Raw genomic sequence first — 56,336 nt, 5'->3', positions numbered from 1 at the left:
CCCGGAAATCCCGACCACCGAGGCTCCGTCGGACGAGGAGTTCGACCCGGTCGCCGAGCTGCGCCAGAAGCTGCGCTACGCGCCGGGCGACTGGTACGTGGTGCACTCCTACGCCGGCTACGAGAACAAGGTCAAGACCAACCTCGAGACCCGCATCACGAGCCTCGACATGGAGGACTACATCTACCAGGTCGAGGTGCCGACCCGGGAAGAGGTCGAGGTCAAGAACGGCAAGCGGTCACAGGTCCAGGCGAAGGTCTTCCCGGGCTACATCCTGGTCCGGATGGAGCTGACCGCCGAGTCCTACTCCTGCGTGCGCAACACCCCGGGGGTCACCGGCTTCGTGGGGGCGACCGACCGGGCCGACCGTCCGGCGCCGCTCTCCCTCGACGAGGTGCTCAAGTGGCTGGCCCCGGCGGTGGAGACCGAGCAGAAGAAGGCGAAGCCGGAGGTCAAGGTCCTCGACTTCGAGGTCGGCGACTCGGTCACCGTCACCGACGGCGCCTTCGCGTCGCTGCCGGCGACGATCAGCGAGATCAACGCCGACCAGCAGAAGCTCAAGGTGCTGGTGTCGATCTTCGGCCGGGAGACGCCGGTCGAGCTGAACTTCAACCAGGTCGCCAAGATCTGATCCGGCCGCCGGCGGTGGGAGACCCCTCCCGCCGCCGGCGCGGCCGTTTCCGCTCGACCTCGCCGGTCGGGCGGAACCGGGCCTGCGCTACCCTTGAACGTCGCTGCCTCGCGCCGCGCTGACCGTGCGCGCCCGCAGGGCGGTGCCAGCGAGCACCAATCCCAGTTCCAAGCCCCAGGAAGAGACATGCCTCCGAAGAAGAAGCTCGTCAAGACGTTCACGCTTCAGCTGCCGGCGGGCCAGGCCACCCCGGCGCCGCCGGTCGGCCCCGCGCTCGGTCAGCACGGCGTGAACATCATGGAGTTCTGCAAGTCCTACAACGCGCAGACCGAGTCGCAGCGGGGCGACATCGTCCCCGCCGAGATCAGCGTGTACGAGGACCGGTCCTTCACCTTCGTGCTGAAGACCCCGCCCGCCGCCCGGCTGCTGATCAAGGCCGCCGGCGTGCAGAAGGGCTCGGGCGTGCCGCAGCGCGACAAGGTCGGCTCGGTGAGCCGCGCCCAGCTGCGGGAGATCGCCGAGCGGAAGATGGCCGACCTCAACGCCAACGACCTCGACCACGCCGAGCGGATCATCGCCGGTACCGCCCGCTCGATGGGCATCACCGTCACCGACTGATCCCGGCCCGCACCGACCCGTACGGATCGTGGGAGGGCGCGCACACGGCGCGGCCCGCCAGAGACCACAGGAGTAACCAAGACATGCAGCGCAGCAAGAGCTACCGCAAGGCCGCCGAGCTCATCGACCGGTCCAAGCTCTACACCCCCGCCGAGGCCGTGAAGCTGGCCAAGGAGACCACCTCCGTCAAGTTCGACGCCACGGTCGAGGTCGCGATGCGCCTCGGCGTCGACCCCCGCAAGGCGGACCAGATGGTCCGCGGCACGGTCAACCTGCCGCACGGCACCGGCAAGACCGCCCGCGTGATCGTGTTCGCCGCTGGCGCGAAGGCCGAGGAGGCCGCCGCCGCGGGTGCCGACGAGGTGGGCACCGACGAGCTGGTCGCCCGGATCCAGGGCGGGTGGCTCGAGTTCGACGCGGCGATCGCCACGCCGGACCAGATGGCCAAGATCGGCCGGATCGCGCGGATCCTGGGCCCGCGCGGTCTCATGCCGAACCCGAAGACCGGCACGGTGACCATGGACGTCGCCAAGGCGGTGCAGGACATCAAGGGCGGCAAGATCACCTTCCGGGTGGACAAGCACTCCAACCTGCACCTGATCATCGGCAAGGCCTCGTTCAGCGAGGCCCAGCTGATCGACAACTACGCGGCGGTGCTGGACGAGGTGCTGCGGGCCAAGCCGTCGGCGGCCAAGGGCAAGTACCTCAAGAAGGTCACCCTCACCACCACCATGGGCCCGGGCGTCCCGGTCGACCCGAACGTGGTGAAGAACCTCCAGGAGGCCTCGGCCGAGAGCTGAGCCCCTCCCGCGTCACAGGGCGCCGCCACGACCGTGGCGGCGCCCTGTCGCGTCTGTGATGTGGCAGGCTCGTCGCATGCGGCTGGAGAACGTCTGGCTGCGGTACCACCGGCGGGGGTCGTGGGTGCTGCGGGGTGCGGACGCGGAACTCGGTGCGGGCGAGGTGGCGGTCGTGCTCGGCCGTAACGGGGTCGGGAAGTCGACCCTGCTCCAGGTGGCCGCCGGGGTGATCCGGCCGGGCCGGGGGCGGGTGACGGGGCGGCCGGCCCGGGTCGGTTGGGTTCCCGAGCGGTTCCCCGCCGACCAGCCCTTCACGGTGGCGCACTACCTCACCGCGATGGGCCGGATGGCCGGGCTGCCCCCGTCCGAGGCCGGCCGCGCCGTGGACACCTGGGTCGAGCGGCTCGGCCTCGCCCGGTTCCGCGGGGTCCGCCTGCCCGAGCTGTCGAAGGGGACGGCCCAGAAGGTCGGCCTGGCCCAGGCCATGCTCCGCCGACCCGGCCTGCTCGTCCTCGACGAGCCGTGGGAGGGGCTGGACGCCACCGCCCGCGAGCTGGTCCCCGAACTCGTCGACGAGGTGCTGACGGCCGGCGGGTCGGTGCTGGTCAGCGACCACCGGGGTGAGGTCGCCCGGCTGCCCGGCGCGCGCCGGTGGACGGTGGCCGACGGCCTGGTGACCGAGGAGGCGCCGAGCGGGGGAGCCGGGTTCGCCGTGGTCGAGGTGGAGGTGGCCGCCGCGCGGGTGGCCGGCACCGTCGCCCGCCTGCGGGCCGAGGGCCACCGGGTGCTGGGCGTACGCCCCGGCGGTGAGCCGCCGGACGACCCCGTGCCGCCGGATGGGGGGCGCCCCGACGTCCGGGAGCCCGTGCCGGGTGCCCGCCCGGCGGATCCGGCGGACGAGGTGGTCCGGTGACCGCGCTGCTCCGGCTCCGGCTGGCCGGGTTCCTGCGTACCGGGCGGGCGGTGGCGCCGCTGCTCGCCGGGCTGGTCGTCCTCGGCACCCTCTACGGCGGCGGGCGGGCACAGGCCGGTGAGGCGTACGGCGTCTCGGCGGTGGTCCTGTTCCCGGTGCTCGCCTGGCAGACCAAGGTGCTGCTGGACGCGGAGCCGGACGGGCAGCGTCGGCTCGCCCAGGTGACGGTCGGCGCCCGGCGCGAGCGGATCGCCGGGCTGCTCGCCGCCGTGGTGGCGGCACTCGGCACGGTCGCCGTCGCGCTGGTCTTCCCGTGGCTGGTCGGCGGTGTCACCGGCCCGGTCGAGCCGGGCGACCGGTCGATCGCCGTCGGTCTGCTCCTCGGGCTCTGGGCGCACCTGCTGGCCGTACCCCCGGCGGTGCTGCTCGGGGCGCTCGCGAGCCGCGCCTGCACGGGCAGTGCCGGGTACGGCGTCGCGGTGCTGGCCCTCGGCGGGGTCGGCGCGGTCGTGCTCGGCCTGAGCGGCTCGGCGGTGCCCTGGCTGGCGCCCCCGATCATGGCGACCGCCCGAGCCACTGCCGGGGCGCTCCCGGCGACGACCGCGGCGCTGCTCACCGTCTGGGCGATGGCCTGGAGCGCCGTGGCCCTGGCCGGCTACGTCTGGTGGCGCCGGTCGCGCATGTGAGCCGGCGCACAGCACGGGGGCGATTTGGCGCTTCCGGTGCGGGTCGCGTAACCTTGGCGCGAAGTTCCACCCAGAGACCGCTGGTCACCGTGCCTCGGCACGGTCGAAGGTCCCGCGACGACGGGCGACCCGCGCAGGGCGGCAAGCGAAAATCGGCAGTGCAGCACGGCCCGCCGACCGTGCCCGCGTCGCCGGCCCTCGCCCCGTGCGCCCCGCGCCGGGGCTTTTCTCGTTGTCGCGCTTCCTGAGCCGCCGTCGTGAGCGCCCGTTCCCGACGGCGACCAGCCTCGAGCAACGAGAGAGGAGGGACATGGCGGACAAGCCGATCCGGGCCGACAAGGCCACGGCCGTCGCCGAGCTGACCGAGAGCTTCCGCAACGCGGGCGCCACGGTGCTGACCGAGTACCGCGGTCTGACGGTTTCCCAGCTCACGCAGCTGCGACGCTCGCTCGGCAAGGAGACCACCTACACGGTCGCGAAGAACACGCTGGCCAAGCGTGCCGCGTCCGAGGCAGGCATCTCCGGCCTCGACGAGCTGTTCACCGGTCCTACCGCGCTGACTTTCGTTTCGGGCGACGTCGTCGAGGCGGCGAAGGGGCTTCGCGACTTCGCGAAGGCCAACCCGAAGCTCGTCATCAAGGGCGGCGTCTTCGAGGGCAAGGCCATTTCCGCGGCCGAGGTCACGAAGCTCGCCGACCTGGAGTCCCGCGAGGTGCTGCTGGCCAAGCTGGCCGGCGCCATGAAGGGCAACCTGAGCAAGGCCGCGGCCCTGTTCCAGGCCCCGCTCTCCAAGGCCGCCCGTGCGGCGGCCGCCCTGGCGGAGAAGCGCGAGAAGGAGGGCGCCGAGGCGGCCTGAGGCCTCCCGGTGCCCGTTCAGTCTTAGTAACTCAAGTTGGAAAGGACGCCAGACATGGCGAAGCTCAGCACCGAAGAGCTGCTCGACGCGTTCAAGGAGATGACGCTGATCGAGCTCTCCGAGTTCGTGAAGCAGTTCGAGGAGACCTTCGAGGTCACCGCCGCCGCCCCGGTCGCCGTGGCCGCGGGTGCCCCGGCCGCCGGCGGTGCCGCCGCCCCGGCCGAGGAGGAGAAGGACGAGTTCGACGTCATCCTCGACGCCGACGGTGGCAAGAAGATCCAGGTCATCAAGGTCGTGCGTGAGCTGACCGGCCTGGGCCTCAAGGAGGCCAAGGACCTGGTCGAGGGCGCGCCGAAGCCGGTCCTGGAGAAGGTCAACAAGGAGACCGCCGACAAGGCCAAGGCCAAGCTCGAGGGTGAGGGCGCCAAGGTCACCCTCAAGTGACCTGAGGCTCCACCTGCGCGTGTCCGGCTCACGTGAGCCGGGGCACACACCGCGCCACAGCGGGCGGCGATCCGACAGCGGGTCGCCGCCCGCCGCGTTGGTGACCCCGGCGGCAGCGCGCGTGAGCTGGGCGTCCACGCGCAGGGCGGGGTCGGCGTGCGACGGGTCGCCGGGCCGGACGGGCGGGAAAGACGCGGCGACCCGGAGGCCGGGCCTTGACGCGGCACCGGGCTGCCAGGCACGCTGACACCAGCAAGACCTTCCGCGCTTGCGACGGCCACCAGGCGGGTATTGCAGCGGCGGCACCATCGTCCGCGGCACCCGAGCGGCCCAGCGGGAACATTGCGTTCCGAGCGGCCCGGTCGACCCGGTTTCCGGGGTCCCGGAGCACGTTCCGCAATGACCTGTGGGGGTGGGCTGGACAGCGGTTAGCCTCTCGGCTACACTGCTAGTTTGCGCTGCCTTCCGACTTGACCCCTGCTCGGAAATGTCCGTTTCCGGATATTTCTGGTGGGGTCATTGGAGTGCACGCGTACCAGCCGTTCTGCAGCACCGGTCCTCGGAAGGACGCATCTTGGCAGCTTCCCGCCCTGCGAAGACCAGTCGTACGTCGAGCGCATTCGCTCCCCGCCGAGTTTCTTTCGGCAGGATCACCGAACACCTCGAGGTCCCCAACCTCCTCGCCATCCAGACCGAGTCCTTCGACTGGCTGATCGGCAACGAGGCCTGGCAGGGCCGGTCGGCGGACGACCCGCACGCACGCTCGGGTCTCGCGGAGATCCTCGACGAGATCAGTCCCATTGAGGACTTCTCCGGCACCATGTCGCTCTCCTTCTCGTCCCCGCGCTTCGACGAGGTCAAGGCCTCGATCGAGGAGTGCAAGGAGAAGGACCTCACGTACTGCGCCCCGCTCTTCGTGACCGCGGAGTTCACCAACAACACCACTGGCGAGATCAAGAGCCAGACGGTGTTCATGGGTGACTTCCCGATGATGACGCCGAAGGGCACCTTCATCATCAACGGCACCGAGCGCGTCGTGGTGAGCCAGCTCGTCCGGTCCCCGGGCGTCTACTTCGACAAGCAGCCGGACAAGACCTCCGACCGCGACCTCTCCAGCGTCAAGGTCATCCCGAGCCGGGGTGCCTGGCTGGAGTTCGACATCGACAAGCGCGACACGGTCGGCGTCCGCATCGACCGCAAGCGCCGGCAGGCCGTCACGGTCCTGCTCAAGGCCATCGGTTGGTCCAACGAGCAGATCCGTGAGCGCTTCGGCTGGTCCGAGCTCATGATGACCACGCTCGAGAAGGACCACATCGCCGGCCAGGACGAGGCGCTGCTCGACATCTACCGCAAGCTGCGCCCCGGCGAGCCGCCGACGCGTGAGAACGCGCAGACCCTGCTCGACAACCTCTTCTTCAACCCGAAGCGGTACGACCTGGCCAAGGTCGGCCGGTACAAGTTCAACAAGAAGCTCAACATCGACGTGCCGATCACCACCGGCACGCTGACCGAGGACGACATCGTCGCCACCGTGGAGTACCTGTGCCGGCTGCACGCCGGTGAGGACGGCTACGAGGCCGACGACATCGACCACTTCGGCAACCGGCGCCTGCGCACGGTGGGCGAGCTGATCCAGAACCAGGTCCGGGTCGGCCTGTCCCGCATGGAGCGGGTCGTCCGGGAGCGGATGACCACCCAGGACGTCGAGGCGATCACGCCGCAGACCCTGATCAACATCCGCCCGGTCGTGGCGGCGATCAAGGAGTTCTTCGGCACGTCGCAGCTGTCCCAGTTCATGGACCAGACCAACCCGCTGGCGGGCCTGACCCACCGGCGCCGGCTGAGCGCGCTCGGCCCGGGTGGTCTGTCCCGGGAGCGGGCCGGCTTCGAGGTCCGTGACGTGCACCCGTCCCACTACGGCCGGATGTGCCCGATCGAGACGCCGGAAGGCCCGAACATCGGTCTGATCGGCGCGCTCTCCACCTTCGCCCGGGTCAACCCGTTCGGCTTCATCGAGACGCCGTACCGGAAGGTCGTCGACGGTCGGGTCACCGACCAGATCGACTACCTGACCGCGGACGAGGAGGACCGGTACGTCAAGGCGCAGGCCAACGCGCCGCTGAAGTCCGACGGCTCGTTCGCCGAGGACCGCGTCCTGGTCCGCCGTAAGGGCGGCGAGACGGAGGACGTCCCGCCGGAGGCCGTGGACTACATGGACGTGTCGCCGCGGCAGATGACCTCGGTCGCGACGGCGATGATCCCGTTCCTCGAGCACGACGACGCCAACCGGGCGCTCATGGGCGCGAACATGCAGCGCCAGGCGGTGCCGCTGGTCAAGGCCGAGGCGCCGCTGGTCGGCACCGGCATGGAGTACCGGGCGGCCGTGGACGCCGGTGACGTGGTGGTCGCCGAGGTCGGCGGTGTCGTCGAGGACCTCTGCGCCGACTACATCACCGTCCACCAGGACGACGGCCACCGCCGGACGTACCTGCTGCACAAGTTCCGCCGCTCCAACGCCGGCTCCTGCGTCAACCAGAAGCCGGTCGTCTTCGAGGGCGACCGCGTCGAGGCCGGCCAGGTCATCGCCGACGGCCCGTGCACCGACGAGGGCGAGATGGCGCTCGGGCGCAACCTGCTCGTGGCGTTCATGACCTGGGAGGGCCACAACTACGAGGACGCGATCATCCTGTCGCAGCGCCTCGTGCAGCAGGACGTGCTCACCTCGATCCACATCGAGGAGCACGAGGTCGACGCCCGGGACACCAAGCTCGGCCCGGAGGAGATCACCCGCGACATCCCGAACGTCAGCGAGGAGATGCTCGCCGACCTCGACGAGCGCGGCATCATCCGGATCGGCGCCGAGGTCGTCCCCGGCGACATCCTGGTCGGCAAGGTCACCCCGAAGGGTGAGACCGAGCTGACCCCGGAGGAGCGGCTGCTCCGCGCGATCTTCGGCGAGAAGGCGCGCGAGGTCCGGGACACCTCGCTGAAGGTGCCGCACGGTGAGACCGGCACGGTCATCGGCGTGCGTACCTTCTCCCGCGAGGACGGCGACGAGCTGCCTCCGGGCGTCAACGAGCTGGTCCGGGTCTACGTCGCCCAGAAGCGGAAGATCCAGGACGGCGACAAGCTCGCCGGCCGTCACGGCAACAAGGGCGTCATCTCCAAGATCCTCCCGATCGAGGACATGCCGTTCCTCGAGGACGGCACCCCGGTCGACATCGTGCTCAACCCGCTGGGTGTGCCGAGCCGGATGAACATCGGCCAGGTGCTGGAGACGCACCTCGGCTGGGTGGCCAAGACCGGCTGGAAGATCGAGGGCGAGGACGCCGAGTGGAAGCGGCAGCTCCAGGCGATCGGCGCCGACGAGTCCGAGCCGGACACCAACGTGGCCACCCCGGTCTTCGACGGTGCCCGCGAGGAGGAGATCGCCGGTCTGCTCGAGTCGACGCTGCCCAACCGCGACGGCCAGCAGCTGATCGGCCGCAGCGGCAAGGCGCGGCTGTTCGACGGCCGCTCCGGTGAGCCGCTGCCGGACCCGATCGCGGTCGGCTACATCTACATCCTGAAGCTCAACCACCTGGTCGACGACAAGATCCACGCTCGGTCGACCGGTCCGTACTCGATGATCACGCAGCAGCCGCTGGGTGGTAAGGCGCAGTTCGGTGGTCAGCGCTTCGGTGAGATGGAGTGCTGGGCGATGCAGGCGTACGGCGCCGCGTACGCCCTGCAGGAGCTGCTGACGATCAAGTCCGACGACGTTCTCGGCCGGGTGAAGGTCTACGAGGCCATCGTCAAGGGCGAGAACATCCCGGAGCCGGGCATCCCGGAGTCGTTCAAGGTGCTGCTCAAGGAGCTGCAGTCGCTGTGCCTCAACGTCGAGGTGCTCTCCAGCGACGGCGTGGCCCTCGAGATGCGCGAGACCGACGACGAGGTGTTCCGGGCCGCCGAGGAGCTGGGCATCGACCTGTCCCGGCGCGAGCCGAGCTCGGTCGAGGAAGTGTGACGTCGAGCCTCCGGGGGCGGGCGACCGCCCCCGGGGCCCGACCCCGATGAGCTGCTGGCGCAACAAAGCGACGTGTGAGGGATATATAACGTGCTCGACGTCAACTTTTTCGACGAGTTGCGGATTGGCCTGGCGACCGCCGACGACATCCGTCAGTGGTCGCACGGCGAGGTGAAGAAGCCCGAGACGATCAACTACCGCACCCTGAAGCCGGAGAAGGACGGGCTCTTCTGCGAGAAGATCTTCGGGCCCCAGCGGGACTGGGAGTGCTACTGCGGTAAGTACAAGCGCGTCCGGTTCAAGGGCATCATCTGCGAGCGCTGCGGCGTCGAGGTGACCCGGTCCAAGGTCCGTCGCGAGCGGATGGGTCACATCGAGCTGGCCGCTCCGGTGACCCACATCTGGTACTTCAAGGGCGTGCCGAGCCGGCTGGGCTACCTGCTGGACCTCGCCCCCAAGGACCTCGAGAAGATCATCTACTTCGCCTCGTACGTCGTGACGAGCGTGGACGCCGAGGCGCGTCACCGCGACCTCGCGACGATCGAGAACGAGATCCTGGCCGAGAAGCGGCAGGCCGAGAACAGCCGCGACTCGGAGATCGAGAAGCGGGCCGCCAAGCTCGAGGCCGACCTGGCCGAGCTGGAGGCCGAGGGCGCGAAGGCGGACGTCCGGCGCAAGGTCAAGGAGGGCGGAGAGCGCGAGATGCGCCAGATCCGCGACCGGGCCCAGCGCGAGATCGACCGCCTCGACGAGGTGCTGGACACGTTCCGCAAGCTGGAGCCGAAGCAGCTGGTCACCGACGAGCTGCTCTACCGCGAGCTGCGGGACCGGTTCGGCGAGTACTTCACGGGCGGCATGGGCGCCGAGGCGATCAAGGCCCTGGTCCAGAACATGGACCTCGAGGCCGAGGCCGATAGCCTGCGCGAGACCATCCGTACCGGTAAGGGCCAGCGGAAGATCCGGGCGCTCAAGCGGCTCAAGGTCGTGTCGGCGTTCCTGAACACCCGCAACTCGCCGCTCGGCATGGTGCTGGACTGCGTTCCGGTCATCCCGCCGGACCTGCGTCCGATGGTGCAGCTGGACGGTGGCCGCTTCGCGACCTCCGACCTGAACGACCTGTACCGCCGGGTGATCAACCGGAACAACCGCCTCAAGCGGCTGATCGACCTCGGCGCGCCCGAGATCATCGTCAACAACGAGAAGCGGATGCTGCAGGAGGCCGTCGACGCGCTGTTCGACAACGGCCGCCGCGGCCGGCCGGTCACCGGCCCGGGCAACCGCCCGCTGAAGTCGCTCTCCGACATGCTGAAGGGCAAGCAGGGCCGGTTCCGCCAGAACCTGCTGGGCAAGCGCGTCGACTACTCCGGCCGTTCGGTCATCGTGGTCGGCCCGAAGCTCAAGCTGCACCAGTGCGGTCTGCCCAAGCAGATGGCGCTGGAGCTGTTCAAGCCGTTCGTCATGAAGCGGCTGGTGGACCTCAACCACGCGCAGAACATCAAGTCCGCGAAGCGGATGGTCGAGCGGCAGCGGCCGGTCGTGTGGGACGTGCTGGAAGAGGTCATCGGCGAGCACCCGGTGCTGCTGAACCGGGCGCCGACCCTGCACCGGCTGGGCATCCAGGCCTTCGAGCCGCAGCTGGTCGAGGGCAAGGCCATCCAGATCCACCCGCTGGTCTGCACCGCGTTCAACGCCGACTTCGACGGCGACCAGATGGCGGTTCACGTGCCGCTGTCCGCCGAGGCCCAGGCCGAGGCGCGGATCCTGATGCTGTCGTCGAACAACATCCTCAAGCCGGCCGACGGCAAGCCGGTCACCATGCCCACCCAGGACATGGTCATCGGCCTCTACCACCTCACCCACCTCACTCCCGACGAGAAGGGTGCGGGCCGGGCGTTCAGCTCGGACGCCGAGGCGCGGATGGCGTACGACAACGGCGAGCTGCACCTGCAGGCTCCGGTGAAGATCCGGCTGCGGGGTGTCGTCGGGGTCGACAACGGCGCCGGCGCCGAGCCGTGGACCCCGCCGGAGGGCTGGGTCGAGGGCGAGCCGGTGACCGTGGAGACCACGCTGGGCCGGGTCCTGTTCAACGAGACGCTGCCGCCGGGCTATCGCTTCGTGAACTACGAGATCCGCAAGGGCCAGCTCTCCGCGATCGTCAACGACCTCGCCGAGCGCTTCCCGAAGGTGGCTCTCGCGGCCACCCTCGACGGGCTCAAGGAGGCCGGCTTCCACTGGGCCACCTGGTCCGGCGTGACGATCGGCATGGAGGACGTCATCGCGCCGCCGCGCAAGGCGGAGATCCTCGACCGGTACGAGAAGGAAGCCGACAAGATCGACCGGCAGTACCAGCGCGGTCTGATCACCGCCGAGGAGCGCCGCAGCGAGCTGATCTCCATCTGGACCAACGCGACCAACGAGGTCGCCAAGGAGATGGACATCGCTCTGCCGCAGGAGAACCCGCTGTGGAAGATGATCAACTCGGGTGCCCGCGGTAACCTGCTCCAGCTCCGGCAGATCGCGGCGATCCGTGGTCTGGTGGCCAACCCGAAGGGCGAGATCATCCCGCGGCCGATCAAGGCCAGCTACCGGGAGGGTCTGTCCGTGCTGGAGTACTTCATCTCCACGCACGGTGCCCGCAAGGGTCTCGCCGACACCGCGCTGCGGACCGCCGACTCGGGTTACCTGACCCGTCGTCTGGTCGACGTCTCGCAGGACGTGATCATCCGCGAGGAGGACTGCGGCACCGACCGGGCCATCCCGATGCAGGTGGGCGAGCGGATCGACGGCAAGCTGGTCGTGCACGAGCACGCCGAGACCAGCGTGCACGCGCGTACCCTCGCCGACGACATCAAGGGGCCGGACGGCACCGTCATCGCCGAGCGGGGTGCGGACCTCAACTCGATCCTGGTCGACAAGATCGTGGCGGCCGGGGTGGAGACGGTGCGCGTGCGCAGCGTCCTCACCTGCGAGTCGAAGCTGGGCGTCTGCGGTGCGTGCTACGGCCGCTCGCTGCCGACCGGCAAGACGGTGGACGTCGGCGAGGCGGTCGGCATCATCGCCGCCCAGTCGATCGGTGAGCCGGGTACGCAGCTGACGATGCGTACCTTCCACACCGGTGGTGTCGCCGGTGAGGACATCACCCAGGGTCTGCCGCGTGTCCAGGAGATCTTCGAGGCCCGGGTCCCGAAGGGTAAGGCGCCCATCGCCGACACCCCGGGCCGGATCCGGATCGAGGACGGCGAGCGGTCCCGGAAGATCATCGTGATCCCGGACGACGGCAGCGACGAGATCGTGTACGACAAGATCTCGAAGCGGGTCCGGCTGCGGGTCCAGGACGGCCAGCACGTCGAGGTCGGGGAGAAGCTCACCGAGGGCACCATCGACCCGCACGAGCTGCTCCGCATCCTCGGCCCGCGGGCGGTCCAGGTCCACCTGACCCAGGAGGTCCAGGAGGTCTACCGGTCGCAGGGTGTGCTCATCCACGACAAGCACATCGAGATCATCATCCGCCAGATGCTCAAGCGGGTGACGGTCATCGACTCCGGCTCGACCGAGTTCCTGCCGGGTGTGCTGGTCGACCGGGCGCTGTTCGAGTCGGAGAACCGCCGGCTCGTCTCCGAGGGCGGCGAGCCCGCGGCGGGTCGTCCGGTGCTCATGGGCATCACCAAGGCCTCGCTGGCCACCGACTCCTGGCTGTCGGCGGCCTCCTTCCAGGAGACCACCCGGGTGCTGACGGACGCGGCGATCCACGCCCGCAGCGACTCGCTGATCGGCCTCAAGGAGAACGTGATCATCGGTAAGCTCATCCCGGCCGGTACGGGCATCAGCAAGTACCGCAACGTCCGGGTCGAGCCGACCGAGGAGGCGAAGGCCAAGGTCTACTCGATGACCGGCTACCCGGAGACCGACTACGGCTTCGGGCCGGCCAGCGGGCAGGCGGTGCCGCTGGACGACTTCGACTTCGGGTCGTACCGCTAAGCAGCACGAACGACGAGGCCCCCGGCATGCGCCGGGGGCCTCGTCGCGTCCGGATCCTCTGGGAGCAGTGGGCGGGGCATGATGGGTGGCATGACGACCGCGCCAGGGCAGGTGCCCGTCGCCCCGCAGGTGCCGCGCCACCCGCTCGATCCCGAGCCGGTCCGCGCGACGAAGGCCCGTGCCGTCTTCGCCCTGGGTCTGATGGCCGCGGTGACCGGGCTCTTCGTGGGCGGGATCGTGCCGGCAGCCGTGGCGCTGCAACTGTCGCGGCAGGCGCGCCGGGAGGCGTACGCCTCGGGGGGTTTCCTCACCGGCGCGGCCTGGCTGCGGCGGGGGGAGCGGTTGGCGTGGACCGGCCTGGTGCTGGCCGCCGTCACCCTGGTGACCGTCGTGGTGATCGGGGTCGTCCAGTTGGCCGAGGCGCCGTTCGGGCACGACTACCCGTCGACCGTCGACTGATCCCGCCGGAGGGAGCGGTACGCGCCCGGCGCGGGCGGTGCCACCTCCGGCGGTAGCCTGGCCCTGTCCGTCGCGTCGGTGACGGCCGGAGTCGATGAGGAGGAACCCGTGACGGAACCGGCGCGGCCCCCGTCGGGTGACCACACGGGGCCCTCGGGCACCCCGGACGCGGCTGACGCCGGCGTTTCCGGGCAGGCCGGATCCTCGCCGCACGACCGGCCGGCCGAAGCTCCGCCGCCTCCCGCCGGGCCGGCCTGGCCGTCCGGCGCCACGCCTGCCTCTCCCGCCCCCGGCGGTACCGTGCCCGCGTCGGGTGCGACCGGGCCGGTGCCGGCTGCGTCTGGCCCGGCCGGGTCCGTTCCGCCGGCGCCGCCCGGGGCTCCCGGCTGGGGTGCTCCGCCGACGCCGGCCGCGCCGGGCTGGGGCCCGCCGTCGGGCCCCGGCGGTTGGGGTGCTCCCGCTTCCGCCGGTCGGGGGCCGGAAGGGCATGGCTGGGCCTCTCCCGTGCCCGGTAGCCCGGGAACGGGACCATCCGGCTGGGGCGCTCCCGCGTCGGGCGGCCCGGGAGCAGAAGCCTCCGGCTGGGGCGCTCCCGCGTCGGGCGGCCCGGGAGCAGAAGCCTCCGGCTGGGGCGTTCCCGCGCCCGGCGGCCCGGGACCGGTGCCGCCCGGCTGGGGTGCGCCCGCACCCGGCGGTTGGGGGCAGGGAGGCGGGCACGGGTCGCCCGTCCCCGCTCCGGGCCCGTGGGGTGGGCCCGCCCCCGGGCCGGCGCCGGGAGCGCCGAGCTGGGGGGCGCCGCCGGTCACGCACGTCCCGCCGCCCCGGGACGCCCAGCGCCTCGCGCCGGCCCGGGTCGAGCCGGTGGCGGGCACGCCGTTCGGCGTGGTGCACCTCGATGTGCCGCCGGTCACGTCCGGGCTCGCGGTGGGCGCGCTCGTGGCGGGAATCGTGTCGATCCTCGTCTCCGTGCTCGTCATCTGCTTCGGCGTGGCCGGGCAGAGCTGGACGGGGGTCTGGGCGGCCGGGGCGTTCACCGTGCTCGGCGTCCTCACCGGCGTGGGCGCGATCGTCTCCGGGCTGCTCGCCCGGCGGCAGATCGCCCGGCCGGTGCCGCCACCCGGCGTGCGGTTCACCGGTCGGGGGCTCGCGATGGCCGGCGTGAGCTGCGGTGGCGTGGGCCTGGGACTCAGCCTGCTCGGCCTGGCCCTCGCCCTGGTGATCTCACTGAGCTGACGGACCGCGCGGGCGGGCCGGGCGGGCGTGACCAAACCGGGACGGGCGGGCGCCGGCGGTGCCGGGCGGGCTACGGGGCCGACGGGGCCGTACCCGGTGGAAGCCGGTACACTTGTATTCGTAGGTGCCCATCAGGGGCGCGCAGGCGGGACAGACCCGACGGCCATCCGATCGCCTCGGCGGCGTGGTTCGGCGGACCACTCCGTTTTGACCTGGGCGGCTGTGGTAGGTACCCTTTCCCCTTGTGCCCGGGCCTGCCCGGGCCCCTCGTGCGTGCGCTGGTTCCGGTGGTTCGGAGTCCTGGCGGCAGCACGGCAGAGCCAAAGATCCGGTGCGGGGCGACCCGCGTGCCGGTGACAAACCGGTGCGCGTGCGAGCGTCAGCACCGATAATCCGTGAGCTGGGCGACACGCCCGACCGCGGGTGCCGGGACCCCCGAGAGGTGGCCCTGGTCGGAATGTAGGAGAGCCGATCATCCGGTCGGTTACGGCAGACGGCGCGGCCGCGGCAGCGGCCGAAGGGAGCGGAGAAACCCGGTGCCCACGATCCAGCAGCTGGTCCGAAAGGGCCGCCAGGCGAAGACGAGCAAGACCAAGACCCCGGCGCTGAAGGGATCCCCTCAGCGGCGCGGCGTGTGCACCCGCGTGTACACCACCACCCCGAAGAAGCCGAACTCGGCGCTGCGCAAGGTCGCTCGTGTCAAGCTCAGCAGCCAGATCGAGGTGACCGCCTACATCCCGGGTGTCGGACACAACCTGCAGGAGCACTCGATCGTGCTCGTCCGCGGCGGCCGTGTGAAGGACCTGCCCGGCGTGCGCTACAAGATCGTCCGCGGTTCGCTGGACACCCAGGGTGTCCGCAACCGCAAGCAGGCGCGCAGCCGCTACGGCGCGAAGAAGGAGAAGAGCTGACATGCCGCGTAAGGGACCCGCTCCGCGGCGGCCGCTGGTCGCTGACCCGGTGTACAACTCGCCGCTGGTCACCCAGTTGGTGAACAAGATCCTGCTGCGCGGCAAGCGGCAGCTCGCCGAGCGCATCGTGTACGCGGCCCTCGAGGGCTGCCGCGAGAAGTCCGGCACCGACCCGGTCGTCACGCTGAAGCGCGCGATGGACAACGTGAAGCCGACGCTCGAGGTCCGCAGCCGCCGCGTCGGTGGTGCCACCTACCAGGTTCCGGTCGAGGTCCGGCCGGCCCGCGCGACCACCCTCGGCCTGCGCTGGCTGGTCACCTACGCTCGCGCCCGCCGCGAGAAGACCATGGTCGAGCGGCTCATGAACGAGCTGCTGGACGCGAGCAACGGCCTCGGTGCCGCCGTCAAGCGGCGCGAGGACACCCACAAGATGGCCGAGTCCAACAAGGCCTTCGCGCACTACCGCTGGTAACACCCTGGTTCCGGCGCCCACGAGGCGCCGGGACCGCAACCAGTTGTGTCGAGACGACGATAAGTAGGGATTGAAGTGGCCGCCGCAGACGCGCTCGCCAACGTACGCAACATCGGCATCATGGCGCACATCGATGCCGGTAAGACCACTACCACCGAGCGGATCCTGTTCTACACCGGCATCACGTACAAGATCGGTGAGGTCCACGAGGGCGCTGCCGTCATGGACTGGATGGAGCAGGAGCAGGAGCGCGGTATCACCATCACTTCCGCCGCCACCAAGTGCGAGTGGAAGGGCCACACGATCCAGATCATCGACACGCCCGGCCACGTCGACTTCACGGTCGAGGTCGAGCGGTCGCTGCGCGTTCTGGACGGTGCGGTCGCGGTCTACGACGGTGTCGCCGGCGTGGAGCCGCAGACGGAGAACGTCTGGCGCCAGGCGGACAAGTACAACGTTCCCCGGATGTGCTTCGTCAACAAGCTCGACCGGACGGGCGCCGACTTCTTCCGCTGCGTGCAGATGATGATCGACCGCCTGAACGCCACCCCGCTGGTGCTCCAGATCCCGATCGGGACCGAGGCCGACCACATCGGTGTCGTCGACCTGATCGGCATGCGCGCCCTCACCTGGCGCGGGGAGACCCAGAAGGGTGAGGACTACGCGATCGAGGAGATCCCGGCCGACCTGGCCGACGCCGCGGCCGAGTGGCGCGAGAAGCTGATGGAGACCCTGGCCGACGTCGACGACGCGGTGATGGAGAAGTACCTGGAGGGCGACGAGATCTCCGTCGAGGAGATCAAGGCCGCCATCCGGCGCGCGACCATCGCCGGCAAGGCCAACCCGGTGCTCTGCGGCTCGGCGTTCAAGAACAAGGGCATCCAGCCGATGCTGGACGCCGTCGTCGACTACCTGCCGTCGCCGCTGGACATCCCGGCGATCGAGGGCACGGCGACCGACGGTGAGACCCCGATGCAGCGGAAGCCGTCCACCTCGGAGCCGTTCTCGGCGCTGGCCTTCAAGATCCAGACGGACAAGCACCTGGGCAAGCTCACCTACGTGCGGGTCTACTCGGGTGTGGTCGAGTCCGGCGCCCAGGTGGTCAACTCCACGAAGGACCGCAAGGAGCGGATCGGCAAGATCTACCAGATGCACGCCAACAAGCGGGAGGAGCGCAGCTCCGCCCGTGCCGGCGACATCATCGCGGTCCAGGGTCTGAAGCAGACCACCACCGGTGACACGCTGTGCGACCCGGCGAACCCGGTCATCCTGGAGTCGATGACCTTCCCGGAGCCGGTCATCGAGGTCGCCATCGAGCCGAAGACCAAGGCCGACCAGGAGAAGCTCAGCACCGCCATCCAGCGGCTGGCCGAGGAGGACCCGACCTTCCGCGTCAAGCTGGACGAGGAGACCGGCCAGACGGTCATCTCCGGCATGGGCGAGCTGCACCTGGACATCCTGGTCGACCGGATGCGCCGCGAGTTCAACGTCGAGGCGAACATCGGTAAGCCGCAGGTGGCGTACCGCGAGACCATCCGCCGCAAGGTCGAGAAGGTCGAGTACACCCACAAGAAGCAGACCGGTGGTTCCGGCCAGTACGCCCGGGTCATCATCAGCCTGGAGCCGCTGCCGCTGGACAACGACTCGCCGACCTACGAGTTCGCGAACGCCGTCACCGGTGGCCGCATCCCCAAGGAGTTCATCCCTTCGGTGGACGCGGGCGCCCAGGACGCCATGCAGTACGGCATCCTCGCCGGCTTCCCGCTGGTGGGTGTCAAGCTGACGCTGGAGGACGGCCAGTACCACGAGGTCGACTCGTCCGAGATGGCATTCAAGATCGCCGGCTCGATGGCGCTGAAGGAGGCGGCCCGCCGGGCCGACCCCGCGCTGCTCGAGCCGATGATGGCCGTTGAGGTCACCACTCCCGAGGAGAACATGGGTGACGTCATCGGCGACCTCAACTCCCGCCGTGGCATCATCCAGGCGATGGAGGAGCGCGGGGGTGCCCGCGTCGTCCGCGCCCTGGTGCCGTTGTCGGAGATGTTCGGCTACGTCGGCGACCTGCGGTCGAAGACCCAGGGCCGGGCTAGCTACAGCATGCAGTTCGACTCCTACGCCGAGGTTCCGGCCAACGTGGCGAAGGAGATCATCGCCAAGGCGACGGGTGAGTGACGCTCACCTGAGCTGACGACCCGTCGGTGGTCGCGGGAGGGTTCTCCCGCCCGCGGCCACCACGGTCGGGCTGCGTGAGACCGGGCCTGTAGGCTTCACCGCCGCAGAACCCACGAAAAGCTCTCCGGTCGGAAGGCCGGAAAGGCTGTCGACAGAGTCCTAAGCGCCGAATGGCGCGCCGGGCGTACGAACCAAACAGTCCACAGGAGGACACCAGTGGCGAAGGCGAAGTTCGAGCGGACTAAGCCGCACGTCAACATCGGCACCATTGGTCACATCGACCACGGTAAGACGACGCTGACGGCGGCCATCACCAAGGTCCTGCACGACCAGTACCCGGACCTGAACCCGTACACGCCGTTCGACGAGATCGACAAGGCGCCGGAGGAGAAGGCCCGCGGCATCACGATCTCGATCGCGCACGTCGAGTACCAGACCGAGGCGCGGCACTACGCGCACGTCGACTGCCCCGGTCACGCCGACTACATCAAGAACATGATCACCGGTGCCGCCCAGATGGACGGCGCGATCCTGGTGGTGGCGGCGACCGACGGCCCGATGCCGCAGACCCGCGAGCACGTGCTGCTGGCCCGCCAGGTCGGCGTGCCGTACATCGTCGTGGCGCTCAACAAGAGCGACATGGTCGACGACGAGGAACTCCTGGAGCTCGTCGAGCTCGAGGTCCGCGAGCTGCTCTCCTCGCAGGAGTACCCGGGTGACGACCTGCCGGTCGTTCGGGTGTCGGCGCTGAAGGCCCTCGAGGGCGACCCCGAGTGGACCCAGAAGCTGCTGGACCTGATGACCGCGGTCGACACCGCGATCCCGCAGCCGGAGCGCGAGACCGAGAAGCCGTTCCTGATGCCGATCGAGGACGTCTTCACGATCACCGGTCGTGGCACCGTCGTCACCGGTCGCGTCGAGCGCGGCGTCCTCAAGCCGAACGAGGAGGTGGAGATCGTCGGTATCCGCGACAAGTCGCAGAAGACGGTCGTCACCGGTATCGAGATGTTCCGCAAGCTGCTCGACGAGGCCCGCGCGGGTGAGAACGTCGGTCTGCTGCTGCGTGGCATCAAGCGCGAGGACGTCGAGCGCGGCCAGGTCGTCATCAAGCCGGGCACCACGACCCCGCACACGGAGTTCGAGGCGACCGTCTACATCCTCTCCAAGGAGGAGGGCGGCCGGCACACCCCGTTCTTCCAGAACTACCGTCCGCAGTTCTACTTCCGGACCACGGACGTGACCGGTGTCGTCACGCTGCCCGAGGGCACCGAGATGGTCATGCCGGGTGACAACACCACCATGACGGTGAAGCTGATCCAGCCCGTCGCCATGGAGGAGAACCTCAAGTTCGCGATCCGCGAGGGTGGCCGCACCGTCGGCGCCGGGTTCGTCACCAAGATCATCAAGTGAGCTGGGTAACCCCGATTAGACCTGCCGCTGGTCGTGCGGCATACTAGTCAGGTTGCGTAACGGCAGTTCGCCGTCCGTGTTCGGCTGAGCCGAACCGCCGGGCGGCGGGACAGTCGAGCGCGGGGTGGTTGGCGGCCTGCGCCGCCAACCACCCTCGCACGGCGTTCAGGTCGCGACATTCGCGATCGACGCCTTGACCCACCGCGTGGTCGGACCGCTCCGGAGCCCGGGGCGGAGCCTGACCCGAGGGCGCGACACGCCCGACCGCGGGGGTCGGCGAAGTGGGCCTGTGCCAGCCGGCACAGGCGCCCGCAACACAGCGGCATCGAGAGAAGGAACAGAAGCCACCATGGCGGGACAGAAGATCCGCATCCGGCTCAAGGCCTATGACCACGAGGTCGTCGACTCCTCGGCTCGGAAGATCGTCGAGACGGTGACGCGTACCGGGGCGCAGGTCGCGGGCCCGGTGCCGCTGCCCACGGAGATCAACCGTTTCTGCGTCATCCGCTCGCCGCACAAGTACAAGGACTCGCGCGAGCACTTCGAGATGCGTACGCACAAGCGGCTGATCGACATCATCGACCCGACCCCCAAGACGGTCGACTCGCTCATGCGCCTCGACCTGCCGGCTGGCGTCGACATCGAGATCAAGCTGTAGGGACCGGACAAATGGACAGGCAAGTTAAGGGGATCCTGGGCGCAAAGCTCGGCATGACCCAGGTCTGGGACAACAACCGCGTTGTGCCCGTGACCGTGGTGCAGGCCGGCCCGTGCGTCGTCACCCAGGTTCGTGACGCCGACAAGGACGGTTACTCCGCGGTCCAGCTGGCGTACGGCGCGATCGACCCGCGGAAGGTGAAGAAGCCGATCAGCGGGCACTACGCCAAGGCGAACGTGGCGCCGCGCCGGCACATCGTGGAGCTGCGCACCACCGACGCCGCCGACTACTCGCCGGGCCAGGAGGTCACGGTCGAGGAGTTCCCGGCCGGCATGTCGGTCGACGTGACCGGCAAGACCAAGGGCAAGGGCTACGCCGGTCCGATGAAGCGGCACGGCTTCCACGGTCTGCGCGCCAGCCACGGTGTCGAGCGCAAGCACCGCTCGCCCGGCTCGATCGGCGCCTGCGCCACCCCGGGTCGCGTCTTCAAGGGCACCCGGATGGCGGGCCGGATGGGTGGCGTGCGCTACACCGTCCAGAACCTGACCGTCCAGGCGGTCGACACCGAGAACAACCTCCTGCTCGTCCGCGGTGCCATCCCCGGTCCGAAGGGCGCGCTGGTCCTGGTCCGCTCCGCGGCCAAGGCAAAGGCGAAGAAGGGTGGTGCGACCAAGTGACCACCGTTGACGTCCTCAACGTCGAAGGCACCAAGACCGGCTCCGTCGAGCTGCCGGCCGACATCTTCGACGTGCAGGCCAACGTCGCGCTGATGCACCAGGTCGTGGTGGCGCAGCTGGCGGCGGCCCGGCAGGGCACGCACAAGACCAAGACCCGCGGCGAGGTCGCCGGCGGCGGCAAGAAGCCCTACAAGCAGAAGGGCACCGGTCGTGCCCGCCAGGGCTCGATCCGCGCGCCGCAGTTCGCCGGCGGTGGCGTCGTGCACGGTCCCGTCCCGCGCGACTACAGCCAGCGGACCCCGAAGAAGATGAAGGCCGCCGCGCTGCGGGGGGCCCTCTCCGACCGGGCCCGCGCCGGTCAGGTGCACGTGGTCGAGTCGTTCGTCTCCGGCGAGAAGCCGTCGACGAAGGCCGCCCTGGCCACGCTGGCGAAGCTCACCACGGCCCGGCGGGTCCTGGTCGTGCTGAGCAGCACCGACGAGCTGAACTGGGTGTCGCTGCGCAACGAGCCGCGGGTGCACCTGATCGAGGCCGGCCAGCTGAACACGTACGACGTGCTGGTGGCCGACGACGTGGTCTTCACGAAGGACGCCCTGGACGAGTTCCTCGGCGTTCCCGCCGAGACCACCGAGGAGGGTGACAAGTGAGCACGATCGCCGACCCGCGCGACATCATCGTGGCGCCGGTCGTCTCGGAGAAGAGCTACAGCGAGCTGAACCGCAACTGGTACACCTTCCTGGTGCACCCGGACGCGAACAAGACGCAGATCAAGATCGCTATCCAGCAGATCTTCAACGTCCGCGTCCTGACGGTCAACACGCTCAACCGCGAGGGCAAGCGCAAGCGCACCCGCACCGGGTTCGGTAAGCGCAAGGACACCAAGCGGGCGATGGTGAAGCTGGCTGACGGTGACCGTATCGAGGCCTTCGGCGGCCCGGTCAGCTGAGGGGTGTAGACAATGGCTATCCGTAAGTACAAGCCGACGACGCCGGGCCGGCGCGGCTCCAGCGTCGCCGACTTCGCCGAGATCACCCGGTCGACGCCCGAGAAGTCGCTGCTGGCTCCGCTGCCCAAGAAGGGCGGCCGGAACGCCCACGGCCGGATCACCACCCGGCACCACGGTGGCGGCCACAAGCGCCAGTACCGTCTGATCGACTTCAAGCGGGTCGACAAGGACGGCGTGCCGGCGAAGGTCGCCCACATCGAGTACGACCCGAACCGCACCGCGCGCATCGCGCTGCTGCACTACGCCGACGGCGAGAAGCGCTACATCATCGCGCCGAAGGACCTGAAGCAGGGCGACGTCGTCGAGTCGGGTCCGAGCGCCGACATCAAGCCGGGCAACAACCTGCCGCTGCGCAACATCCCGGTCGGCACCACGATCCACAACGTGGAGCTGCGTCCGGGCGGTGGCGCCAAGCTGGCCCGCTCGGCCGGCGTCGGCATCCAGCTGCTCGGTCGTGAGGGCGCGTACGCGACCCTGCGCATGCCGTCCGGCGAGATCCGGCGCGTCGACGTGCGCTGCCGGGCCAGCGTCGGTGAGATCGGCAACGCCGACCAGTCGAACATCAACTGGGGTAAGGCCGGCCGTATGCGGTGGAAGGGCAAGCGCCCGACCGTCCGTGGTGTCGCCATGAACCCGGTCGACCACCCGCACGGTGGTGGTGAGGGTAAGACCTCCGGTGGTCGCCACCCGGTCAACCCGCAGGGTAAGCCCGAGGGCCGTACCCGTCGTAAGGGCCAGCCGAGTGACCGGCTGATCGTCCGTCGCCGCTACGCCACCCGCAAGCGCGGCTAACAGGAGAGCTGACTTATGCCTCGCAGCCTGAAGAAGGGCCCGTTCGTCGACGACCACCTGCTCAAGAAGGTGGAGACGCAGAACGAGAAGGGCACGAAGAACGTCATCAAGACCTGGTCGCGGCGCTCGACGATCATCCCGGAGATGCTCGGGCACACGATCGCCGTGCACGACGGACGCAAGCACGTCCCGGTGTTCGTGACCGAGGCGATGGTCGGGCACAAGCTCGGCGAGTTCGCTTTGACCCGCACGTTCAAGGGTCACGAGAAGGACGACCGGAAGAGCCGTCGGCGCTGACGCCGCGGGCATACGGATAGAGGATCAAGGGGTTACAGCGATGCCAGGAAAGGGCGACGCTCCGGTGCTTCCGGGCGCGCGGGCGGTTGCGCGGTACGTGCGCATCTCGCCGATGAAGGCGCGCCGGGTGGTCAACCTCGTCCGCGGCCTGCCCGCGAAGGAGGCGCTCACGGTGCTGCAGTTCGCGCCGCAGGCTGCGAGCGAGCAGGTGTACAAGGTGCTCGCCAGCGCGATCGCCAACGCGGAGAACAACGAGCGGCTGGACCCCGACGCGCTGCTCGTCAGCGAGGCGTACGTGGACGAGGGCCCGACCATGAAGCGGTTCCAGCCGCGTGCGCAGGGCCGGGCGTACCGGATCCGCAAGCGCACCTGCCACATCACGGTGGCGGTCGAGGCCGTCGCGCCGGCCGCGCCGCGTAAGGCCGCGAAGAAGACGGCTCCGGCGAAGAAGGCCGCGCCGGCCGAGACGCAGAGCAACACGGAGGGCGCGGAGTAATGGGTCAGAAGGTTCACCCGCACGGGTTCCGGCTCGGTATCTCGACCGACTGGAAGTCCCGCTGGTTCGCGGACAAGCTCTACAAGGACTACATCGGCGAGGACGTGAAGATCCGCCGGATGATGTCCAAGGGCCTGGAGCGGGCCGGCATCTCCAAGGTCGACATCGAGCGCACCCGGGACCGGGTCCGCGTCGACATCCACACCGCCCGGCCGGGCATCGTCATCGGCCGTAAGGGCGCGGAGGCCGACCGGATCCGCGGCGAGCTGGAGAAGCTGACCGGCAAGCAGGTGCAGCTCAACATCATCGAGGTGAAGAGCCCCGAGTCGGACGCGCAGCTCGTCGCGCAGGGCGTGGCCGAGCAGCTGTCCAGCCGGGTCAGCTTCCGTCGGGCGATGCGCAAGGCCATGCAGTCGGCCATGAAGAACCCGGTCTGCAAGGGCATCCGGGTCCAGGTCTCGGGCCGTCTCGGCGGCGCCGAGATGAGCCGGACCGAGTTCTACCGCGAGGGCCGGGTTCCGCTGCACACGCTGCGGGCCAACATCGAGTACGGCTTCTTCGAGGCCCGTACCACCTTCGGCCGGATCGGCGTGAAGGTCTGGATCTACAAGGGCGACGCGGTCCCGGGCCGGGAGGCTCCGGCCGAGGCGGGTCCGTCGCGTCCGCGCCGTGACCGTGGCGACCGGCCCGAGCGGCCGCGCCGGGGTCGGTCGGGTTCGTCCGGCACGACCGCCGGCGGTACCGAGGCCGGCCGGGCTGCCGCGACCACGCTCGCGCAGCAGGCCGAGACGCCGAGTGGGGACGCGGTGGATCCCGCCGCCGTCGCCGCCGCGGCAGAAACGCAGCAGGAGGGCTGACAGATGCTGATGCCGCGCAAGCCCCCGAAGGGCTTCCGCAAGCCGCACCACCCTGGTCGCAGTGGTATGTCCAAGGGTGGCAACCGGGTGGTGTTCGGCGAGTTCGGGATTCAGGCTCTCGAGCCGGCGTACGTGACGAACCGGCAGATCGAGTCGGCGCGTATCGCGATGACCCGTCACATCAAGCGTGGTGGCAAGGTCTGGATCACGATCTTCCCGGACCAGGCCCTGACCAAGAAGCCGGCGGAGACCCGGATGGGTTCCGGTAAGGGCTCGCCCGAGTGGTGGGTCGCCAACGTCAAGCCGGGGCGGGTGCTCTTCGAGATGTCCTTCCCCAACGAGCAGATCGCGCGAGAGGCGATGCGTCGCGCGATCCACAAGCTCCCGATGAAGTGCCGCATTGTGACGCGCGAAGTGGGTGAATCCTGATGGCAGCGGGCGTTAAGGCCTCCGAGCTGCGTGAGCTCTCCGAGGAGGAGCTGGTCACGAGGCTGCGCGAGGCCAAGGCGGAGCTGTTCAACCTCCGCGTGCAGGCCGCGACCGGTCAGCTGGACAACAACCGGCGGCTGCAGGTCATCCGTCGGGAGATCGCCCGGATCTACACGATCATGCGCGAGCGCGAGCTGGGGCTCTCGGCCGCGCCGACTGAGGTGACTGCAGGATGAGCGAGAACACCACGACCGCCGACACCCCCACGCGGGGCCGCCGCAAGGTCCGCGAGGGCCTGGTGGTCAGCGACAAGATGAACAAGACCGTCGTCGTCGAGGTCGAGGACCGGGTCAAGCACGCGCTGTACGGCAAGATCATGCGCCGGACCAGCAAGCTCAAGGTGCACGACGAGCAGAACAGCGCCGGCATCGGCGACCGCGTCCTCATCATGGAGACCCGGCCGCTGTCCGCCACGAAGCGCTGGCGGCTCGTGGAGATCCTGGAAAAGGCCAAGTAGCGAAGGCTTCGAGCTCGCCCGGCGTCGCGTCGGGCGCGGGTTCCGCCAGGCTCCGGCCGCCGCGGCGGCCGGAGAACCGGCAGACATAGGAGATAGACGTGATTCAGCAGGAGTCGCGACTGCGCGTCGCCGACAACACGGGTGCTCGGGAGATCCTGTGCATCCGGGTTCTCGGCGGCTCCGGTCGGCGCTACGCGAGCATCGGCGACGTCATCGTGGCCACCGTCAAGGACGCGATCCCGGGTGCCGGTGTGAAGAAGGGCGACGTCGTCAAGGCTGTCGTCGTTCGCACCGCCAAGGAGAAGCGGCGCCCGGACGGGTCGTACATCCGCTTCGACGAGAACGCCGCCGTCATCATCAAGGACGGCGGGGACCCGCGCGGTACCCGTATCTTCGGCCCGGTCGGTCGGGAGCTGCGGGACAAGCGGTTCATGAAGATCATTTCCCTCGCGCCGGAGGTGTTGTGACCGTGAAGGTCAAGAAGGGCGACACGGTCGTCGTCATCGCCGGCAAGGACAAGGGCGCCAAGGGCAAGGTCATCGCGGCCTACCCGCGGCAGAACAAGGTCCTGGTCGAGGGCGTGAACCGGGTCAAGAAGCACACCCGCATCAGCACCACCCAGCGCGGCGCCAAGACCGGTGGCATCGTCACCCAGGAGGCCCCGATCCACGTCTCGAACGTGATGGTCCTGGACTCCGACGGCAAGCCGACCCGCGTCGGTTACCGGATCGACGACAACGGCCAGAAGGTCCGCATCGCGCGTAGCACCGGTAAGGACCTCTGATGACCACGGCTACCGAAACCAAGACCATGCCGCGCCTCAAGGAGCGGTACCGCAACGAGATCGTGGCCCAGCTGCGCGAGCAGTACAACTACGGCAACCCGATGCAGGTGCCGCGCCTGGTCAAGATCGTCGTCAACATGGGTGTCGGCGAGGCCGCCCGCGACGCCAAGCTGATCGACGGCGCCGTGCGCGACCTGGCCACCATCACCGGCCAGAAGCCGCAGGTGCGGCGGGCGAGCAAGTCCATCGCGCAGTTCAAGCTCCGCGAGGGCATGCCGATCGGCGCGAAGGTGACCCTGCGCGGCGACCGCATGTGGGAGTTCCTGGACCGGCTGCTGTCCATCGCGCTGCCGCGTATCCGCGACTTCCGCGGTCTGGACGGGCGCAAGCTCGACGGGCACGGCAACTACACGTTCGGGCTGACCGAGCAGTCGGTGTTCCACGAGATCGACCAGGACAAGATCGATCGCCAGCGGGGCATGGACATCACGGTGGTCACCACCGCCACGACCGACGACGAGGGCCGGGCGCTGCTCAAGCTCCTGGGCTTCCCGTTCAAGGAGAACTGAGATGGCCAAGAAGGCGCTGATCCTGAAGGCGGCCGCGAAGCCGAAGTTCTCGGTTCGCGCGTACACCCGCTGCCAGCGGTGCGGGCGTCCGAAGGCGGTCTACCGCAAGTTCGGTCTCTGCCGGGTGTGCATCCGGGAGATGGCCCACCGCGGTGAGCTGCCCGGCGTGTCCAAGGCTTCCTGGTAATAGCCCGGCGCGCTCCGCGCGTCAGCTGCACTGTCTCTTCGCCGTAGGCCTGCGGCCGACCGCGGGAACCCCGGCGAGAAAGGTTGACGAAATCCATGACGATGACCGACCCGATCGCAGACATGCTCACGCGTCTGCGTAACGCCAACCAGGCGTACCACGACCGGGTGACGATGCCCTACTCCAAGATCAAGGCGAACATCGCCGAGGTCCTGAAGTCCGAGGGCTACATCGCCTCCTGGTCGGTCGAGGAGCCCGAGGAGGGCGCCGTCGGCAAGCGACTGGTCGTCGAGCTGAAGTACGGCCAGAACCGGGAGCGGAGCCTGGCCGGGATCAAGCGGGTGTCCAAGCCCGGGCTGCGGGTGTACGCCAAGTCGGGTGAGCTCCCCAGGGTGCTCGGCGGGCTGGGCGTGGCGATCATTTCGACGTCCCAGGGGCTGCTCACCGACCGGCAGGCCCGCAAGCGGAGCGTTGGCGGGGAAGTCCTCGCCTTCGTCTGGTAACGGGAGACAGGTAGAAATGTCGCGTATTGGACGTAAGTCGATCCCGGTGCCAGCCGGCGTCGACATCACGATCGACGGCCGGACCATCAAGGTCAAGGGCCCGAAGGGCGAGCTGTCGCACACCCTGGCCGACCCGATCACCATCGAGCGGGGCGAGGACGGCCAGCTGACCGTCAACCGACCGAACGACGAGCGCAGGTCCAAGGAGCTGCACGGCCTCAGCCGGACCCTGGTCGCCAACATGATCGTCGGCGTCACCGAGGGCTACCGGAAGAGCCTGGAGATCTCCGGCACCGGTTACCGGGTCACCGCCAAGGGCAAGGACCTCGAGTTCGCCCTCGGCTTCTCGCACCCGGTCACGGTGGCCGCGCCGGAGGGCATCACCTTCACGGTGGAGCGTCCGACGCTGTTCCACATCGCCGGCATCGACAAGCAGCAGGTCGGCGAGCTCGCCGCCAACATCCGGAAGATCCGCCCGCCGGAGCCCTACAAGGGCAAGGGCATCAAGTACCAGGGCGAGGTCATCCGCCGCAAGGCTGGAAAGGCAGGTAAGAAGTGACCGCCACGCTGCTCAAGCGCCGCCGCGGCGTCGCCGCCAAGCGCGCCGTCGGGCGTGCGCGTCGGCACTTCCGGGTCCGCAAGCGCGTCAACGGCACGCCCCAGCGCCCGCGCCTGGTCGTCACCCGTTCGCTCCGGCACATCGTCGCCCAGATCGTCGACGACACCCAGGGCCACACCCTGGTGTCGGCGTCGACCATGGAGGCGTCGCTGCGCGGTGCCGAGGGCGACAAGAGCGCCCTCGCCGGCAAGGTGGGCGCGCTGCTCGCCGAGCGGGCCAAGGCCGCCGGCATCTCCAGGGTCGTCTTCGACCGCGGTGGCAACCGGTACGCGGGGCGGGTCGCCGCGCTTGCCGACGCCGCCCGCGAAGCCGGGCTCGAGTTCTAGTAACCCCGTCACGAGAGAGAAGGAAGGCTGCTGATGCCAGGTCAACAGCGCCGTGGCGGCGGGTCCGGTGGCAACGAGGGTGGTCGCCGCGACAACCGCCGTGAGGGCGGCCGCGGAAACGCGCCCGTCGAGAAGACCCCGCACCTCGAGCGGGTCGTCGCGATCAACCGCGTCGCCAAGGTCGTGAAGGGTGGTCGTCGCTTCAGCTTCACCGCCCTGGTGATCGTGGGCGACGGCGACGGCACGGTCGGCGTGGGCTACGGAAAGGCCAAGGAGGTGCCCGCGGCGATCGCCAAGGGTGTCGAGGAGGCCAAGAAGCACTTCTTCAAGGTGCCGCGGATCGGCCAGTCGATCCCGCACCCGGTCCAGGGCGAGGACGCCGCCGGCGTCGTGCTGCTCAAGCCGGCCTCGGCCGGTACGGGTGTCATCGCCGGTGGCCCGGTGCGTGCCGTGCTGGAGTGCGCGGGCATCCACGACGTGCTCTCCAAGAGCCTCGGCTCGTCGAACCCGATCAACATCGTCCACGCCACCGTGGCGGCGTTGAAGTCGCTGGAGTCGCCGGAGGCCGTGGCCGCCCGCCGTGGCCTGCCGGTCGAGGACGTCGCGCCGGCCGGGATGCTGGCGTCGCGGGCGGGGGTGGCTTCCTGATGGCGCGCCTGAAGGTCACCCAGGTCCGGTCCGAGATCGGGACGAAGCAGAACCAGCGTGACTCGCTGCGGTCGCTCGGTCTCAAGCGGATCAACGACGTGGTGGTCAAGGAGGACCGGCCGGAGATCCGCGGCATGATCTTCACCGTGAGCCACCTCGTGAAGGTCGAGGAGGTCGAGTAATGACGATCAAGGTCCACCACCTGCGCCCGGCGCCGGGGGCCAAGACCGCCAAGACCCGGGTGGGTCGCGGTGAGGGCTCCAAGGGCAAGACCGCCGGTCGCGGTACCAAGGGTTCGAAGGCCCGGAAGAACATCTCGGCGGCGTTCGAGGGTGGGCAGATGCCCATCCACATGCGCCTGCCGAAGCTGAAGGGCTTCAAGAACAAGTTCAAGGTGACCTACCAGGTGGTCAACCTGGACCGGCTCGCCGAGCTCTTCCCGAACGGCGGCCAGGTCGGTCCGCTGGAGCTGGCCGAGGCCGGCGCGGTCCGCAAGGGCCAGCCGGTCAAGGTTCTCGGCACCGGGGACCTCGGTGGGGTGACCCTCCAGGTGTCGGCGCACGCGTTCAGCGCGTCGGCCAAGGAGAAGATCACCGCCGCCGGTGGCTCGGTCACCGAGCTGTAAGAGGAGCAGACCCATGGCGCCCGTCCAGTTGTGAGCAACTGGCGGGCGCCATGGTCTACCTGGGACGTGTGCACCCAGTAACATCGGAATCGATTTATGTAGCCGGGCACGTCTGCCCGGACCGGGATCGGGCTGTTAGAGTCCCTTCCCAGCCATGGATATCGGGCACTGGCCCGACGCCCACCCCGACCCGCCAGGGACCCACCGGCGGCCCGCCTCGCGCAGGAGGAAGAAGTTGCTGTCCGCCTTTCTCAGTGCGTTCCGTACGCCTGACCTGCGCAAGAAGCTGCTGTTCACAGTCGGCATCATCGCGATCTACCGGCTCGGCGCCACCCTGCCCAGCCCCGGAGTGTCGTACGGCAACGTCCAGAAGTGCCTCGACACCCTCCAGGGCGACACCACGGGTGTGCTGAACCTGCTCAACCTGTTCTCCGGCGGGGCGCTGCTCCAGCTCTCGGTCTTCGCGCTGGGCATCATGCCCTACATCACCGCGTCGATCATCCTGCAGCTGCTGACCGTGGTGATCCCGCGGCTCGAGCAGCTCCGCAAGGAGGGCCAGGCCGGCCAGGCGAAGATCACGCAGTACACGCGCTACCTGACCCTGGGCCTCGGTGTCCTCCAGGCCTCGGCGTTCGTGGCGCTGGCCCGCTCCGGGCAGCTCTTCCAGAACCGCTGCGACCAGTTCCCGATCATCCCCGAGGGCACGGGCATCCCGGACTGGCTGACCCTCAGCATCCTCGTGATGACGATGACCGCCGGCACCGGCGTGGTCATGTGGCTCGGCGAGCTGATCACCGACCGCGGCGTCGGCAACGGCATGTCCGTCCTGATCTTCACCTCGATCGCCGCCCGCCTCCCCAGCGAGGGCTGGCAGATCAAGACCAGCCAGGGCTGGTGGAAGTTCTTCCTCGTGATCGCCCTGGTGCTGGTCGTCATCACCGCCGTCACGTTCATCGAGCAGGCGCAGCGCCGGATCCCGGTGCAGTACGCCAAGCGCATGATCGGCCGGCGGATGTACGGCGGCACCTCGACCTACATCCCGCTGAAGGTCAACCAGGCGGGTGTCATCCCGGTCATCTTCGGCTCGTCGCTGCTCTACCTGCCGCAGCTCGCCCTGCAGTTCTTCGACCAGACCAACCCGGGCAAGACGCAGGCGTGGATCCAGAACAACCTGGTGGCGCCCGACAGCCCGATCTACATCTCGGTCTACTTCCTGCTGATCATCTTCTTCACGTACTTCTACGTCTCGATCACGTTCAACCCGACCGAGGTCGCGGACAACATGAAGAAGTACGGCGGGTTCGTCCCGGGCATCCGGCCCGGCAAGCCGACCGCCGACTACCTGGACTTCATCCTCAGCCGGATCACCCTTCCGGGCGCGCTCTACCTGGGCATCATCTCGATCCTGCCGAACTTCTTCTTCATCTGGCTGGACAACCAGCAGTACCAGAACTTCCCGTTCGGCGGCACCGCTGTGCTGATCATGGTCGGCGTGGGTCTGGAGACCGTGAAGCAGATCGAGAGCCAACTGATGCAGCGGAACTACGAAGGGTTCCTGCGGTAGATGAGACTCGTCTTGGTTGGCCCGCCGGGCGCGGGCAAGGGCACGCAGGCCGAGTTCATCGCCGCGCACCTCGCGGTGCCGAAGATCTCGACCGGCGACATCTTCCGGTCGAACGTCTCGCAGGGCACCCCGCTGGGCATCGAGGCGAAGCGGTACATGGACGCCGGCGAACTCGTGCCGGACGAGGTCACCATCAACATGGTCCGGGACCGGCTCGCCGAGCCGGACGCCAGCGAGGGGTTCCTGCTCGACGGCTTCCCCCGGACCACGCCGCAGGCCGCCGCACTGGACAAGCTCCTGGCCGACCTGGGCACCGCGCTCGACGTGGTGCTCGAACTGGTGGTCGACGACGACGAGGTGATCCGGCGGCTCTCCGGCCGGCGTACCTGCCGGGGGTGCGGCAAGATCTGGCACGTCGAGTTCGACGCCCCCACCCGTGAGGGCATCTGCGACCGGTGCGGCGCCGAGCTGTTCCAGCGCGACGACGACAAGCCCGAGACGATCGCCACCCGCCTGCGTGAGTACGCCGAGAAGACGGCGCCGCTCGTGGACTACTACGGCGCCCAGGGCAAGCTCGTCGGCATCGACGCCACGGGCCCGGTGGAGGACGTCACGGTCCGCGCCATCGACGCCCTGCGGTCGTACGGCGGCTGAGGTCACGCCGGCTCACCGGCGGATAGAGTGCGCACAGCGGGGTACGTTCGGCGTGCCCCGCTGTGTCGGCAAGGAAAGGTAACGGCTTCATGCGTCGTCCCCAGCTGGACATCCAGCTGAAGACCCCCGAGCAGATCGAGAAGATGCGCGCCGCCGGTCTGGTGGTCGCCGAGGCGCTGCGTCGGATGCGGGAGGCTGTCGCCCCGGGGGTCAGCACGGCCGACCTGGACGCCATCGCCGAGTCGACCATCCGCGAGGCGGGAGCGACCCCGTCGTTCAAGGGCTACCACGGGTACCCGGCGTCGATCTGCTCGTCGGTCAACGAGCAGGTCGTGCACGCGATCCCGGCGCCGACGCAGGTGCTCCGGGAGGGTGACCTCATCTCGATCGACTGCGGTGCGATCCTCGACGGGTGGCACGGCGACGCCGCGATCACCGTCGGGGTCGGTGACGTCGACCCGGCGCTGCTCAAGATGGCCGCGGTGGCCGAGGACGCGATGTGGGCCGGCATCGCCGCGGCGGCCCGCGGGGCGGCCAGCGGCCGTGGGCGGCTCACCGACATCTCCCACGCCGTGGAGGACGCGGTGCGCCGCGCCGGGCGCTACGGGATCGTCGACGGCTACGGCGGGCACGGGATCGGCACCGAGATGCACCAGGACCCGCACGTGCTGAACCACGGGCGGCCGGGCAAGGGTCCCCGCCTGGTGACCGGGATGGCGCTGGCCATCGAGCCGATGATCACCATGGGCTCGCCGCGTACCGCCGAACTGGCCGACGGCTGGACGGTGGTGACCCGTGACGGGTCGGTGGCGGCCCACGTCGAGCACACGATGGCGCTGCTCCCCGACGGGGTGTGGGTGCTGACCGCCGAGGACGGCGGCCGGGCGCGTCTCGGCGACCTGGTCACCGCCCGCCAGCCCGCCGACACCCCGGCCCCCTGACGCCCGCCCTCCTCGCTCGGCCCCGCTCGACCGACGGCGCTGCGCGCCGATCCGCAGACGATCACGCCAGAAGGGCGGGCCGGCGGCGGCACCGGGCGGCCTGCGGCCGCACCGGGACTTCCGGGGCACCTGATGATGGTGTGATCGTGGCACGCTGGCGGGCATGGAGGGGCGGGAGGGGATGCGGGCCGCCGACGCGGACCGTCAGGCGGTGGCCGAACGACTGCGGGCCGCGCTCGACGAGGGCCGGCTGGACCTGCACGAGTACGACGAGCGGCTGCAGCGGGCGTACGCCGCCCGGACGTACGCCGACCTGGACGGCCTGCTCACCGACCTGCCGCCGGTGACGCCTCCGGCCGCGTCGGGGGTGGCCGTGCCCCCGGGCGCGGCGCCGGCGACGCAACCCGCCGCAGCCGGGCCGGCGGCGCAGCCGGCCGGGGCCGGTCCGGCGACCGGCTGGCTCGCGCAGGTGTGGCTGCCGTACCTCCGGGTGGTGCCGATCCTCGTGGGGATCTGGGCCGTCACGTCCCTGATGTCCCGTGACCTGCTCTACTTCTGGCCGGGCTGGGTGGCCGGGCCGTGGGGCGTGGTCCTGCTCGCCCGGACGATCAGCGGCGCCGCCGGCGGGGAGCCGCGGCGGCGGGCGGAGGGGCGGAAGCGGCGCCGCCGGTAGCGGATCGAGCCGGGAAACGTCATCCGTCCGCGGAACCGCTGGTGGCCGGTTTGGCGACGGCGTGCGTGCGGGCGTACACTTTCAGATCGGCGCACAGCGTCCACTCCTGCATGCCCATCCGCGCTTCGATGGGAGCGGGAGCCGCGGCTGGCGCGGGCTACCTGATTTCGATCAGTTCACCCGTGTAAGACGTTGTGGGCCGTCCGGAGCAACCGACGTCAGGACAGCGGAGGACATGCCGAAAAAAGACGGAGCCATCGAGATCGAAGGTCGGGTCATCGAGCCCCTGCCGAACGCCATGTTCCGCGTGGAGCTCGCGAACGGCCACAAGGTGCTGGCTCACATCAGCGGCAAGATGCGGCAGCACTACATCCGCATCCTGCCGGAGGATCGGGTCGTCGTCGAACTCTCGCCGTACGACCTGACCCGCGGGCGCATCGTCTACCGCTACAAGTAAGCCTGACGACGGCCGGGACGTCCCCGTGTCCGTCTTCGACGTCCGAGGTCGCGCGTGGCGCGTCACCGGGCCTGATGGGAAGTAAGGCAACCGTGAAGGTCAAGCCGAGCGTCAAGAGGATCTGCAACAAGTGCCAGGTGATCCGCCGGCACGGCCGGGTCATCGTCATCTGCAGCGACCCGCGCCACAAGCAGCGTCAGGGCTGAACCCCTCGCCCGGCCGCGCAAGCGGCCGGTGAGGACCGGCCCGGGCCGCAGATCCGGACAACACACACACGACACATGCTCGTCCCAGCCGCGAGCGGTACGCGCCAGGCGTACTCCTTCGTGGCCGACCCCCGGTCGGAGGCCGGGGCCCGCTCGGGCAGCGGCCGTCTCCCGGTCGCCGGCGCGGATCGCGCCGGAGTCAGGAGAGGGCCGGAGCGGGGTGGGGGCGGGCCAGACCTCCGCCAACATCACGAGGAGCACGCCCGCACATGGCACGTCTAGTCGGCGTCGACCTCCCCCGCGACAAGCGGATGGAGATCGCGCTCACCTACATCTTCGGCGTGGGCCGTACCCGCGCCCTGGAGACGCTCGCCGCCACCGGCATCTCGCCGGACAAGCGCGCCCGGGACCTCACGGACGAGGAGCTCGTGCAGCTCCGGGACCACATCGAGGCCAACTACAAGGTTGAAGGTGACCTGCGCCGCGAGGTCGCCGCGGACATCCGCCGCAAGGTCGAGATCGGCTGCTACGCCGGTATCCGGCACCGCCGGGGCCTGCCCGTGCGTGGCCAGCGGACGCGTACCAACGCCCGCACCCGCAAGGGCCCGAAGCGGACCGTCGCCGGCAAGAAGAAGCCCGGCAAGAAGTAGTTCCCCACGGAAGTCCGGCTCGTCGCCGTCCAGGTGAGGCGGGCCCCGGCCCGGGGCGTCGCCCGCGGACGGGGGGCCGGAACCCGATCGAGAACCGAAACAGGAGCGCACAAGACTTATGCCACCGAAGGCTCGTGCCGGAGCCGCCGTCAAGAAGGTCCGGCGCAAGGAACGCAAGAACGTCGCCCACGGGCAGGCGCACATCAAGAGCACCTTCAACAACACCATCGTGTCCATCACGGACCCGACCGGTGCGGTCATCTCCTGGGCCTCCGCGGGCCAGGTGGGCTTCAAGGGCTCGCGCAAGTCGACCCCGTTCGCCGCGCAGCTGGCCGCCGAGGCCGCCGCGCGCCGGGCGATGGAGCACGGCATGCGCAAGGTCGACGTGTTCGTCAAGGGCCCCGGCTCCGGCCGGGAGACCGCCATCCGTTCGCTGCAGGCCGTCGGCCTGGAGGTCGGCCAGATCTCCGACGTCACGCCGCAGCCGCACAACGGGTGCCGTCCGCCGAAGCGTCGCCGGGTCTGAGAGGTAGAGAGAGATGGCTCGTTACACCGGTGCTGACTGCCGCCGTTGCCGGCGGGAGAAGATGAAGCTGTTCCTCAAGGGCAGCAAGTGCGACGGCCCGAAGTGCCCGTTCGAGTCCCGGCCGTTCCCGCCCGGGCAGCACGGTCGCGGCCGCACGAAGGAGACGGAGTACCTGCTCCAGCTCCGTGAGAAGCAGAAGGCCCGCCGCGTGTACGGCGTGCTGGAGAAGCAGTTCCGCGGTTACTACGAGGAGGCCGTGGCCAAGCAGGCGAAGACCGGTGAGGTCCTCCTGCAGATCCTCGAGTCGCGGCTGGACAACGTGGTCTACCGGGCCGGCTACGCCAAGTCCCGGGACATGGCCCGTCAGCTGGTCAAGCACGGTCACTTCACGGTGAACGGCAAGAAGGTCGACATCCCGTCGTACCGCGTCAAGGAGCACGACATCATCGAGGTTCGGGCCAAGAGCAAGGAGCTCACCCCGTTCCTGGTGGCCCAGGCCGAGGCGGGCTCGCGCAGCGTCCCGGCGTGGCTGGAGGCCATCCCGAGCCAGATGAAGATCCTCGTGCACTCGCTCCCGAGCCGCCAGGTGATTGACACCCAGGTCCAGGAGCAGCTGATCGTCGAGCTCTACTCCAAGTAAGGGCTCGTTGCGGTGGCCCGCCCTGGCCGGGGCGGGCCACCGGAACAGTTTGTGTCGTGGGCGTCATATGGCGGGCGCCCCGGAAGAGAAGAGAAGACATGCTCATCAGCCAGCGACCGACCCTCTCCGAGGAGTCGATCAACGAGACGCGCTCCCGGTTCACCATCGAGCCGCTGGAGCCGGGCTTCGGCTACACCCTGGGCAACTCGCTGCGGCGTACGCTGCTGTCGTCGATCCCGGGCGCGGCCGTGACCTCGATCAAGATCGACGGTGTGCTGCACGAGTTCACCACGATCCCCGGGGTCAAGGAGGACGTGGTCGAGCTCGTCATGAACATCAAGGAGCTGTGCGTCAGCTCCGAGCACGACGAGCCGGTCAGCATGTACCTGCGCAAGCAGGGCCCGGGCGACGTGACGGCGGGGGACATCCAGCCGCCGGCCGGCGTCTCGGTGCACAACCCGGACCTGAAGCTCGCCACCCTCAACGGCAAGGGCCGGCTCGACATGGAGCTGACCGTCGAGCGGGGCCGGGGCTACGTCACGGCCGCGCAGAACAAGCAGGCCGGCGCCGAGATCGGCCGGATCCCGGTCGACTCGATCTACTCGCCGGTCCTCAAGGTCACCTACCGCGTCGAGGCGACCCGTGTCGAGCAGCGCACCGACTTCGACCGGCTCATCATCGACGTCGAGACCAAGCCGTCGATGGGCCCGCGTACCGCGCTGGCCTCGGCCGGGTCGACGCTGGTGGAGCTCTTCGGGCTGGCCCGCGAGCTGGACGAGACGGCGGAGGGCATCGACATCGGCCCGTCGCCGCAGGACGCCCAGCTGGCGGCCGACCTGGCCCTGCCGATCGAGGAGCTGGACCTGACCGTCCGCTCGTACAACTGCCTCAAGCGCGAGGGCATCAACACCGTTGGTGAGCTCATCGGGCGTACCGAGGCCGACCTCCTCGACATCCGCAACTTCGGTCAGAAGTCGATCGACGAGGTCAAGATGAAGCTCGCCGGGATGGGTCTGGGGCTGAAGGACTCGGCCCCGAACTTCGACCCGGCGCACGTCGTGGACGCCTTCGGCGAGGCCGACTACGACACCGACGACTACCGCGAGACCGAGCAGCTCTAAGTCGCGCTGCCGCCACATCTGAGGAGCACCGAGAATGCCCACGCCCACCAAGGGTCCCCGCCTCGGCGGCAGCCCGGCGCACGAGCGGTTGATGCTGGCCAACCTGGCCACGTCGCTGTTCCAGCACGGCAAGATCCAGACCACCGAGACCAAGGCCCGGCGGCTGCGCCCGCTCGCGGAGCAGCTGATCACCAAGGCCAAGCGCGGTGACCTGGCCTCCCGGCGTCGGGTGCTCGCCGTCGTCAAGGACAAGGACGTGGTCTACACCCTGTTCGACCAGATCGCGCCGCGGTACGCCAACCGCAACGGTGGCTACACCCGGATCGTGAAGACCGGGCCGCGCAAGGGTGACGCCGCGCCGATGGCGATCATCGAGCTGGTCGAGGAGCTTCAGGTCGCCGAGCCGAAGGCGAACAGGAAGACCGCCGCCCGCAAGGCCGCTCAGCAGGACAAGGTCGAGGCGCTCGCGCCCGAGGAGGAGACTCCGCGGTCCGAGTCGTCCGACCAGGACTCCGAGCCGCCGGTCTCGGCGTCCGGCGACACCGCCGAGGCGCGCGAGGACAGCGACCTCGCCACCGAGGAGAACAACGAGAACAAGGCCTGATCTCGGGCTTTGCCGGGCCCGGCACCCCTCGTGGGTGTCGGGCCCGCTTCGTGACGGGAGGTACGGGGTGGACGAGCGCACCCGGCTGCGGCTGGACGTGTCGTACGACGGGACGGACTTCTCCGGCTGGGCACCCCAGCCGGACCGGCGCACGGTCGCCGGGGTGCTCGTCGAGGCGCTCGACCTCCTGCTCGGCGCCGGCTCCGCGACCGGCCTGACCGTGGCGGGCCGCACCGACGCGGGCGTGCACGCCACCGGGCAGGTCTGCCACGTCGACCTGCCGACCGCGCTCTGGCGGGAGCGGGAGGGGAGCCTCCTGCGCCGGCTGTCCCGGCTGCTCCCCGGCGACGTGCGGGTCCGGGCCGTCACCGAGGTGCCGGCGCAGTTCGACGCCCGCTTCTCGGCCACCTTCCGCCGTTACGAGTACCGGGTGACCGACGCCCCGTACGGCGCCGAACCGCTGCGCCGGCACGAGATCCTGGCCTGGCCGCGCCCGCTCGACCTCGACGCGCTCAACGCGGCGGCGGCGGGGCTGGTGGGCGAGCACGACTTCGCGGCGTACTGCCGGCGCAAGGAGAACGCCACCACCCTGCGGGAGGTGACCCGGCTGGACTGGCGCCGCGACCCCGACGGCGTGCTGGTCGCCACCGTCCAGGCCGACGCGTTCTGCCAGGCGATGGTCCGCAGCCTCGTGGGCGCGATGCTGGCCGTCGGCGAGGGCCGTCGCCCGGCCGACTGGCCCGCCGGCCTGCTCCGCCGCCGCGAACGCTCGGGCGAGGTCACCGTGGCGCCCGCGCACGGTCTCACCCTCGTGGCCGTCGGCTACCCGGACGACCCCGCCGAGTACGCCCGCCGCGCCGAACTCACGCGCCGCCTGCGCGTCCCCGCCGAGGCCTGACGCCCGCGGCGGCAGCCCGTACGAACGGCGACGGGTGCGTGCCGCGAGGAGCACGCACCCGCCGGACCGCCGGGGTCTCGGGTCAGTCGCCCGACGGTTCGCTCTCGCCGTCCTGCGCGCCGGTGCTGTCCGACGGCTCGGTGGTGGGCTGGTTCGCGATGCCGCCGTCGGCACGCCGTTCCAGCACCGTCCGGTTGAGGTGCAGCTCGATCGTGTCGAAGAGGATCTCCCGTACGGCCGGGTCGCCGGACTTGATCGTCTCCCCGTCGGTGCGGACGACGAGCGCGTACGCCAGGTAGTGGCCCCGCACCTGCCAGCCCACCCGGGCGGGGGCGGTCGCGATGGCCTCGGTGCCCTCACCGGCCGCGAGGCCGCGGAAGCGTCCCTGCCGCTCGTCGAGCAGCTGCCGGATGCGGTCCCGGACGCGTTCCGCGCTGGCCCGGTCGGTGAGGTTGAACAGGCCGGTGGTGACCAGGTGGTCGCCGTCGGGGCTGCGGAGCGTGCCGCGGACGACCTGGTTGCAGCCGAGCCGGACCAGCAGGTCGGCGACCTCGTCCGTGGCGGCGACCGCGCAGCTGCCGCTGGACTGCGTCTTGAGCACCGCGTAGGCGGGCCGGCCGTCCTCGACCACCAGTTCCTTGCCGGCGAAGATCTCCTTGGCGGTCAGCGGCGCCTGGTCGGTGTCGCGGGAGTCGAGGTGCTCCGCCTCCTCCTGCTCCACCCCGGCGGACGGCTCGGCGCCGGCCTGCTGGCTCGGGCCGGGCTGCGGGTCGGGTGTGCGGTCGACGAGCAGCGCGGCGGCACCGAGGCCGCAGAGCGCGAGCAGCACGAGCACGGCTGCGCCGCCGATCAGGACCTGCCAGAGCCGGCCACCGCCGGAGCGGGGCGCCGGCACGGCCGCGGGCGGCTCGGGCGCCGGCGGCGCCGAGACGTAGACCTGGGAGGTGGGCGGTGGTGGCGGCGCCTCCGCCCGTACGGGCGGCGGAGGGGGAGCCTCGGCCCGTACGGGCGCCGGGGCCTCGGCGCGGACCGGGGGCTCGACCTGTGCCGGGGGTTCGATCTGGGCCGGGGGCTCGACCTGGGCCGGGGGTTCGATCTGGGCCGGGGGCTCGATCTGCGCCGGCTCGGGGTCGGGCGGCAGTGTCCTCCGGGTCGCGCGGGGCAGCGACGGGGTGGGGAAGCGGGACGGGGACGGCCCGGCCGGCGGTGGCGGACCGGCACCGAGCACGGGGTCGGACGCACCCTCCGGGTGGTCCACGAAAGCGTCCTCATCGAACTCGTACCGATACACCATGCCGCCCAGGGTAGGAGTGATTGTCCCTTTAGGTGGGAATAATGGGAAATTGTGGCGTCGGGGGTGTCGGGTCACCCTCACAACGCCTCACCGCGCCGGATCGTGACGGGCACGCGAGCGCCGCCGGCCGCGAAGTGGCCGGGTGCGAGAATTGCCGGCGTGACCGGCGAGCACTACTTCACCGCGGAACCCGCGACCACCGCCCGGCGGCGGGAGGTCGAGTTCACCGTCGCCGGCCGCGACTACACGCTCGCCTCGGCCAGCGGTGTGTTCTCGGCCGACCGGCTCGACCCGGGCACCGCCGTGCTGCTGCGCAAGGCCGAGCTGCCCGCCGCCGGCACGACCGGCGACCTGCTCGACCTCGGCTGCGGCTTCGGCCCGATCAGCTGCGTGCTGGCCAGCACGGCGCCGTCGGCCACCGTCTGGGCCGTCGACGTCAACGAGCGGGCCCGTGAACTCGCGGCCGCCAACGCCGAGCGGATCGGCGCGGGGGACCGGATCCGCGTCCGCGCCCCGGACGACGTGCCGGACGAGGTCCGCTTCGCCCAGCTCTGGTCGAACCCACCCATCCGGATCGGCAAGGACGAGCTGCACGAGCTGCTGCGGCGCTGGCTGCCGCGGCTCGCACCGGACGGCGTCGCCTGGCTGGTCGTCGCGCGCCACCTCGGCGGCGACTCGCTGCACCGCTGGCTCGTCGACGAGGGCTGGCAGGTCGAGCGGCACGCCAGCCAGAAGGGCTACCGCGTCCTGCGCGTCGGTCGGTGACACCGCGTGCCGCCCGCCGGCTCGTGAGTCCTGCGCGTCGGCCGGTGACACCGCGTGCCGCCCGACGGCCGCGGCGTCGCGTGCGCCGCCTCCGCCGGTGGTGGCTCGGCCGGTAATTGGATGTACCGCCGGCCGGGGCCTGAGGCAGGATCCCGGCGTGGGTTACGTGGACGTGGCAGGGGTCGGGCACACCCTGCCCGACGGCCGGGAACTGTTCGCCGACGTGTCGTTCCGGGTCGGCGAGGGCGCCAAGGTGGCACTCGTGGGGCCGAACGGCGCCGGCAAGACCACCCTGCTGCGGATGGTCGCGGGCGACCTGCCGGTGGTGACGGGCACCGTCGCGCGTACCGGCGGGCTCGGCGTCATGCGGCAGTTCATCGGCATGATCGGGGACGAGTCCACCCTCGCCGACCTGGCGCTCTCACTCGCCCCGCCCGCGCTGCGGGCGGCCGGCCGGCGCCTCGCCGAGACCGAGGCGGCCATGCGGGCGGCCGAGGTGCGCGGCAAGTACAGCACCGCCGCGAGCAAGGCGCAGCTGGCGTACGCGGACGCGCTCGTCGCCTGGGGCGAGGTCGGCGGGTACGACGCCGAGGTGCTCTTCGACACGGTGGCCACCATCGTGCTCGACCTTCCCTGGGACGCCGCCCGCGACCGTCCGGTGCGGACACTGTCCGGCGGCCAGCAGAAGCGCTTCGCCCTGGAACTGCTGCTCCGGGGCCCGGACGAGGTGCTGCTGCTCGACGAGCCGGACAACTTCCTCGACGTGCCGGGCAAGCGCTGGCTGGAGGGGCGGCTGCGCGAGTCGGCCAAGTCGGTGCTGTACGTCTCGCACGACCGGGAACTGCTCGCGCAGACCGCCGACCGGGTGGTCGCCGTGGAGGGCGGCAGCGCCTGGGTGCATCCCGGCGGCTTCGCGAGCTGGCACGAGGCGCGGGTGGCCCGCCACGCCCGTCTCGACGAGCTGCGCCGGCGCTGGGACGAGGAGCACCAGAAGCTGCGCGAGCTGGTGCTCATGTACAAGCAGAAGGCCGCGTACAACGACGGGATGGCGTCGCGCTACCAGGCGGCGCAGACCCGGCTGCGCAAGTTCGAGGAGGCCGGGCCGCCGCCCGTACCCCCGAAGGAGCAGGACATCCGGATGCGCCTGACCGGCGGGCGGACCGGCAAGCGCGCGGTGATCTGCGAACAGCTGGAACTCGACGGCCTGACCTACCCGTTCGACCTGGAGATCTGGTACGGCGACCGGGTGGCCGTGCTCGGCGCGAACGGCACCGGCAAGTCGCACTTCCTGCGGCTGCTGGCGCGCGGCGGCACCGATCCCGACCCGGCCAACGGGCCGGTCGACGGCGGGTCGGCGCTGGCGCCCGTGGCACACGACGGGGTGGCCCGGCTCGGCGCCCGGGTGCGCCCGGGGCACTTCTCGCAGACCCACGACCGGCCGGAGCTGGTGGAGCGGACCCTCGTCGAGATCCTCTGGCGCGGCGACGCGCACCGGGCGGGGATGGACCGGCACGCGGCCATGGCGGCGTTGTCCCGGTACGAACTGGCCGGGCAGGGCGACCAGCGGTTCGGCACCCTCTCCGGCGGGCAGCAGGCGCGGTTCCTGGTGCTGCTGCTGGAACTCTCCGGCGCCACGCTGCTGCTCCTCGACGAGCCCACCGACAACCTCGACCTGGCCAGCGCGGAGGCGCTGGAGGCCGGCCTGAACGCGTTCGAGGGCACGGTCGTCGCCGTGACCCACGACCGCTGGTTCACCCGCACCTTCGACCGGTTCGTGCTGTTCCGGGGCGACGGTGAGGTGGTCGAGACCGCGGAGCCGGTGTGGGACGTGAAGTGAACCCGGCCGAGCTGGCCGAACGGCTCTGCGCGGTCGACGGCGTGGTGGCCGTGGCCCTGGGCGGCAGCCGGGCGCGCGGCACCCACCGGCCGGACTCCGACTGGGATCTCGGCCTCTACTACCGGGGCGAACTCGACGTGGCGGGGCTGCGTGCGGTCGCCGCCACGGTCGCCGACCAGGAGACCGAGCTGACGCCGCCCGGCGGCTGGGGGCCGTGGGTCGACGGCGGCGGCTGGCTGCGGGTCGGCGGGACGGCCGTCGACTGGATCTACCGCGACCTCGACCGGGTACGCCGGATCTGGGAAGACTGCCGCGCCGGCCGGTACGAGGTGGGCGTGCAGGCCGGCCACCCGCTCGGCTTCTACTCCCACGCCTACGCGGGTGAGGTGGCCCTGTGCCACGTGCTGGCCGACCCGACCGGCGAGCTGACGGCGCTGCGGGAGGAGACGTCGGCGTACCCGCCGGCGCTCGGTGCCGCGCTGGTCGCCAACGGCTGGGAGGCGGGTTTCCTCGTCGAGGCGGCGGCGAAGGGTGCCGCCTCGGGGGACGCCGCCTACGTCGCGGGCTGCCTCTTCCGCGCGGTCGGGGTGCTCGTCCACGCCCTGCACGGGCGGGCCGGGCGGTGGCTGGTCAACGAGAAGGGCATGGTCGAGTCGGCGGGGCGGCTGCCCGGTTCGCCGCCCGGCTTCGCGTCCCGGGCGCAGGCCCTGCTCGCCGCCGTGGGGCGTACGCCGGACGACCTGGCCGCCACGGTCGACGCCGCCCGCCGGCTCTGCGCCGAGGTGCTCGGCTGAGCGGCGGATCACGCGGATGCGCCGGAGGGCGTGGGCATAGGGTTCATCTCGTGACTGAGATGACCTACCGCCGGCTGGGCGACTCCGGGCTCGTGGTGTCCGTGGTCGGCATCGGCTGCAACAACTTCGGCCGCAAGCTCGATTTCGACGGCACCCGGGCCGTGGTGGACGCCGCGCTGGACGTCGGGATCAACTTCTTCGACACGGCGGACATCTACGGCGATCCGCAGGGCAGCTCGGAGCAGATGCTCGGCGAGGCGCTCAAGGGCCGCCGGGACGACGTCGTGGTGGCCACCAAGTTCGGCATGGACATGCACGGCCTCAACGGTCCGGACTTCGGCGCCCGCGGCGCCCGGCGCTACGTCATGCGGGCCGTGGAGGCGTCCCTGCGTCGGCTCGGCACCGATTACATCGACCTGTACCAGATGCACGAACCCGACCCGGGCACCCCGATCGACGAGACCCTCGCCGCCCTGGACGACCTGGTCCGTTCCGGCAAGGTGCGGTACCTGGGCAACTCGAACTTCTCCGGCTGGCAGATCGCCGACGCCGACTGGGTGGCCTCGTCGAACGGGCGTTCCCGCTTCATCAGCGCCCAGAACCACTACAGCCTGGTGCACCGGGACGTCGAGGCCGAGGTGGTCCCCGCGTGCGAGCGCTTCGGCCTGGGGCTGCTGCCGTTCTTCCCACTGGCCAACGGACTGCTCACCGGGAAGTACCGGCGGGGCGAGGCGCCGCCCGCGGGGAGCCGGCTCGCCGGCGGCGGCCGGTACGCCGAGCGGCTCGCCGCCGCGAACTGGGACGTGATCGAGGCGATCGGCCGGTACGCGGACGAGCGGGGGCTCAGCATGCTCCAGGTGGCCATCGGCGGGCTCGCCGCCCAGCCGGCGGTCACCTCGGTCATCGCCGGGGCGACCACGCCCGAGCAGGTGCGCGCCAACGCCGAGGCGGGCGCGTGGCAGCCCACCGACGAGGACCTGGACGCGCTGCGCGAGATCCTCTGACCACCCGGGCGGTCGGGGTGACCGGTGCACCCCGACCGCACCGGATCGTCAGCCGGGTCGGCGGCGGACCGACACCAGGGCCAGCGCCACCACCGTGGCGGCGAGCAGCAGACCGACCAGGGCGAGCGGCCACCAGCCGGCGCCCGCCCCGCGCCCGGCGGACCGTCCGTCCGTGGGCGCGGTCACCGCGACGGGTGCGGCGGCCGGTGGGGACTGTGCGGCGCGGGCCTGCACCTGGGCGGTGGCCTCGCCCCGGTGCGGGGCCGGTGCGCTGACCGTCACCTGCCAGCGGCCGGGGGAGAGGACCGGGCCGGTGGCGTAGAAGCCCTGGCCCTCCGCGGCCGGTTCGAGCTGGAGCGGGCCGACCCGCTGCCCGTCCGGCCCGGTGGCGGTGAGGACCAGCCGCACCAGCTTGTCCAGCCGGTGCCCGTCGGCGTACGTGGCCTGCACGGTGACGCCGTCGGCGCCGTCGCCGGCCACGGTGAGCTTGAGCTTGCCGGTGTGGGCCGCGGCCGGGGCCGCGGAGAACAGGACGAGGGCCAGCCCGGCGAGCAGAGCGGCCAGGCCCTTCCGGGTACGCGTCACGGACGCCTCCTCACGGGGTGGTGCGGTCCCGTCCCGACGCGGGGTGCCGGGACGGGACCGCACCGGTTGTCAGAGCCGGCGACCCGGCGCGAGCCGGGTGGGGTCGCCCCCGAGCCGGCCCGCGCCGGCCACCGGTTCGCCGTCGTTGGCCCGTACGCCGGCCTTGCTGGCCGTGCCGCCGAGCCGGACGATCATGGCGTCGGCGTCCCGGACCAGGACGTCCCGGATCTCCGCCTCGGCCACCAGGGTGGCGTCGGCGGCGAGCTCCCGGAAGGCGGTGAGCTGCTTGACCGCCTTGTCGTCGTTGCCGGCCGCCTCGGCCTTGCGCGCCGCGTCGAGCTTCGCCTTCAGCTGCTTGTGCGCCGTGGCCGAGAGCCGTCCCGTCGCCTTGAACCGGTCCAGCAGGTTCTGCATGTCGCGGAACGAGGTGGTGACGAAGAAGCGCACCTCCGCCGTGGTCCGGTTGCCGGCCTTGTCGGTGGCCGTGACGGTCAGCTCGTGCAGGCCGAGCGGCAGCTCGTACATGGCCTGCAACGTGCCGCTGGCGTACGGCCGGCCGTCCAGGTCGCCGACCACCGAGGCGATGCCCGAGGTCGGGTCGACGGCCTGCCACGACACCCGCACGTCCTGGCTGTCGCCGTACAGCTGGCCGTCGGCGAGGCCGGAGACCAGCAGCGTCGGCTTCGTGCCGTCGATGCGCAGCACCGCCGACTTGAGCGTCTCGGCGTTGCCCGCCTTGTCGGTGGCCCGGAACAGCAGCTCGTGCTCGCCGTCCCCGCTCACCTCGACCGGTCCGGCGTACGGCGTCCAGGCGCCGCCGTCGAGCGACCACTCGACCGTCTTCACCCCGGAGGCGGCGTCGGTCGAGGTCAGCACGACCGGGACGGTCCCGTCGTGCCAGCCCTCGTCGTTCGCCGGGGCGAACGTCGCCGTGGTGACCGGCGCCGTGGCGTCGATCTTCACGGACACGGTCCGCGTCGGCTCCACGTTGCCCGCCTGGTCGGTCGAGCGGAACCGCAGCTCGTGCTCGCCGTCGCCGCTGACCGGCACCGGCCCGGTGTACGCGGTCCAGGTGTCCGCCCCGTCGAGCTGGTACTCGGTGCCGGCCACGCCGCTGCCGCCGTCCTCGTCGGTGGCGGTGAGGGTGACGGTCACCGGCCCGGTGTGCCACCCCTCGGTCGGGGTGCCCGAGACGCTGGCCTCGGTCACCGGTGCGGTCTTGTCGGCCGCCTCGGTGGTGAGCCGGAAGTAGTCGAACACGGCGGTCTTCGACGCGGTCTGGTTGGCGCCGAGGGTGAACAGACCGACCTTGGGGGTGGCGCCGACCGCGCTGTTGGTGAGCGCCGTCAGCGCCGTCCAGGTCGTCCCGTCCGCCGAGTACGACGCGGTGAACGTGTCACCGCTGCGGGCCAGCCGCAGGTGCCACACCGAGCCGGTCAGGTTCGCGGCCTCGGGTTGCGGGTTCTGCACCGCCCCGCCGATCTCGCTGCGGAACTCGATCCGCCGCGTCACCGGCTGGCCGGGCTGGTTGTCCACGATGTAGTCGAACTTCAGGTAGTTGTCGTCGTCGGCGTGCACCATGAGGCCGGCCTGCTGGTACTGCTCGTTCAGCTGGCTGCCGTCGACCTTCGTCTCCAGGGTCCAGTCGCCGGAGGGCGCGGTCTGGAGGATGAAGTTCGCCGGCCCGGAGTTGCCGGAGCCGTAGATGTCGCCGTTCGGCACGTCGATCCGCAGCGCGCCGCCGGTCACCCGGTAGCCCGTCGGGTCCTCGCGGAGGACGGCGTCCCAGCGGCACTTGTCGAGCGTGTCGCCGGTGAACTCGTCCGACGGGTCGACCGGCTCGGCCGGCTCGTCCGGCGAGACCTGGAACCAGTCGAACGCCGCCTCGACCACCGGAGCGGCCGTGCCGCCGTTGAGCGCGAACAGCCCGACCCGCGGGTTGGCGATGCCGGCGAGCGCGGCGGCCCGGCCGACCGGGGCGAAGGTCTGCCCGTCGGCCGAGACGGCCGCGGTCAGGTTCGTCCCGTCGCTGGTGACCCTCAGGTAGAGGGTGTCACCGGCCGGGGCGGCGACGCTGTCGGCCGCCTCGTTGCGCGGGGTGCCCGCGGTCTCCCGGATGAACTCGACCCGCCGGCCGCCCGAGTGGAGCAGGTCCAGCTTGGCGTAGTTCTCGTCGTCCCCGTACACCAGCAGGCCGGCCTGCTGGTAGTCGGCCGTCACCGGCAGGGTGACCCGGGTGGTCGCCTGCCAGGCCCCGCTCGGCGCGGGCTGGAGCACCAGGTTGGTGGCGTCGTTGCGGCCGCCGTAGAGGTCGCCCACCGCGGTGGGCAGCCGCAGCGCGCCGCCGGAGACCGCGAGCTGCTGGGTCTCGCGGACGACGCTCCAGCGGGCGCGGTCGAGGCTGGTGCCGGTGAAGTCGTCCGAGCGCGCCCCGAAGCAGGACGTGTTCGGGGCCTCCACCCGCACCGGCACGGTGGTGTACGACCGGGCGCCCCGGCTGTCGGTCACCGTGAGCGTCGCCGTGAACGTGCCCGGGCTGGTGTAGGTGTGCTGCGCGTCCAGGGTGTCCGCGCTGCCGCCGTCGCCGAAGTCCCACGCGTACGTCAGCGGGGTGTCCCCCTCGGCGTCGGTGGCCGTGCCGTCGAACGCGACGGTGAGCGGCGCGGTGCCGGTGGTCGGGGTGGCGGTGGCGCTGACCGCCGGCGGTGCGTTCTCGGTGACGCCCCGACCGAGGAAGTCCATCCAGTTGACGTTGAGCAGCGACCCCGCGCCGCCGCCCGGGTCCTTCGCCACGAAGTACAGCGTGCCGGAGGCGGGGCCGGTGACCGGGGCGGTCACGTCCGTGTACGTCTGCCAGGCGCCGGTGCCGGGCACGGTGGCCTGCGCGACCAGCGGCCCGTCGACAGCGCCGGCCCGGACGTCGATGCGGCCGCCGCTGGTGGCCGACGCGACCCGGAACCGGATCGAGGTGATGTTGGTGAGGTCCGCCGGGGTGAGCGACCACCAGTCGCCGTCCTCGATGAACCCGATGTTCTGGCCGCCGCCGGCGGTGTCGCCGGTGGTCTCGCGCTGCACGCCCGGGTCACCGCCGCCGGTGCTGCCCGGCGCCCGGCCGGTGGCCGTGAAGTACTCGGCCTGCTTGCGCTTGGGCTGGAGCTGCTCGATGGCGCGGCCGGTGAGCGGCCCGGCGCCCTCGGCGCCGCCCAGGTCGGTGTAGGTCGCCTCGAAGACGGCGAAGACGTTCGCCTCGGCGCCGTGGCCGGAGGCCAGCGACGTCTGGACGATGCCCGTGCAGCCGGTGTGCTGCTCCAGCGGGTGGGCGTGCTCGTCGTGGCCGAGCAGCACCTGGAGGCGTACCCGGTCGCAGTCGATCTCGCCGTCCTCTGGATCGGTCACCGTCACCGTGTAGCGGACCTGGTCGCCCCAGTCGAAGAAGCCGCCGTCCGGCGGGAACTCGATTTTCACGGTCGGGGCGGTGTTGCCCACGGTGACCGGCACGTTGGCCACCGCCGTACGCCCCTTCGGGTTGGTGACGGTGAGCTGCGCGGTGTACGTCCCGGCTTCGGCGTACGTGTGCGTCGGGTTCGCCTCCGTGGAGGTCTGCCCGTCGCCGAAGGCCCAGGCGTAGGTGAGCGTGCCGCCGTCCGGGTCACGGGAACCGGCGCTGGAGAAGGCGACCGTCAGCGGCGCCGGGCCGGAGGTCGGCTCACCGCTGGCCACCGCGATGGGCGCGCGGTCACCGGCGATGTAGTCGATGCGGTAGACGCCGGAGTTGTCGTTGTTGCCGCCGAAGCCGCTGCCCCACTCGATGAGGTAGAGCGCTCCGTCCGGGCCGAACTCGAAGTCCATCGGCCGGAGCATGGTCATCCCGGTGAGGATCTGGTTGATGTCCACGAGGCTCTTGCCGTCGCCGGTGAGCTGCATCGTGTACATCTTCGACTGGTTCCACTCGCCGAACAGCGCCTTGCCGTCGTAGTACGCCGGCCACTTCCGGTCGGAGTCGAGTTCCGGGTCGTACCGGTAGACCGGGCCGCCCATCGGCGCGCCGCCGCCACCGATCTCCGGGAAGCGGGGGTTGCCGCTGTAGTCGTAGTCGACGGTGGCGGGGATGGCCGGCGGGAGCTGGGTCAGGCCGGTGTTGTTGGGCGAGTCGTTCACGGGCGCCGCGCAGTCGAACTTCGCGCCGCTCGGGCCGGACGGGAACTGGTAGTCGTTGTAGGCGTAGTTCGCCCCGGTGCAGTACGGCCAGCCGTAGTTGCCGGGCGTGGCGACGATGTTCCACTCCACGGTCCCCTCGGGGCCCCGGTTGGGGTTCGCGGCGCTGGCGTCCGGACCGTAGTCGGCGACGTAGAGGGTGTCCGTGGCCGGGTCGATGCCGATCCGGAACGGGTTGCGGAAGCCCATGGCGTAGATCTCCGGCCGGGTCTTCGCGGTGCCCGGGGCGAAGAGGTTGCCCTCCGGCACCGTGTACGTCCCGTCGTCCTCCGGGTGGATCCGCAGCACCTTGCCGCGCAGGTCGTTGGTGTTTCCGGAGGTGCGCTGCGCGTCGTAGTCGGCCCGGCCCGGCCGCTCGTCGATCGGGGTGAACGCGTCCGACTCGAACGGGTTGGTGTTGTCGCCGGTGGCCAGGTAGAGGTTGCCCGCCGAGTCGAAGGCCATGCTCCCGCCGGCGTGGCAGCAGGTGTTGCGCTGCGTGTCGACCCGCAGGACCTGCTTCTCGCTCGCCGGGTCGATGGTGTCACCGGTGACCGTGAAACGGGACAGCAGGTTGCGGGCGATGCCGTCGTTGGGGGCGTAGTAGAGGTAGACCCAGTTGTTCGTGGCGAAGTCCGGGTCGAGCCGGATGCCGATGAGGCCGTCCTCGTTGCCGGTGAAGACGTCCAGGTCGACGGCGGTCACCGTGTTGCCGGTGTCCGGCTTGACGATCTGCACCCGGCCGTCGCGCTCGATGTAGAAGACGCGCCCGTCCGGTGCGACGTCCAGCTCCATCGGGTTGCTGGTGTTGCTGTCGAGGGTGACCTTCTCGAAGCTCGCGGTCAGCGAGGCGCCGCAGTCGGCGTCGGCGACGCCGGCCGCCGTCCGGATGCCGCCGAGCAGGTGGGCCAGGAACTCCGGCTCCGCGTACGACTCCCGGGTGTGCCCGCCGCCGGTGTACCAGGAGCGGCCGCCCTCGAAGTCGTGGCACCAGGCGATCGGGTGGTCGGCGCCCATCGCGCCGGCGCCGGGGGAGTAGCTGGTCTCGTCCAGGCTGGCCAGGACGTGGACGTCGGGGCGCGGGTTGGACTGGTAGTTGTACCACTCGTCGAAGCGCGACCAGCGCTCCGGCAGGTGGGCGGTGGCCGGGTGGGCGTGGTCCTCCACCTTGACCGTGGCCTGCTGGTTCGCCGGGTGGCTGGCGAAGTACGCGCCGACCAGGTCGCCGTACCACGCCCAGCTGTACTCGGTGTCCGAGGCCGCGTGGATGCCGACGTAGCCGCCACCGCCCTGGATGTAGCGCTCGAACGCCGCCTGCTGCTCGCCGTCGAGGACGTCGCCGGTGGTCGAGAGCCAGATCACCGCCTGGTACTTCGCGAGGTTGGCGTCGGTGAACGCGCCGCCGTCCTCGGTGGTGTCGACGGTGAAGCCGTGCTCCGCGCCGAGCGCCTGGATCGCCGCGATGCCGCTGGGGATCGAGTCGTGCCGGAACCCGGCGGTCTTCGAGAAGACCAGGACCGAGAAGGGCTCGTCGGCGGCGGGCGCCGCCTGGGGTAGGGCCTGGGTCACCAGGGTCGCCGCTTCTTGCGCGGCTGCCTGCGGTGCCGGGCCGCCGACCGGTGCGGCCTGCGCGGCTGCCGGTGCCGCCTGCGCGGCGGCCGGGGTGCCGAAGAGGGTGGTGGATGCGAGGGCGAGGGAGAGCAGGGTCGCTGTGACGGGTACGCGGGCACGACGAGTTCGGGACACGCCGCCTCCTGTGTCTCAGTGGACAGGGGATCGCGGGGGCCGGCTCGCCGAAGACCGTCCCGGATGGATCGACGCGGGCGCCGGGCCATGGCGTCCGCACCGAGCATTTATGTCGATTCGCTGAACAAATTAATGCCGGTAGATGCATGTCCGGCAAGATGCCGCCCGGTAACGGTTTCGCAACAGCGGGCGACAATCCGAACAGGACCACATGAAGCGCCCAACCCGGGCGCCCGGGGCGAGGTGTCGGCGAGACCACCTTGGCAGGGCGGCCCGATCTGTCGTACGGTGAGCCCGCAAGTGACCCACGGGAGCCCGGTGTACCGGGCTGAGAGGGGGGCTGGTAGCCCCCGACCGTCGAACCTGATCCGGGTAATGCCGGCGCAGGGAGGAGTGTTGCCGTGCCGTCCCTGGGACGACTGCATCTCATCACCGACACCCGACCCGGGCGCGATCCGCTCGCCGTCGTCCGGGCCGCCCTCCCGGTGGCCCGCGCCGACCTCGTGGCGCAGGTCCGGGTCGAGGACTCCGCCACCGACCGCGAGGCGTACGACCTGGCCCGCCGGGTGGTCGATCTCTGCACGCCGTACGGGGCGACCTGCCTCGTCAACGACCGGTTGCACGTGGCGCTCGCGGTCGGCGCCGCCGGTGGGCACGTCGGCGCGGACGACCTGCCGGTCGACGCCGCACGGCGGGTGCTCGGACCGGCCGCCGTGCTCGGTGCCACGGCCCGGGAACCGGGCGCCGCGGTCGCGGCGGTCGCGGCCGGGGCCGGCTACCTCGGGGTCGGCCCGTGCCGACCGACGGCCACCAAGGAGGGGCTGCCGCCGCCGATCGGAGTGGCGGGTGTGCGGGCCGTGGCGGAGGCCGTCGACGTGCCGGTGGTCGCCATCGGTGGCGTGACCGCGGCCGACGTGCCGGCGCTGCGGGCGGCCGGCGCGTACGGGGTCGCCGTGGTCGGCGCGCTGTCCACGGCGGCCGACCCGGCCCGTGCCACGGCCGAGCTGATCGAGGCGCTGACGTGCTGAGCGCCCGGCCCCCGTCGACCCCTGGCGGTGCGGGCCGGGCGGACGTGGCGGTGGTCGGGGGCGGGCCCATCGGTCTCGCCGTCGCCTGGCGCTGCGCCGCCCGAGGGCTCCGCGTCACCGTGCACGATCCGGCCCCGGGATCGGGGGCCTCGTCCGTGGCCGCCGGGATGCTCTCCCCGGTCGCCGAGGCGTACTTCGGTGAGCGGGAACTGACCGCGCTGCTCGTGGAGTCGGCGCGCCGCTGGCCGGCCTTCGCCGCCGAACTGGCCGAGGCGACCGGCGCGGACCTGGGCTACCGCACCGAGGGCACGCTGATGGTCGGCCTGACGGCGGACGACCTGGCCGAGGCGCGGCGGCTCTGGGCGTACCAGGCCGACCTCGGGCTGCCCGTGACCCCGCTGCGCCCCACCGAGCTGCGCGACCGCGAGCCGGCGCTGGCCACCCGGGTGCGGGGCGGCGCGCTCGCCGCCACCGATCACCAGGTCGACCCGCGGCTGCTGGTGCCCGCGCTGCGCACCGCCGCCGAGCGTGCCGGCGCCGTGCTCGTGCCCGGGGCGGTCCGTCGGCTGTCCGACGTGGACGCCGTGGTCACCGTGGTGGCGGCCGGCTGCGGCGCGGCCGCCCTCACCGGGCTGCCGGTCCGTCCCGTGAAGGGGCAGGTGCTCCGGCTCCGCGCGCCCGGCGGGGCACCGCCGGGCTTCCGGCACGTCGTCCGGGGGTACGCCGACGGCGAGTCCGTCTACCTGGTGCCCCGCGACAGCGGCGAGGTGGTCGTGGGCGCCACGGTCGAGGAGCGCCGGGACACCGACGTGTCCGCCGGGGCGGTGCTCCGCCTGCTGCGCGCCGCCGTCGAACTCGTCCCCGAACTGGCCGAGTACGACCTGGTCGAGACGGCCGCCGGGCTGCGGCCGGGCACACCCGACAACGCGCCGATCCTCGGCCCGCTGCCCGGCCGACCGGGCGTGCTGGCGGCCACCGGGCACCACCGGCACGGCATCGTGCTCACCCCCGTCACCGCCGACCTGATCGCCGACCTCGTGACCACCGGCGTACCGGATCCGCTGCTCGGCCCGTTCCGGCCGGACCGGTTCGAGGCCGGCGACGCCGACGCCCCCGGCCCGACGCCCCCGGCGTCCCAGGGGTCGACACCGAGCAAGGAGGACCCGTGGAACTGACGGTCAACGGCACCGGCCGGACGGTGCCCACCGGAGCGACGGTGGCGGATCTGGTCCGCACGGTCACCGCGCAGCAGCGCGGGCTGGCGGTCGCGGTCAACGGCGAGGTGGTGCCACGGACCGGCTGGCCCGCCATGGTGCTGCACGACGGCGACCGGGTCGAGGTGCTCAGCGCCGCGCAGGGCGGGTGAGCGCCGTGACCTTCCAGCTCGGCGGGGAGACGTTCACCTCGCGGCTCATCCTCGGCACCGGCGGCGCCGCGAACCTCGACGTGCTCGAACGGGCGATCCGCGCGTCCGGCACCGAACTCGTCACCGTGGCGCTGCGCCGGGTGGACACCGCGCCCGGCACCGGCGGCGGGCTGCTGGATCTGCTCGACCGGTGCGGCGTACGGCTGCTGCCCAACACGGCGGGCTGCCGGACGGCCGTGGAGGCGGTGAAGGTCGCCCGGCTGGCGCGGGACGCGTTCGACACCGACTGGGTCAAGCTGGAGGTGATCGGCGACGAGCGCACGCTCCTCCCCGACGGCGTGGAACTGCTGCGCGCCGCCGAGGAACTCGTCGCCGACGGGTTCACCGTCCTGCCGTACACCAGTGACGACCCGGTGCTCGCCCGGCGCCTCGCGGACGCCGGCTGCGCCGCCGTGATGCCGGCGGGCGCGCCGATCGGGTCGGGGCTGGGCGTCGGCAACCCGCACCACATCCGGTTGATCCGGCAGTCCGTGGACGTGCCGGTGATCCTGGACGCCGGAATCGGCACCGCCTCGGACGCCGCGCTGGCCATGGAACTCGGCTGTGACGCGGTGCTGCTCGCCAGCGCGGTCACCCGGGCGGCGGACCCGGTCGCCATGGCCACGGCCATGCGGTACGCGGTCGAGGCCGGCCGGCTCGCCGCCGGCGCGGGCCGCATCCCCCGCCGCCACCACGCCCTCGCCTCCACCCCGGACGAGGGAAGGCCGGACCTGTGAGGCCAATGCCGGATCTCGGTACCCGAGCGCCCCGGCAGGAGCGCCTTCGTACCGGGATCGCGACGCGGCCCTCCGGCGTCGTCCTGCTGACCGACCGGCGCGCGGCGCGGAAGCCGCTCCCGCAGGTGGTCGCCGCGGCGGTGGCCGGGGGAGTTCGCTGGGTGGTGCTGCGGGAGAAGGACCTGCCCCGCGCCGAGCGCGCCGCGCTGGCCGCCGACCTTCGCCCGATCCTCGCCGAGGTGGGCGGCACCCTGGTCCTGGCCGGCCCGGACCCGCTCGACGGCGACGCCGTCCACCTGCCCGCCGCCGGCCCCTATCCGCCCCCGCCCCTGGGCCTCGTCGGCCGCTCCTGCCACGACGAGGCGGAGCTGGCGCGCCTGTCCACCGAGGACTACGTCACGCTCTCGCCCGTCTACCCGACGAGGACGAAGCCCGGCTACGGCCCGCCCCTGCTCCCGCACGGGCTCGCCGCGCTGATCGAGCGAAGCCCGGTCCCGGCCCTCGCCCTGGGCGGTATCGAGACCCCCGACCAGGTGGCGGCCTGCGTCGAGGCCGGCGCCGTCGGGGTGGCGGTGCTGGGGGCCATCATGCGCGCCGACGACCCCACCGAAGCAGCCCACACCCTGACAAGAGCCGCAGACAAGGCCACCCGACCCAGGGCGACCCGACGCGAGGCGCCCACCCCACACGACGCCATCCCACGCGGAGCGACCACCGGACCACCGCGAAGCGGGCACGTCCCGACGACGGTCTCCACGACGGGGCTGCGGCCGACCGCGCCCACGGAGGGATCAAGCCTGACCGCCCGGAGTGGACGCGGTCGGCCGCAGCCCTCCCCGCGGGGGCCGCAGCCCTCCCCGCGGGGGCCGCAGCCCTCCCCGCGGGGGCCGCAGCCCTTCCCCGAGAAGCAGCCGTCGACGGGACCGACCGAGGGGGAGAGATGACGCCACGCACCGTCCTCACCATCGCCGGCTCCGACTCCGGCGGGGGAGCGGGCATCCAGGCCGACCTGAAGGTCTTCGCGGCGCTCGGCGCGTACGGCACCAGCGTGATCACCGCGGTCACCGCGCAGAACACGCGGGGCGTCGACGCCGTCCTGCCGCTGCCCCCGGCCACCGTCACCGACCAGATCGAGAGCGTGCTGGCCGACTTCACGGTGGGCGCCGTGAAGACCGGGATGCTCGGCACACCGGCCGTCGCCGACGCGGTGGTCGACGCCGCCCGGGCCGGCCGGCTGCCGCACGTGGTCGTCGACCCGGTGCTCGTCGCCACGAGCGGGCACCGGCTCGGCGTGGTGACCGCGGTCGAGCGGCTGCTGCCGTACGCCGAGGTGGCGACGCCGAACTGCGCGGAGGCCGCGGCCATCACCGGACGCCCGGTGACCACGGTCGAGGAGATGGTCGACGCCGCCGCGGCGCTGGCCTCCAACGGGCCGGCCCACGTGGTGGTGACCGGCGGCGACCTGGAGGGCGGCGAGGCGGTGGACGTGCTGCACGGCGGCGGCACGACCACCCTGTTCCGCGCGCCGCGCGTGGACACCCGGCACACCCACGGCACCGGCTGCTCGTTCTCGGCGGCGGTCGCCGTGCGGCTGGCGTGGGGTGACGCGGTGCCGGCCGCCGTGGCGGCGGCCAAGGAGTACGTGACCCGTGCGCTGACCGGCGCACGGCACTGGGAACTGGGCGCTGGACGGGGCCCACTGGACCACTTCGGCTGGTCCAGGTGACCACCAGGGAGGCTGTCATGCAGGCACGACGCAAGGTGTACGTGGAAGGGTCGCGGCCGGACGTCCGGGTGCCGTTCGCCGAGGTGACGCTGACCGGGGACAACCCGCCGGTGCGGCTGTACGACACCTCCGGGCCCGGGTCCGACCCGCAAGTCGGGCTGCCGCCGCTGCGCGGACCGTGGATCGCCGAGCGGGGCGACGTCGCCCCGGTGCGCGGAGCCGGCACCCCGCTGGCGGGTGCGGACGGCCGGCGGCCCACACAACTCGCGTACGCCCGGGCGGGTGTCGTGACGCCGGAGATGGAGTTCGTGGCGATCCGGGAGGGGATGGCGCCGGAGTTCGTCCGCGACGAGATCGCGGCCGGTCGGGCGGTGCTGCCGCTGAACGTCAACCACCCCGAGTGCGAGCCGGCGATCATCGGCAAGGCGTTCCTCGTCAAGGTGAACGCCAACATCGGCACCTCGGCGGTCAGCTCGTCGATCGCCGAGGAGGTGGAGAAGCTGACCTGGGCCACCCGGTGGGGCGCGGACACGGTCATGGACCTCTCCACCGGCAAGCGCATCCACGAGACCCGTGAGGCGATCGTGCGGAACTCGCCCGTGCCGATCGGCACCGTGCCGATCTACCAGGCTCTCGAGAAGGTCGGCGGCGACCCGGTGAAGCTCAGCTGGGAGGTGTTCCGGGACACCGTCGTGGAGCAGGCCGAGC

At 71.2% G+C, this 56,336-nt stretch carries 61 protein-coding genes, 1 pseudogene and 1 riboswitch (2 of these 63 cut by a window edge); of the genes and pseudogenes, 59 read left to right on the top strand and 3 right to left on the bottom strand.

Going from position 1 to position 56,336, the window contains the following annotated elements; genetic code table 11:
- The 48 genes from nusG to truA form a co-directional block, all read left to right on the top strand.
- A protein-coding gene (gene nusG, locus D7I43_RS23225; RefSeq protein WP_120330673.1) for a transcription termination/antitermination protein NusG crosses the window boundary here: on the top strand, positions 1 to 631 show its 3' portion. It extends 92 nt beyond the left edge of the window; only the last 631 of its 723 coding nucleotides appear in the window; the start codon falls outside the window, past its left edge; the stop codon is at positions 629 to 631.
- A 186-nt stretch (positions 632 to 817) separates the two neighbouring features.
- Positions 818 to 1,249, top strand: a complete 432-nt coding sequence (rplK, locus tag D7I43_RS23220) for a 50S ribosomal protein L11 (protein WP_120330672.1) — start codon at positions 818 to 820, stop codon at positions 1,247 to 1,249.
- A gap of 83 nt (positions 1,250 to 1,332) precedes the next feature.
- On the top strand, positions 1,333 to 2,049 hold the full coding sequence (gene rplA / locus D7I43_RS23215) for a 50S ribosomal protein L1 (protein ID WP_120330671.1): 717 nt from the start codon (positions 1,333 to 1,335) through the stop codon (positions 2,047 to 2,049).
- Between the two features lie 76 nt (positions 2,050 to 2,125).
- Positions 2,126 to 2,962: an ATP-binding cassette domain-containing protein gene (locus D7I43_RS23210; RefSeq protein WP_120330670.1), complete on the top strand. Its 837-nt coding sequence runs from the start codon at positions 2,126 to 2,128 to the stop codon at positions 2,960 to 2,962.
- Positions 2,959 to 3,648, top strand: coding sequence for a hypothetical protein (locus D7I43_RS23205; protein WP_120330669.1), 690 nt, complete (start codon positions 2,959 to 2,961; stop codon positions 3,646 to 3,648). Before D7I43_RS23210 ends, D7I43_RS23205 begins: the two co-directional genes overlap by 4 nt.
- A gap of 310 nt (positions 3,649 to 3,958) precedes the next feature.
- Positions 3,959 to 4,504 carry a 50S ribosomal protein L10 gene (gene rplJ, locus D7I43_RS23200; RefSeq protein ID WP_120330668.1) on the top strand — a complete coding sequence of 182 codons (546 nt, stop codon included), beginning with the start codon at positions 3,959 to 3,961 and terminating at the stop codon, positions 4,502 to 4,504.
- Between the two features lie 54 nt (positions 4,505 to 4,558).
- A complete protein-coding gene (gene rplL / locus D7I43_RS23195; RefSeq protein WP_120330667.1) occupies positions 4,559 to 4,948 on the top strand; it encodes a 50S ribosomal protein L7/L12 in 390 nt (129 codons plus the stop codon).
- Positions 4,949 to 5,522: 574 nt separating this feature from the next.
- Positions 5,523 to 8,954 (top strand): DNA-directed RNA polymerase subunit beta, encoded by a 3,432-nt coding sequence (gene rpoB / locus D7I43_RS23190; protein ID WP_120330666.1) that lies wholly within the window; start codon positions 5,523 to 5,525, stop codon positions 8,952 to 8,954.
- A 90-nt stretch (positions 8,955 to 9,044) separates the two neighbouring features.
- Positions 9,045 to 12,932: a DNA-directed RNA polymerase subunit beta' gene (locus D7I43_RS23185; protein ID WP_120330665.1), complete on the top strand. Its 3,888-nt coding sequence runs from the start codon at positions 9,045 to 9,047 to the stop codon at positions 12,930 to 12,932.
- 90 nt (positions 12,933 to 13,022) lie between these two features.
- Positions 13,023 to 13,391: a hypothetical protein gene (locus D7I43_RS23180; RefSeq protein WP_120330664.1), complete on the top strand. Its 369-nt coding sequence runs from the start codon at positions 13,023 to 13,025 to the stop codon at positions 13,389 to 13,391.
- A gap of 861 nt (positions 13,392 to 14,252) precedes the next feature.
- Positions 14,253 to 14,624: a hypothetical protein gene (locus D7I43_RS23175; protein ID WP_120330663.1), complete on the top strand. Its 372-nt coding sequence runs from the start codon at positions 14,253 to 14,255 to the stop codon at positions 14,622 to 14,624.
- Positions 14,625 to 15,160: 536 nt separating this feature from the next.
- A complete protein-coding gene (gene rpsL / locus D7I43_RS23170) occupies positions 15,161 to 15,535 on the top strand; it encodes a 30S ribosomal protein S12 (protein WP_014440718.1) in 375 nt (124 codons plus the stop codon).
- Position 15,536: 1 nt separating this feature from the next.
- Positions 15,537 to 16,007 (top strand): 30S ribosomal protein S7, encoded by a 471-nt coding sequence (rpsG, locus tag D7I43_RS23165; protein ID WP_120330662.1) that lies wholly within the window; start codon positions 15,537 to 15,539, stop codon positions 16,005 to 16,007.
- A 75-nt stretch (positions 16,008 to 16,082) separates the two neighbouring features.
- Positions 16,083 to 18,179 (top strand): elongation factor G, encoded by a 2,097-nt coding sequence (gene fusA / locus D7I43_RS23160; protein WP_120330661.1) that lies wholly within the window; start codon positions 16,083 to 16,085, stop codon positions 18,177 to 18,179.
- Positions 18,180 to 18,395: 216 nt separating this feature from the next.
- Positions 18,396 to 19,589, top strand: coding sequence for an elongation factor Tu (gene tuf / locus D7I43_RS23155; protein WP_120330660.1), 1,194 nt, complete (start codon positions 18,396 to 18,398; stop codon positions 19,587 to 19,589).
- A gap of 349 nt (positions 19,590 to 19,938) precedes the next feature.
- Positions 19,939 to 20,247, top strand: a complete 309-nt coding sequence (rpsJ, locus tag D7I43_RS23150; RefSeq protein WP_007073037.1) for a 30S ribosomal protein S10 — start codon at positions 19,939 to 19,941, stop codon at positions 20,245 to 20,247.
- An 11-nt stretch (positions 20,248 to 20,258) separates the two neighbouring features.
- Positions 20,259 to 20,924, top strand: coding sequence for a 50S ribosomal protein L3 (gene rplC / locus D7I43_RS23145; protein WP_120330659.1), 666 nt, complete (start codon positions 20,259 to 20,261; stop codon positions 20,922 to 20,924).
- On the top strand, positions 20,921 to 21,571 hold the full coding sequence (gene rplD, locus D7I43_RS23140) for a 50S ribosomal protein L4 (RefSeq protein ID WP_120330658.1): 651 nt from the start codon (positions 20,921 to 20,923) through the stop codon (positions 21,569 to 21,571). The genes rplC and rplD overlap by 4 nt, the downstream gene beginning before the upstream one ends.
- Positions 21,568 to 21,870 (top strand): 50S ribosomal protein L23, encoded by a 303-nt coding sequence (gene rplW / locus D7I43_RS23135; protein ID WP_120330657.1) that lies wholly within the window; start codon positions 21,568 to 21,570, stop codon positions 21,868 to 21,870. The genes rplD and rplW overlap by 4 nt, the downstream gene beginning before the upstream one ends.
- Positions 21,871 to 21,882: 12 nt before the next feature.
- Positions 21,883 to 22,722 (top strand): 50S ribosomal protein L2, encoded by an 840-nt coding sequence (rplB, locus tag D7I43_RS23130; protein WP_120330656.1) that lies wholly within the window; start codon positions 21,883 to 21,885, stop codon positions 22,720 to 22,722.
- 15 nt (positions 22,723 to 22,737) lie between these two features.
- Positions 22,738 to 23,019: a 30S ribosomal protein S19 gene (gene rpsS / locus D7I43_RS23125; protein WP_120330655.1), complete on the top strand. Its 282-nt coding sequence runs from the start codon at positions 22,738 to 22,740 to the stop codon at positions 23,017 to 23,019.
- Between the two features lie 40 nt (positions 23,020 to 23,059).
- Positions 23,060 to 23,515, top strand: coding sequence for a 50S ribosomal protein L22 (rplV, locus tag D7I43_RS23120; RefSeq protein ID WP_120330654.1), 456 nt, complete (start codon positions 23,060 to 23,062; stop codon positions 23,513 to 23,515).
- Positions 23,515 to 24,372, top strand: coding sequence for a 30S ribosomal protein S3 (gene rpsC, locus D7I43_RS23115; protein ID WP_091594943.1), 858 nt, complete (start codon positions 23,515 to 23,517; stop codon positions 24,370 to 24,372). Before rplV ends, rpsC begins: the two co-directional genes overlap by 1 nt.
- Before the next feature lie 3 nt (positions 24,373 to 24,375).
- The gene (gene rplP / locus D7I43_RS23110; protein WP_120330653.1) at positions 24,376 to 24,801 is read left to right on the top strand and encodes a 50S ribosomal protein L16; all 426 of its coding nucleotides are present in this window, start codon (positions 24,376 to 24,378) and stop codon (positions 24,799 to 24,801) included.
- Positions 24,801 to 25,037: a 50S ribosomal protein L29 gene (gene rpmC / locus D7I43_RS23105; RefSeq protein ID WP_120330652.1), complete on the top strand. Its 237-nt coding sequence runs from the start codon at positions 24,801 to 24,803 to the stop codon at positions 25,035 to 25,037. Before rplP ends, rpmC begins: the two co-directional genes overlap by 1 nt.
- Positions 25,034 to 25,318, top strand: a complete 285-nt coding sequence (gene rpsQ, locus D7I43_RS23100; RefSeq protein WP_120330651.1) for a 30S ribosomal protein S17 — start codon at positions 25,034 to 25,036, stop codon at positions 25,316 to 25,318. Before rpmC ends, rpsQ begins: the two co-directional genes overlap by 4 nt.
- 98 nt (positions 25,319 to 25,416) lie before the next feature.
- A complete protein-coding gene (rplN, locus tag D7I43_RS23095; RefSeq protein ID WP_007073026.1) occupies positions 25,417 to 25,785 on the top strand; it encodes a 50S ribosomal protein L14 in 369 nt (122 codons plus the stop codon).
- Complete coding sequence (gene rplX, locus D7I43_RS23090; RefSeq protein WP_192902245.1) at positions 25,782 to 26,102, top strand: 50S ribosomal protein L24; 321 nt, start codon at positions 25,782 to 25,784, stop codon at positions 26,100 to 26,102. The genes rplN and rplX overlap by 4 nt, the downstream gene beginning before the upstream one ends.
- The gene (gene rplE, locus D7I43_RS23085; RefSeq protein ID WP_120330650.1) at positions 26,102 to 26,671 is read left to right on the top strand and encodes a 50S ribosomal protein L5; all 570 of its coding nucleotides are present in this window, start codon (positions 26,102 to 26,104) and stop codon (positions 26,669 to 26,671) included. The genes rplX and rplE overlap by 1 nt, the downstream gene beginning before the upstream one ends.
- Position 26,672: 1 nt before the next feature.
- A complete protein-coding gene (locus tag D7I43_RS23080) occupies positions 26,673 to 26,858 on the top strand; it encodes a type Z 30S ribosomal protein S14 (RefSeq protein ID WP_007073023.1) in 186 nt (61 codons plus the stop codon).
- Positions 26,859 to 26,953: 95 nt separating this feature from the next.
- Positions 26,954 to 27,361: a 30S ribosomal protein S8 gene (gene rpsH, locus D7I43_RS23075; RefSeq protein WP_120330649.1), complete on the top strand. Its 408-nt coding sequence runs from the start codon at positions 26,954 to 26,956 to the stop codon at positions 27,359 to 27,361.
- A gap of 16 nt (positions 27,362 to 27,377) precedes the next feature.
- On the top strand, positions 27,378 to 27,920 hold the full coding sequence (gene rplF, locus D7I43_RS23070; protein WP_120330648.1) for a 50S ribosomal protein L6: 543 nt from the start codon (positions 27,378 to 27,380) through the stop codon (positions 27,918 to 27,920).
- Positions 27,917 to 28,306 (top strand): 50S ribosomal protein L18, encoded by a 390-nt coding sequence (rplR, locus tag D7I43_RS23065; RefSeq protein ID WP_120330647.1) that lies wholly within the window; start codon positions 27,917 to 27,919, stop codon positions 28,304 to 28,306. The genes rplF and rplR overlap by 4 nt, the downstream gene beginning before the upstream one ends.
- A gap of 33 nt (positions 28,307 to 28,339) precedes the next feature.
- Complete coding sequence (gene rpsE / locus D7I43_RS23060) at positions 28,340 to 28,954, top strand: 30S ribosomal protein S5 (protein ID WP_120330646.1); 615 nt, start codon at positions 28,340 to 28,342, stop codon at positions 28,952 to 28,954.
- Positions 28,954 to 29,136, top strand: coding sequence for a 50S ribosomal protein L30 (gene rpmD, locus D7I43_RS23055; RefSeq protein WP_120330645.1), 183 nt, complete (start codon positions 28,954 to 28,956; stop codon positions 29,134 to 29,136). Before rpsE ends, rpmD begins: the two co-directional genes overlap by 1 nt.
- On the top strand, positions 29,136 to 29,579 hold the full coding sequence (rplO, locus tag D7I43_RS23050; protein ID WP_120330644.1) for a 50S ribosomal protein L15: 444 nt from the start codon (positions 29,136 to 29,138) through the stop codon (positions 29,577 to 29,579). Before rpmD ends, rplO begins: the two co-directional genes overlap by 1 nt.
- 235 nt (positions 29,580 to 29,814) lie before the next feature.
- Positions 29,815 to 31,143, top strand: coding sequence for a preprotein translocase subunit SecY (gene secY / locus D7I43_RS23045; protein WP_120330643.1), 1,329 nt, complete (start codon positions 29,815 to 29,817; stop codon positions 31,141 to 31,143).
- A complete protein-coding gene (locus tag D7I43_RS23040) occupies positions 31,144 to 31,797 on the top strand; it encodes an adenylate kinase (RefSeq protein ID WP_120330642.1) in 654 nt (217 codons plus the stop codon). It begins immediately after the preceding gene.
- A gap of 89 nt (positions 31,798 to 31,886) precedes the next feature.
- Complete coding sequence (gene map / locus D7I43_RS23035) at positions 31,887 to 32,738, top strand: type I methionyl aminopeptidase (RefSeq protein ID WP_120330641.1); 852 nt, start codon at positions 31,887 to 31,889, stop codon at positions 32,736 to 32,738.
- Between the two features lie 181 nt (positions 32,739 to 32,919).
- On the top strand, positions 32,920 to 33,411 hold the full coding sequence (locus D7I43_RS23030; protein ID WP_120330640.1) for a DUF1707 SHOCT-like domain-containing protein: 492 nt from the start codon (positions 32,920 to 32,922) through the stop codon (positions 33,409 to 33,411).
- A 235-nt stretch (positions 33,412 to 33,646) separates the two neighbouring features.
- Positions 33,647 to 33,868, top strand: coding sequence for a translation initiation factor IF-1 (gene infA, locus D7I43_RS23025; protein WP_007073013.1), 222 nt, complete (start codon positions 33,647 to 33,649; stop codon positions 33,866 to 33,868).
- Positions 33,869 to 33,960: 92 nt separating this feature from the next.
- Entirely contained in the window at positions 33,961 to 34,074 is a 114-nt protein-coding gene (gene rpmJ, locus D7I43_RS23020; RefSeq protein WP_046567181.1) for a 50S ribosomal protein L36, read from the top strand.
- 269 nt (positions 34,075 to 34,343) lie between these two features.
- Positions 34,344 to 34,724, top strand: coding sequence for a 30S ribosomal protein S13 (rpsM, locus tag D7I43_RS23015; RefSeq protein ID WP_089005226.1), 381 nt, complete (start codon positions 34,344 to 34,346; stop codon positions 34,722 to 34,724).
- Positions 34,725 to 34,842: 118 nt separating this feature from the next.
- Positions 34,843 to 35,250 (top strand): 30S ribosomal protein S11, encoded by a 408-nt coding sequence (gene rpsK / locus D7I43_RS23010; protein ID WP_007073011.1) that lies wholly within the window; start codon positions 34,843 to 34,845, stop codon positions 35,248 to 35,250.
- 13 nt (positions 35,251 to 35,263) lie between these two features.
- Positions 35,264 to 35,890: a 30S ribosomal protein S4 gene (gene rpsD / locus D7I43_RS23005; protein ID WP_120330639.1), complete on the top strand. Its 627-nt coding sequence runs from the start codon at positions 35,264 to 35,266 to the stop codon at positions 35,888 to 35,890.
- A 98-nt stretch (positions 35,891 to 35,988) separates the two neighbouring features.
- Positions 35,989 to 37,011, top strand: coding sequence for a DNA-directed RNA polymerase subunit alpha (locus D7I43_RS23000; RefSeq protein ID WP_111134433.1), 1,023 nt, complete (start codon positions 35,989 to 35,991; stop codon positions 37,009 to 37,011).
- A gap of 34 nt (positions 37,012 to 37,045) precedes the next feature.
- Positions 37,046 to 37,615 (top strand): 50S ribosomal protein L17, encoded by a 570-nt coding sequence (rplQ, locus tag D7I43_RS22995; protein WP_120330638.1) that lies wholly within the window; start codon positions 37,046 to 37,048, stop codon positions 37,613 to 37,615.
- Between the two features lie 67 nt (positions 37,616 to 37,682).
- A complete protein-coding gene (gene truA / locus D7I43_RS22990; protein WP_120330637.1) occupies positions 37,683 to 38,513 on the top strand; it encodes a tRNA pseudouridine(38-40) synthase TruA in 831 nt (276 codons plus the stop codon).
- Positions 38,514 to 38,595: 82 nt separating this feature from the next.
- On the opposite strand, the gene D7I43_RS22985 is transcribed toward truA, so the two are convergent.
- Positions 38,596 to 39,807 (bottom strand): hypothetical protein, encoded by a 1,212-nt coding sequence (locus tag D7I43_RS22985; RefSeq protein ID WP_120330636.1) that lies wholly within the window; start codon positions 39,805 to 39,807, stop codon positions 38,596 to 38,598.
- A gap of 159 nt (positions 39,808 to 39,966) precedes the next feature.
- Between D7I43_RS22985 and D7I43_RS22980 the strand changes: the two genes are divergently transcribed.
- The 4 genes from D7I43_RS22980 (at position 39,967) to D7I43_RS22965 (ending at position 44,207) form a co-directional block, all read left to right on the top strand.
- Positions 39,967 to 40,572, top strand: coding sequence for a class I SAM-dependent methyltransferase (locus D7I43_RS22980; protein WP_120330635.1), 606 nt, complete (start codon positions 39,967 to 39,969; stop codon positions 40,570 to 40,572).
- 157 nt (positions 40,573 to 40,729) lie between these two features.
- A complete protein-coding gene (locus D7I43_RS22975) occupies positions 40,730 to 42,409 on the top strand; it encodes an ABC-F family ATP-binding cassette domain-containing protein (RefSeq protein ID WP_120330634.1) in 1,680 nt (559 codons plus the stop codon).
- Positions 42,394 to 43,203, top strand: coding sequence for a nucleotidyltransferase domain-containing protein (locus D7I43_RS22970; protein ID WP_240033104.1), 810 nt, complete (start codon positions 42,394 to 42,396; stop codon positions 43,201 to 43,203). Before D7I43_RS22975 ends, D7I43_RS22970 begins: the two co-directional genes overlap by 16 nt.
- Positions 43,204 to 43,262: 59 nt before the next feature.
- Complete coding sequence (locus D7I43_RS22965) at positions 43,263 to 44,207, top strand: aldo/keto reductase (RefSeq protein ID WP_120330632.1); 945 nt, start codon at positions 43,263 to 43,265, stop codon at positions 44,205 to 44,207.
- 48 nt (positions 44,208 to 44,255) lie between these two features.
- Here the strand turns inward: D7I43_RS22965 and D7I43_RS22960 are convergent, their stop codons facing one another.
- Both D7I43_RS22960 and D7I43_RS22955 read right to left on the bottom strand, forming a co-directional pair.
- Positions 44,256 to 44,792, bottom strand: a complete 537-nt coding sequence (locus D7I43_RS22960) for a hypothetical protein (protein WP_120330631.1) — start codon at positions 44,790 to 44,792, stop codon at positions 44,256 to 44,258.
- A gap of 69 nt (positions 44,793 to 44,861) precedes the next feature.
- Positions 44,862 to 50,732, bottom strand: coding sequence for a ThuA domain-containing protein (locus D7I43_RS22955; RefSeq protein ID WP_120330630.1), 5,871 nt, complete (start codon positions 50,730 to 50,732; stop codon positions 44,862 to 44,864).
- A gap of 297 nt (positions 50,733 to 51,029) precedes the next feature.
- Positions 51,030 to 51,139: riboswitch (TPP riboswitch) on the top strand.
- Here D7I43_RS22955 and thiE point away from each other — a divergent pair.
- From thiE to thiC, 7 genes and pseudogenes are all read left to right on the top strand, one after another.
- Positions 51,134 to 51,760: a thiamine phosphate synthase gene (gene thiE, locus D7I43_RS22950; RefSeq protein WP_120330629.1), complete on the top strand. Its 627-nt coding sequence runs from the start codon at positions 51,134 to 51,136 to the stop codon at positions 51,758 to 51,760. (Overlaps the previous riboswitch by 6 nt.)
- The gene (gene thiO, locus D7I43_RS22945) at positions 51,757 to 52,935 is read left to right on the top strand and encodes a glycine oxidase ThiO (protein ID WP_420870235.1); all 1,179 of its coding nucleotides are present in this window, start codon (positions 51,757 to 51,759) and stop codon (positions 52,933 to 52,935) included. Before thiE ends, thiO begins: the two co-directional genes overlap by 4 nt.
- On the top strand, positions 52,926 to 53,126 hold the full coding sequence (thiS, locus tag D7I43_RS22940) for a sulfur carrier protein ThiS (RefSeq protein WP_120330628.1): 201 nt from the start codon (positions 52,926 to 52,928) through the stop codon (positions 53,124 to 53,126). The genes thiO and thiS overlap by 10 nt, the downstream gene beginning before the upstream one ends.
- A complete protein-coding gene (locus D7I43_RS22935; protein WP_120330627.1) occupies positions 53,123 to 53,902 on the top strand; it encodes a thiazole synthase in 780 nt (259 codons plus the stop codon). Before thiS ends, D7I43_RS22935 begins: the two co-directional genes overlap by 4 nt.
- A gap of 5 nt (positions 53,903 to 53,907) precedes the next feature.
- Positions 53,908 to 54,543 (top strand): annotated as a pseudogene (locus tag D7I43_RS22930) (thiamine phosphate synthase); the annotation flags it as partial.
- A gap of 299 nt (positions 54,544 to 54,842) precedes the next feature.
- On the top strand, positions 54,843 to 55,628 hold the full coding sequence (gene thiD, locus D7I43_RS22925; protein ID WP_120330625.1) for a bifunctional hydroxymethylpyrimidine kinase/phosphomethylpyrimidine kinase: 786 nt from the start codon (positions 54,843 to 54,845) through the stop codon (positions 55,626 to 55,628).
- A 17-nt stretch (positions 55,629 to 55,645) separates the two neighbouring features.
- Positions 55,646 to 56,336, top strand: the beginning of a protein-coding gene (gene thiC, locus D7I43_RS22920) for a phosphomethylpyrimidine synthase ThiC (protein WP_120330624.1). The gene runs 902 nt beyond the window's last position; only the first 691 of its 1,593 coding nucleotides appear in the window; its start codon is at positions 55,646 to 55,648; its stop codon lies off the right edge, out of view.

The organism is Micromonospora globbae, from assembly GCF_003610785.1.
Classification (GTDB): Bacteria; Actinomycetota; Actinomycetes; order Mycobacteriales; family Micromonosporaceae; genus Micromonospora; species Micromonospora globbae.
Note: the sequence above shows the minus strand (reverse complement) of the source record. Positions and strands in the feature narration are given on the sequence as shown.

Bases quoted from the DNA above. Each gene is read 5' to 3' on its own strand.
- rplK (WP_120330672.1), top strand. From the start codon at position 818: ATGCCTCCGAAGAAGAAGCTCGTCAAGACGTTCACGCTTCAGCTGCCG.
- rplA (WP_120330671.1), top strand. From the start codon at position 1,333: ATGCAGCGCAGCAAGAGCTACCGCAAGGCCGCCGAGCTCATCGACCGG.
- D7I43_RS23210 (WP_120330670.1), top strand. From the start codon at position 2,126: ATGCGGCTGGAGAACGTCTGGCTGCGGTACCACCGGCGGGGGTCGTGG.
- rplJ (WP_120330668.1), top strand. From the start codon at position 3,959: ATGGCGGACAAGCCGATCCGGGCCGACAAGGCCACGGCCGTCGCCGAG.
- rplL (WP_120330667.1), top strand. From the start codon at position 4,559: ATGGCGAAGCTCAGCACCGAAGAGCTGCTCGACGCGTTCAAGGAGATG.
- D7I43_RS23180 (WP_120330664.1), top strand. From the start codon at position 13,023: ATGACGACCGCGCCAGGGCAGGTGCCCGTCGCCCCGCAGGTGCCGCGC.
- rpsG (WP_120330662.1), top strand. From the start codon at position 15,537: ATGCCGCGTAAGGGACCCGCTCCGCGGCGGCCGCTGGTCGCTGACCCG.
- rpsJ (WP_007073037.1), top strand. From the start codon at position 19,939: ATGGCGGGACAGAAGATCCGCATCCGGCTCAAGGCCTATGACCACGAG.
- rplC (WP_120330659.1), top strand. From the start codon at position 20,259: ATGGACAGGCAAGTTAAGGGGATCCTGGGCGCAAAGCTCGGCATGACC.
- rplB (WP_120330656.1), top strand. From the start codon at position 21,883: ATGGCTATCCGTAAGTACAAGCCGACGACGCCGGGCCGGCGCGGCTCC.
- rpsS (WP_120330655.1), top strand. From the start codon at position 22,738: ATGCCTCGCAGCCTGAAGAAGGGCCCGTTCGTCGACGACCACCTGCTC.
- rplV (WP_120330654.1), top strand. From the start codon at position 23,060: ATGCCAGGAAAGGGCGACGCTCCGGTGCTTCCGGGCGCGCGGGCGGTT.
- rpsC (WP_091594943.1), top strand. From the start codon at position 23,515: ATGGGTCAGAAGGTTCACCCGCACGGGTTCCGGCTCGGTATCTCGACC.
- rplP (WP_120330653.1), top strand. From the start codon at position 24,376: ATGCTGATGCCGCGCAAGCCCCCGAAGGGCTTCCGCAAGCCGCACCAC.
- rpmC (WP_120330652.1), top strand. From the start codon at position 24,801: ATGGCAGCGGGCGTTAAGGCCTCCGAGCTGCGTGAGCTCTCCGAGGAG.
- rpsQ (WP_120330651.1), top strand. From the start codon at position 25,034: ATGAGCGAGAACACCACGACCGCCGACACCCCCACGCGGGGCCGCCGC.
- rplE (WP_120330650.1), top strand. From the start codon at position 26,102: ATGACCACGGCTACCGAAACCAAGACCATGCCGCGCCTCAAGGAGCGG.
- D7I43_RS23080 (WP_007073023.1), top strand. From the start codon at position 26,673: ATGGCCAAGAAGGCGCTGATCCTGAAGGCGGCCGCGAAGCCGAAGTTC.
- rpsH (WP_120330649.1), top strand. From the start codon at position 26,954: ATGACGATGACCGACCCGATCGCAGACATGCTCACGCGTCTGCGTAAC.
- rplF (WP_120330648.1), top strand. From the start codon at position 27,378: ATGTCGCGTATTGGACGTAAGTCGATCCCGGTGCCAGCCGGCGTCGAC.
- rpsE (WP_120330646.1), top strand. From the start codon at position 28,340: ATGCCAGGTCAACAGCGCCGTGGCGGCGGGTCCGGTGGCAACGAGGGT.
- rpmD (WP_120330645.1), top strand. From the start codon at position 28,954: ATGGCGCGCCTGAAGGTCACCCAGGTCCGGTCCGAGATCGGGACGAAG.
- rplO (WP_120330644.1), top strand. From the start codon at position 29,136: ATGACGATCAAGGTCCACCACCTGCGCCCGGCGCCGGGGGCCAAGACC.
- D7I43_RS23040 (WP_120330642.1), top strand. From the start codon at position 31,144: ATGAGACTCGTCTTGGTTGGCCCGCCGGGCGCGGGCAAGGGCACGCAG.
- map (WP_120330641.1), top strand. From the start codon at position 31,887: ATGCGTCGTCCCCAGCTGGACATCCAGCTGAAGACCCCCGAGCAGATC.
- D7I43_RS23030 (WP_120330640.1), top strand. From the start codon at position 32,920: ATGCGGGCCGCCGACGCGGACCGTCAGGCGGTGGCCGAACGACTGCGG.
- infA (WP_007073013.1), top strand. From the start codon at position 33,647: ATGCCGAAAAAAGACGGAGCCATCGAGATCGAAGGTCGGGTCATCGAG.
- rpsM (WP_089005226.1), top strand. From the start codon at position 34,344: ATGGCACGTCTAGTCGGCGTCGACCTCCCCCGCGACAAGCGGATGGAG.
- rpsK (WP_007073011.1), top strand. From the start codon at position 34,843: ATGCCACCGAAGGCTCGTGCCGGAGCCGCCGTCAAGAAGGTCCGGCGC.
- rpsD (WP_120330639.1), top strand. From the start codon at position 35,264: ATGGCTCGTTACACCGGTGCTGACTGCCGCCGTTGCCGGCGGGAGAAG.
- D7I43_RS23000 (WP_111134433.1), top strand. From the start codon at position 35,989: ATGCTCATCAGCCAGCGACCGACCCTCTCCGAGGAGTCGATCAACGAG.
- rplQ (WP_120330638.1), top strand. From the start codon at position 37,046: ATGCCCACGCCCACCAAGGGTCCCCGCCTCGGCGGCAGCCCGGCGCAC.
- D7I43_RS22985 (WP_120330636.1), bottom strand. From the start codon at position 39,807: ATGGTGTATCGGTACGAGTTCGATGAGGACGCTTTCGTGGACCACCCG.
- D7I43_RS22965 (WP_120330632.1), top strand. From the start codon at position 43,263: ATGACCTACCGCCGGCTGGGCGACTCCGGGCTCGTGGTGTCCGTGGTC.
- thiD (WP_120330625.1), top strand. From the start codon at position 54,843: ATGACGCCACGCACCGTCCTCACCATCGCCGGCTCCGACTCCGGCGGG.